General features: G+C 66.2%; 51 protein-coding genes, 1 tRNA gene, 3 rRNA genes and 2 pseudogenes (2 of these 57 only partly in view). 13 read left to right on the forward strand and 44 right to left on the reverse strand.

Annotated features, from left to right (window positions below; all coding sequences use genetic code 11):
• Both G6N59_RS04605 and G6N59_RS04610 read left to right on the forward strand, forming a co-directional pair.
• Positions 1-715, forward strand: partial view of an SDR family NAD(P)-dependent oxidoreductase gene (locus G6N59_RS04605; RefSeq protein WP_138231000.1) — the 3' portion only. It extends 260 nt beyond the left edge of the window; 715 of the gene's 975 nt are visible here — the last part of the coding sequence; the start codon falls outside the window, past its left edge; it ends in the stop codon at positions 713-715.
• 160 nt (positions 716-875) lie between these two features.
• Positions 876-1,313: a TIGR03618 family F420-dependent PPOX class oxidoreductase gene (locus G6N59_RS04610; RefSeq protein WP_138231001.1), complete on the forward strand. Its 438-nt coding sequence runs from the start codon at positions 876-878 to the stop codon at positions 1,311-1,313.
• Positions 1,314-1,461: 148 nt separating this feature from the next.
• Here the strand turns inward: G6N59_RS04610 and G6N59_RS04615 are convergent, their stop codons facing one another.
• From G6N59_RS04615 to G6N59_RS04625, 3 genes are all read right to left on the reverse strand, one after another.
• A complete protein-coding gene (locus G6N59_RS04615; RefSeq protein WP_138231002.1) occupies positions 1,462-1,872 on the reverse strand; it encodes a RidA family protein in 411 nt (136 codons plus the stop codon).
• 164 nt (positions 1,873-2,036) lie between these two features.
• Entirely contained in the window at positions 2,037-2,423 is a 387-nt protein-coding gene (locus tag G6N59_RS04620) for an SRPBCC family protein (RefSeq protein WP_163910977.1), read from the reverse strand.
• Between the two features lie 10 nt (positions 2,424-2,433).
• Positions 2,434-3,042, reverse strand: a complete 609-nt coding sequence (locus G6N59_RS04625; RefSeq protein WP_138231004.1) for a TetR/AcrR family transcriptional regulator — start codon at positions 3,040-3,042, stop codon at positions 2,434-2,436.
• Positions 3,043-3,370: 328 nt separating this feature from the next.
• Between G6N59_RS04625 and G6N59_RS04630 the strand changes: the two genes are divergently transcribed.
• Positions 3,371-3,817 (forward strand): MmpS family transport accessory protein, encoded by a 447-nt coding sequence (locus G6N59_RS04630; protein WP_138231005.1) that lies wholly within the window; start codon positions 3,371-3,373, stop codon positions 3,815-3,817.
• A gap of 11 nt (positions 3,818-3,828) precedes the next feature.
• Positions 3,829-6,672, forward strand: a pseudogene (locus G6N59_RS04635) (MMPL/RND family transporter); the annotation flags it as partial.
• Positions 6,673-7,020: 348 nt separating this feature from the next.
• Here the strand turns inward: G6N59_RS04635 and G6N59_RS04640 are convergent.
• The 7 genes from G6N59_RS04640 to G6N59_RS04670 all read right to left on the reverse strand — a co-directional run bounded on the left by G6N59_RS04640 (position 7,021) and on the right by G6N59_RS04670 (position 12,595).
• Positions 7,021-7,094 (reverse strand) — tRNA-Pro (locus G6N59_RS04640).
• An 88-nt stretch (positions 7,095-7,182) separates the two neighbouring features.
• Complete coding sequence (gene der, locus G6N59_RS04645; protein WP_138231006.1) at positions 7,183-8,589, reverse strand: ribosome biogenesis GTPase Der; 1,407 nt, start codon at positions 8,587-8,589, stop codon at positions 7,183-7,185.
• Positions 8,586-9,269, reverse strand: coding sequence for a (d)CMP kinase (gene cmk, locus G6N59_RS04650; RefSeq protein WP_138231007.1), 684 nt, complete (start codon positions 9,267-9,269; stop codon positions 8,586-8,588). Before cmk ends, der begins: the two co-directional genes overlap by 4 nt.
• A complete protein-coding gene (locus G6N59_RS04655) occupies positions 9,266-10,018 on the reverse strand; it encodes a pseudouridine synthase (protein ID WP_138231028.1) in 753 nt (250 codons plus the stop codon). Before G6N59_RS04655 ends, cmk begins: the two co-directional genes overlap by 4 nt.
• Positions 10,018-10,803, reverse strand: a complete 786-nt coding sequence (scpB, locus tag G6N59_RS04660) for an SMC-Scp complex subunit ScpB (protein ID WP_138231008.1) — start codon at positions 10,801-10,803, stop codon at positions 10,018-10,020. The genes G6N59_RS04655 and scpB overlap by 1 nt, the downstream gene beginning before the upstream one ends.
• Positions 10,800-11,642 carry a segregation/condensation protein A gene (locus tag G6N59_RS04665; RefSeq protein WP_234884281.1) on the reverse strand — a complete coding sequence of 281 codons (843 nt, stop codon included), beginning with the start codon at positions 11,640-11,642 and terminating at the stop codon, positions 10,800-10,802. Before G6N59_RS04665 ends, scpB begins: the two co-directional genes overlap by 4 nt.
• A gap of 14 nt (positions 11,643-11,656) precedes the next feature.
• Positions 11,657-12,595 (reverse strand): ParA family protein, encoded by a 939-nt coding sequence (locus tag G6N59_RS04670; protein ID WP_138231009.1) that lies wholly within the window; start codon positions 12,593-12,595, stop codon positions 11,657-11,659.
• Between the two features lie 102 nt (positions 12,596-12,697).
• Here G6N59_RS04670 and G6N59_RS04675 point away from each other — a divergent pair, with 102 nt between their 5' ends.
• Complete coding sequence (locus G6N59_RS04675) at positions 12,698-13,432, forward strand: O-methyltransferase (RefSeq protein WP_138231010.1); 735 nt, start codon at positions 12,698-12,700, stop codon at positions 13,430-13,432.
• On the opposite strand, the gene G6N59_RS04680 is transcribed toward G6N59_RS04675, so the two are convergent.
• From G6N59_RS04680 to G6N59_RS04710, 7 genes are all read right to left on the reverse strand, one after another.
• On the reverse strand, positions 13,420-13,797 hold the full coding sequence (locus G6N59_RS04680) for a DUF1622 domain-containing protein (RefSeq protein WP_138231011.1): 378 nt from the start codon (positions 13,795-13,797) through the stop codon (positions 13,420-13,422). The genes G6N59_RS04675 and G6N59_RS04680 overlap by 13 nt on opposite strands.
• 32 nt (positions 13,798-13,829) lie before the next feature.
• Positions 13,830-14,774, reverse strand: coding sequence for a site-specific tyrosine recombinase XerD (gene xerD / locus G6N59_RS04685; RefSeq protein ID WP_138231030.1), 945 nt, complete (start codon positions 14,772-14,774; stop codon positions 13,830-13,832).
• A gap of 32 nt (positions 14,775-14,806) precedes the next feature.
• Entirely contained in the window at positions 14,807-15,421 is a 615-nt protein-coding gene (locus G6N59_RS04690) for an NUDIX domain-containing protein (protein WP_138231031.1), read from the reverse strand.
• Positions 15,414-17,180: a CTP synthase gene (locus G6N59_RS04695; protein ID WP_138231012.1), complete on the reverse strand. Its 1,767-nt coding sequence runs from the start codon at positions 17,178-17,180 to the stop codon at positions 15,414-15,416. Before G6N59_RS04695 ends, G6N59_RS04690 begins: the two co-directional genes overlap by 8 nt.
• A 132-nt stretch (positions 17,181-17,312) precedes the next feature.
• Positions 17,313-18,254: a copper transporter gene (locus tag G6N59_RS04700; protein ID WP_138231013.1), complete on the reverse strand. Its 942-nt coding sequence runs from the start codon at positions 18,252-18,254 to the stop codon at positions 17,313-17,315.
• Positions 18,255-18,261: 7 nt separating this feature from the next.
• On the reverse strand, positions 18,262-19,446 hold the full coding sequence (gene steA / locus G6N59_RS04705; RefSeq protein ID WP_138231014.1) for a putative cytokinetic ring protein SteA: 1,185 nt from the start codon (positions 19,444-19,446) through the stop codon (positions 18,262-18,264).
• Between the two features lie 100 nt (positions 19,447-19,546).
• A complete protein-coding gene (locus tag G6N59_RS04710) occupies positions 19,547-20,077 on the reverse strand; it encodes a CGNR zinc finger domain-containing protein (protein WP_138231015.1) in 531 nt (176 codons plus the stop codon).
• Between the two features lie 139 nt (positions 20,078-20,216).
• On the opposite strand from G6N59_RS04710, the gene G6N59_RS04715 reads away from it, so the two are divergent.
• Entirely contained in the window at positions 20,217-20,678 is a 462-nt protein-coding gene (locus G6N59_RS04715; protein ID WP_138231016.1) for a VOC family protein, read from the forward strand.
• Positions 20,679-20,686: 8 nt separating this feature from the next.
• Positions 20,687-21,571 carry a pyridoxamine 5'-phosphate oxidase family protein gene (locus G6N59_RS04720; protein ID WP_138231017.1) on the forward strand — a complete coding sequence of 295 codons (885 nt, stop codon included), beginning with the start codon at positions 20,687-20,689 and terminating at the stop codon, positions 21,569-21,571.
• Positions 21,572-21,573: 2 nt separating this feature from the next.
• On the opposite strand, the gene recN is transcribed toward G6N59_RS04720, so the two are convergent.
• From recN to G6N59_RS04770, 11 genes are all read right to left on the reverse strand, one after another.
• A complete protein-coding gene (gene recN, locus G6N59_RS04725) occupies positions 21,574-23,340 on the reverse strand; it encodes a DNA repair protein RecN (RefSeq protein ID WP_138231018.1) in 1,767 nt (588 codons plus the stop codon).
• Complete coding sequence (locus tag G6N59_RS04730) at positions 23,340-24,263, reverse strand: NAD kinase (protein WP_138231019.1); 924 nt, start codon at positions 24,261-24,263, stop codon at positions 23,340-23,342. The genes recN and G6N59_RS04730 overlap by 1 nt, the downstream gene beginning before the upstream one ends.
• Positions 24,260-25,069, reverse strand: a complete 810-nt coding sequence (locus G6N59_RS04735) for a TlyA family RNA methyltransferase (protein ID WP_138231020.1) — start codon at positions 25,067-25,069, stop codon at positions 24,260-24,262. The genes G6N59_RS04730 and G6N59_RS04735 overlap by 4 nt, the downstream gene beginning before the upstream one ends.
• A gap of 6 nt (positions 25,070-25,075) precedes the next feature.
• Entirely contained in the window at positions 25,076-25,246 is a 171-nt protein-coding gene (locus G6N59_RS30530) for a hypothetical protein (protein ID WP_090562517.1), read from the reverse strand.
• An 8-nt stretch (positions 25,247-25,254) separates the two neighbouring features.
• Complete coding sequence (locus G6N59_RS04740) at positions 25,255-26,274, reverse strand: HAD-IIA family hydrolase (RefSeq protein ID WP_138231021.1); 1,020 nt, start codon at positions 26,272-26,274, stop codon at positions 25,255-25,257.
• A gap of 1 nt (position 26,275) precedes the next feature.
• A complete protein-coding gene (locus G6N59_RS04745) occupies positions 26,276-27,109 on the reverse strand; it encodes a tetratricopeptide repeat protein (protein WP_138231022.1) in 834 nt (277 codons plus the stop codon).
• A gap of 180 nt (positions 27,110-27,289) precedes the next feature.
• Positions 27,290-27,403: ribosomal RNA gene (rrf, locus tag G6N59_RS04750) — 5S ribosomal RNA — on the reverse strand.
• Between the two features lie 163 nt (positions 27,404-27,566).
• Positions 27,567-30,673 (reverse strand): 23S ribosomal RNA (locus G6N59_RS04755).
• 410 nt (positions 30,674-31,083) lie between these two features.
• Positions 31,084-32,599 (reverse strand): 16S ribosomal RNA (locus G6N59_RS04760).
• Together the 16S, 23S and 5S rRNA genes form the textbook arrangement of a ribosomal RNA operon.
• Before the next feature lie 386 nt (positions 32,600-32,985).
• On the reverse strand, positions 32,986-34,296 hold the full coding sequence (gene tyrS / locus G6N59_RS04765; protein ID WP_138231032.1) for a tyrosine--tRNA ligase: 1,311 nt from the start codon (positions 34,294-34,296) through the stop codon (positions 32,986-32,988).
• A gap of 38 nt (positions 34,297-34,334) precedes the next feature.
• Positions 34,335-34,946, reverse strand: a complete 612-nt coding sequence (locus tag G6N59_RS04770) for a DNA-3-methyladenine glycosylase (RefSeq protein ID WP_138231033.1) — start codon at positions 34,944-34,946, stop codon at positions 34,335-34,337.
• Between the two features lie 68 nt (positions 34,947-35,014).
• Here G6N59_RS04770 and G6N59_RS04775 point away from each other — a divergent pair, with 68 nt between their 5' ends.
• Genes G6N59_RS04775 through G6N59_RS04785 form a run of 3 tightly spaced genes read left to right on the forward strand, consistent with a single transcriptional unit; the run spans position 35,015 to position 37,151 of the window.
• Positions 35,015-35,779, forward strand: a complete 765-nt coding sequence (locus tag G6N59_RS04775; RefSeq protein ID WP_138231034.1) for an ABC transporter ATP-binding protein — start codon at positions 35,015-35,017, stop codon at positions 35,777-35,779.
• Entirely contained in the window at positions 35,713-36,531 is an 819-nt protein-coding gene (locus tag G6N59_RS04780) for an ABC transporter permease (RefSeq protein WP_163910980.1), read from the forward strand. The genes G6N59_RS04775 and G6N59_RS04780 overlap by 67 nt, the downstream gene beginning before the upstream one ends.
• The gene (locus G6N59_RS04785) at positions 36,528-37,151 is read left to right on the forward strand and encodes a TetR/AcrR family transcriptional regulator (protein WP_138231036.1); all 624 of its coding nucleotides are present in this window, start codon (positions 36,528-36,530) and stop codon (positions 37,149-37,151) included. The genes G6N59_RS04780 and G6N59_RS04785 overlap by 4 nt, the downstream gene beginning before the upstream one ends.
• Here G6N59_RS04785 and G6N59_RS04790 read toward each other — a convergent pair.
• From G6N59_RS04790 to G6N59_RS04800, 3 genes are all read right to left on the reverse strand, one after another.
• A complete protein-coding gene (locus G6N59_RS04790) occupies positions 37,148-37,354 on the reverse strand; it encodes a Trm112 family protein (protein WP_138231037.1) in 207 nt (68 codons plus the stop codon). The genes G6N59_RS04785 and G6N59_RS04790 overlap by 4 nt on opposite strands.
• A 6-nt stretch (positions 37,355-37,360) precedes the next feature.
• Complete coding sequence (locus tag G6N59_RS04795) at positions 37,361-37,792, reverse strand: hypothetical protein (protein WP_138231038.1); 432 nt, start codon at positions 37,790-37,792, stop codon at positions 37,361-37,363.
• A gap of 88 nt (positions 37,793-37,880) precedes the next feature.
• On the reverse strand, positions 37,881-40,853 hold the full coding sequence (locus G6N59_RS04800; RefSeq protein ID WP_179970273.1) for an acyl-CoA synthetase: 2,973 nt from the start codon (positions 40,851-40,853) through the stop codon (positions 37,881-37,883).
• Between the two features lie 131 nt (positions 40,854-40,984).
• Here G6N59_RS04800 and G6N59_RS04805 point away from each other — a divergent pair, with 131 nt between their 5' ends.
• Entirely contained in the window at positions 40,985-42,778 is a 1,794-nt protein-coding gene (locus tag G6N59_RS04805; protein WP_138231039.1) for an ABC-F family ATP-binding cassette domain-containing protein, read from the forward strand.
• Here G6N59_RS04805 and G6N59_RS04810 read toward each other — a convergent pair.
• The 11 genes from G6N59_RS04810 to pheS all read right to left on the reverse strand — a co-directional run bounded on the left by G6N59_RS04810 (position 42,775) and on the right by pheS (position 55,256).
• Complete coding sequence (locus G6N59_RS04810; protein WP_179970326.1) at positions 42,775-43,086, reverse strand: HNH endonuclease; 312 nt, start codon at positions 43,084-43,086, stop codon at positions 42,775-42,777. The two genes, G6N59_RS04805 and G6N59_RS04810, sit on opposite strands and share 4 nt — an antisense overlap.
• Before the next feature lie 78 nt (positions 43,087-43,164).
• Positions 43,165-44,586, reverse strand: a complete 1,422-nt coding sequence (gene argH / locus G6N59_RS04815) for an argininosuccinate lyase (protein ID WP_138231041.1) — start codon at positions 44,584-44,586, stop codon at positions 43,165-43,167.
• Between the two features lie 91 nt (positions 44,587-44,677).
• Positions 44,678-45,877 (reverse strand): argininosuccinate synthase, encoded by a 1,200-nt coding sequence (locus G6N59_RS04820; protein WP_138231042.1) that lies wholly within the window; start codon positions 45,875-45,877, stop codon positions 44,678-44,680.
• A 25-nt stretch (positions 45,878-45,902) separates the two neighbouring features.
• Positions 45,903-46,376 carry an arginine repressor gene (locus tag G6N59_RS04825; protein ID WP_138231043.1) on the reverse strand — a complete coding sequence of 158 codons (474 nt, stop codon included), beginning with the start codon at positions 46,374-46,376 and terminating at the stop codon, positions 45,903-45,905.
• Between the two features lie 7 nt (positions 46,377-46,383).
• Positions 46,384-47,313 carry an ornithine carbamoyltransferase gene (gene argF / locus G6N59_RS04830; RefSeq protein WP_138231044.1) on the reverse strand — a complete coding sequence of 310 codons (930 nt, stop codon included), beginning with the start codon at positions 47,311-47,313 and terminating at the stop codon, positions 46,384-46,386.
• Entirely contained in the window at positions 47,310-48,509 is a 1,200-nt protein-coding gene (locus tag G6N59_RS04835; protein ID WP_234884282.1) for an acetylornithine transaminase, read from the reverse strand. The genes argF and G6N59_RS04835 overlap by 4 nt, the downstream gene beginning before the upstream one ends.
• Positions 48,506-49,387 (reverse strand): acetylglutamate kinase, encoded by an 882-nt coding sequence (argB, locus tag G6N59_RS04840; protein WP_138231045.1) that lies wholly within the window; start codon positions 49,385-49,387, stop codon positions 48,506-48,508. The genes G6N59_RS04835 and argB overlap by 4 nt, the downstream gene beginning before the upstream one ends.
• Before the next feature lie 31 nt (positions 49,388-49,418).
• The gene (argJ, locus tag G6N59_RS04845) at positions 49,419-50,630 is read right to left on the reverse strand and encodes a bifunctional glutamate N-acetyltransferase/amino-acid acetyltransferase ArgJ (RefSeq protein ID WP_138231046.1); all 1,212 of its coding nucleotides are present in this window, start codon (positions 50,628-50,630) and stop codon (positions 49,419-49,421) included.
• Entirely contained in the window at positions 50,627-51,661 is a 1,035-nt protein-coding gene (gene argC, locus G6N59_RS04850) for an N-acetyl-gamma-glutamyl-phosphate reductase (protein WP_138231047.1), read from the reverse strand. Before argC ends, argJ begins: the two co-directional genes overlap by 4 nt.
• A gap of 41 nt (positions 51,662-51,702) precedes the next feature.
• Positions 51,703-54,189, reverse strand: a complete 2,487-nt coding sequence (pheT, locus tag G6N59_RS04855) for a phenylalanine--tRNA ligase subunit beta (RefSeq protein ID WP_138231048.1) — start codon at positions 54,187-54,189, stop codon at positions 51,703-51,705.
• Positions 54,189-55,256, reverse strand: a complete 1,068-nt coding sequence (pheS, locus tag G6N59_RS04860) for a phenylalanine--tRNA ligase subunit alpha (RefSeq protein ID WP_138231049.1) — start codon at positions 55,254-55,256, stop codon at positions 54,189-54,191. Before pheS ends, pheT begins: the two co-directional genes overlap by 1 nt.
• 49 nt (positions 55,257-55,305) lie before the next feature.
• Between pheS and G6N59_RS31800 the strand changes: the two genes are divergently transcribed.
• The gene (locus G6N59_RS31800; RefSeq protein WP_407665919.1) at positions 55,306-55,440 is read left to right on the forward strand and encodes a hypothetical protein; all 135 of its coding nucleotides are present in this window, start codon (positions 55,306-55,308) and stop codon (positions 55,438-55,440) included.
• Positions 55,423-56,886 (forward strand): annotated as a pseudogene (locus G6N59_RS04865) (FMN-binding glutamate synthase family protein); the annotation flags it as partial. The gene G6N59_RS31800 and the pseudogene G6N59_RS04865, both read left to right, overlap by 18 nt.
• Here the strand turns inward: G6N59_RS04865 and G6N59_RS04870 are convergent.
• Complete coding sequence (locus G6N59_RS04870) at positions 56,826-57,614, reverse strand: rhomboid-like protein (protein ID WP_179970274.1); 789 nt, start codon at positions 57,612-57,614, stop codon at positions 56,826-56,828. The pseudogene G6N59_RS04865 and the gene G6N59_RS04870 overlap by 61 nt on opposite strands.
• 10 nt (positions 57,615-57,624) lie before the next feature.
• Positions 57,625-57,671: the 3' portion of an adenylate/guanylate cyclase domain-containing protein gene (locus G6N59_RS04875; protein WP_138231051.1), read on the reverse strand. Its footprint extends 856 nt past the window's final position; only the last 47 of its 903 coding nucleotides appear in the window; its start codon lies beyond the right edge, outside the window — the gene reads right to left on this strand; the stop codon is at positions 57,625-57,627.

Here is a 57,671-nt window from a genome sequence, read left to right on the forward strand (position 1 = left end):
CGTCGTCATGAACGCCGGCGGCACCGGCGGCCCAACACCGCTGGCGCTCACCGCTGATGGCGTCACCCACGTCTTCGGTTCCAACGTACTGGGCCACGTCATACTGCTCGAGAGTCTCCTCGCCGCCGGCGCTCTGACCGATGCGGCGGTCCTGGTCGGCAGCGAAGCTGCGCGCGGAGTTCCCTCGATGAGGATGCCGCAGCCCACGTTCGCGAACCACTCAGTCGAGGAGTTCGCCAGCGTGATCGACGGTTCGTTCTTCAAGCAGCACAAGTTCAATGCATTCCTCGCTTACGGACAGGTGAAATACCTTGGTGCGTTGTGGATGTCGGCACTCGCACGACAGCATCCGGACCTGCGGCTACTCACCGTGAGCCCGGGCAACACCGCAGGAACCGACGCCTTACGCGATATGGGCCCCGTCATTCGGGCCTTGATGAATCATCTTCTGTTGCCATACGTCCTGCCTGCGCTGGGGCGCGGACACCGATTGGAGACGGGTGCCCAGCGGCTGGTCGATGGCGTTATCGACCAACAGTTACGCAGCGGCGTGTTCTACGCCAGCGCACCAGGCAAAGTCATTGGGCCCCTGGTGGATCAGTCCGAGATCCTCGCCGACTTCAGTAACCCCGCAATACAGCGGAATGCCGACGAAGCCATCCACCGCTTCGCGGGATCATCTGGTCGGCCACCACGGACCTACCGTACGAACTGAGCGGAAACGGACAGCGCGATGATCCACCGTCGCTGTCAGACCGGCCTGACCCCAAAACGCCACCCCGCCAAGGCCGAAAGGCACGCACCACACCCCGCGTCGGCGGCGGCAGAGCCGTAAACGACGAGCACATAGACCACGACGACGAGAAGGATATTCCGTGACGACCCTTCGAAAAGCAGCATCACTATCCAGCCACGAACAAGGCCTGGTGGTGGTGTCGACGTTGCGAGCCAACGGCACCATCCAGTCGTCGCTCGTCAACGCCGGCGTGATGGCCCATCCGATGACCGGGGAGACGATCTTGGCCTTGGTCGCGGTGGGCCCGGTAAAGCTGGCGAACTTGCGGGCTCGACCCCAAGTCACGGCCACCTTCCGCAACGGTTGGCACTGGGCGGCGGTCGAAGGGAGCGCAGAACTCGCCGGACCCGACGACCCCCAACCCTGGCTGGACGCCGAAGGCCTCCGGCTGCTGCTTCGAGCGATCTTCACCGCGGCCGGCGGCGAACACGACGACTGGGATGACTACGACCGGGTGATGGCCGAGGAGCGCCGGGCAGCGGTGCTCATCCGTCCCGACCGGGTCTACGGCAACTGATGCCTGTGCCACAAGCTGTTTGGAGGTTGTCCGGCCGACGTACTCGGGATCTCGCGCACCGGGAGGTTCGCGTTCGGCGCATTCACCACCCGAACTTTTGCGCGGCGGCCAATCCGCGTTGCAGTAACCTCACCGCCAACGAGCCTTGCTAATCGAGAACCGCGATCGCCTCCACCTCGACGAGGATTTGAGGCATGAACAAGGCGCCGACACCGATCAACGTGCCCGGCGGCAGGAACGTGTCGATACCGAGTTTGGCGCAGGCTTGGGCGCGGCCCTGCTGCAGCATCGGCATTTTGTCCACGGTCCAGTCCACCACGTAGATGGTCATCTTGGCGATGTCGTCGAGGGAGCCGCCAATCTCGGCAAGGGCGGCGCCGACGTTGAGATAGCACTGCTCGACCTGCGCGGCGAGGTCGCCCTCGCCGACCAGCGTCCCGTCGGCGTCCCAGGCGACCTGCCCGGCCATGAACACGAGTTTGGAACCAGTCGCTATCGAGACCTGGCGGTGAAAGTCGACCCTGGGCAGGCTTTGCGGGTTCGTCAAAGTGATGGTCATCCAGACTCCTTGTCGTCGTGAGGGCTAACAACCCTTGATTGCGAAAACACTTGATACTGCTTGGGTTGGCGCGGCGCCGTACACGGTTGAGTGAATTTGGGCCGCAGTGAGTTCGCGTCGGCGTGCCACGGCACGGTGCGGGAGGAACCTGCCCAAGAAGGGGTTCACTGGGTTGTCCAGCTTCGGGTGTGGTGCAGCAGGGTCGGACCTGTGAGGTTGCCGTCGGCGATGACCAAAAAGGTCACCAACATGGTGGGAACGTGAAGGGCCGATTGCTCCCATTGCAACCGGGTGGGCGCCTGCGCGTCGGTGACCCGGCATCGGGCCGTGTGATCGCGGCCCTTGCGACGGCTGATGAGGCGAAACGTGGTGCCCAGCTGTAGTCGCACGTCAGCCGTCTCAGGATCGACGGAGTCCCAGGCGTCATACCACTCCGGGATCGTGTTCACCGTGGTGATCAGCTCCCACACCTTTTCCGCTGAGGCGTTGATGCTGATCGATCCGTTCAGGGTCTGGACGGTGTCCTGGCGCTGGCGTCGGTAACCGGTCACGCGGGGTGACTCATGACAGGGGTGCCGCCTCGGCTGCACGATCGGCCACATCGTCGATCCACCGCAACAGGCGCCGACTCTGACGGTGCATCAGGTCGGGGTCGCGCAAGGAGTGGGTGAGCACGGCGATCCCCTGGTAGGCGGCGACCAATGTGACCGCCAGATCGCGCGCGTCGGGTTGTCCCATCTCCTGGAATTGCCGCTCGGCCCAATCGATTACCGAACCCAGCAGCTCCTGACTGCCGACGGACGTTTCCGTCCCGCACCGCTTGTTCAGCTCGGAGGCGAGCGTTCCGATCTTGCACCCGTACTGCGAGATGGAATCGCGCGTGGCATCGAGCTCTTCGACGAAACCTTTCAGACGCGCACGCGGCGTCCGGCGCCGATCCAGACGTGCGAGCAGCTCGGCGCCTTCCCCGGCATAGCCCTCGACGATCGCGTCGACCAACTCGTCCTTCGTCTTGAAGTAATAGAAGATGTTCCCCACGGCCACGTCGGCCCCCGTCGCGACGTCGGCCAACGTAGTCCGCTCGACACCCTGGTGGTAGATCATTCGGCGAGCACTCTCTATCAGCCGCTGACGTTTCAGAGCTCCCCGCGACTTGCGCGTCCCGACCATGTTCACTGCCTTAATGAGTTGGTTGACTTACTAAAAGCGTAGCACTCGAGCGACAGCCACACCCTGTATCCAGGCCGCCGTGGCGAGCCGAACTTCCCAACTCACTGCACCGTTAGCGCATCACGATGTTAAGTTAGTTGTCTGACCTATTTTTGGAGACAACGTCTGCAGGCGTACGGGACCCGTTCTCTCTTCGACCTCGGCGTCGCGGCGCGGCGCGGAGACCTCCCACCCCCGCCTGGGGCTGCGTGAAGCACTCATGTGGTCGTGGTCGGCTCAGGAGGGCATCAGCTGAAGATCGCCTCCCACAAAATCGAAAGGCACAGCGATGAAAAGGTTTTCGATCGGCAGCGTGATCAGGCGACGCTGGACAGTGCTCATGACGGTGCTCGTGGTGGCGGTCGCGGGTTTCGGTGTGGACCGCCTGCACGGCATCTTCGGCTCGAATGACGTGGTGTCGTGGCCGCGCGCCGACTCGATAGAGAACAGCAAGTACAACCCGAAGCGGGTCCTGTTCGAGGTCTTCGGCAGTCCGCGGGCGGTGGCGACGATCAACTACCTGGACGAACACGCCCAACCCCAGCGCGTCGACAATACGACGCTGCCCTGGTCGCACCTGCTGACGACCACTGACCCCACCCTCTTCGCCGACCTCCGCGCACAGGGGGATGCAGACGCTCTCACCTGCCGCATCACTGTCAACGGCATCGTCAAGGACGAAAGGTCCACCACCAACGTGAACGGCTACATCTCCTGCCTGGACAAGTCCGCGTGAGCGAGCACCGCATGGAGGACCCGGTTCAGCCGTCGCGGGTCGCGCGGAACATCCGCCGATTCGCCGTGCCCATCGCCGTCTTCTGGGTCGCCGTCGCCGCCCTGACCAACGTCCTGGTGCCCACCTTGGAGATCGTCGGCGCCAGACACACGGTGGCCCAAAGCTCGCCGGACTCACCGTCGCTGAAGGCGATGAAGCACATCGGCAAGGTGTTCGGCGAGTTCGACTCCGACAGCAACGCGATGATCGTGCTGGAAGGCGATCAACCCCTGGGCGCCGACGCCCACGCGTTCTACGCCACCCTGGTCAAGAAGCTGGCTGCCGACCCCCATGTCGAGCACGTGCAGGACTTCTGGGGTGATCCGCTGACCGCGGCCGGTTCCCAAAGCAAGGACGGCAAGGCTGCGCTGGTGCAGCTGTACCTGGTGGGCAACCAGGGTGAGTCGACATCCAACGAATCGGTCGACGCCATCCGCAAGATCGTCGCCGACACACCGCCACCGCCGGGGGTCAAGGCCTGCGTCACCGGTGCGGCACCCCTGACCACCGACACCTTCGAGATCGGCAGCTCGGAGAACATCCTGATCACCGGGGTCACCTTCGCGGTCATCGGGGTGATGCTGCTGGTCGTCTACCGCTCGCTGGTCACCATGATCCTGATGCTGATGACGGTCATGGTCGAACTGTCCGCGGCCCGCGGCGTCGTCGCCGCCCTCGCCAACTCCGGGATCATCAGCCTGTCCACCTACACCACGAACCTGCTGACCCTGCTGGCGATCGCCGCGGGCGCGGACTACGTGATCTTCGTCGTCGGGCGCTATCAGGAAGCCCGCTCCGCCGGTGAGGATCGAGAAACCGCGTACTACACCATGTTCCGCGGCGTCATCCACGTCATCGTCGGCTCGGGACTGACCATCGCCGGGGCGGTGGCGTGCCTGAGCTTCACCCGGCTGCCCTACTTCCAGAGCCTTGGCGTGCCGGCCGCCCTCGGCGTGCTGGTTGCGTTGGCGGCCGCGCTCACGCTGGGCCCCGCGATGCTGGTGATGGCCAGCCACTTTGGGCTGCTCGAGCCCAAACACGCGACGCGCACCCGCGGCTGGCGCCGCATCGGAACGGTCATCGTGCGGTGGCCCGTTCCCGTTCTCGTCGCGTCGATCGCGATGGCTCTGATCGGCCTCCTCGCGCTGCCTGGGTACAAGACCGATTTCGATGCCCGACCGTATGTGCCCGCCACGTCGCCTGCGGCCGTCGGGTACACGGCTGCCGAACGCCACTTCTCCGAGGCGCGACTCAACCCCGAGCTGCTGATGATCGAATCCGATCACGACATGCGCAACCCCGCAGACATGATAGTTCTCGAGCGGGTGGCCAAGGCTGTCCTGCACACCCCCGGCATCGCCTTGGTCCAGTCGATCACCCGGCCCCTGGGCACGCCAATCACCCACAGCTCCATCCCATTTCAAATCAGCGCGAGCAGCGCCAGCACCATCATGAACCTCAGTTACCAGCAGGCCAGGGCCCAGGACATCCTCAAACAAATCGACCAGACCTCCAAATCGATCGACATCCTGCAACGACAACTGGTACTGCAGCACCAGAGCGCCGCCGCGACCGACGACCAGACGAAGGCATTCCACGACGCCGTCGATACCATCAACCAGGTCCGCGACAACTTGGCCAACTTCGACGACTTCTTCCGGCCACTGCGCAACTATTTCTACTGGGAGCCACACTGTTTCGACATCCCTTCGTGTGCAGCGTTGCGATCGGTGTTCGACTCCGTCGACGGTGTCAGCGAACTCGCCGACAAGTTCGCGACAATCACCGCCAGCCTGGACAAACTCAACGCCTTGCAACCGCAGCTCGAGGCCCTTATCCCACCGCAGCTCGCCGTTCAGCAGGCCAATCGCGACCTTCTCCGCTCGAACTACGCCACCACCGCAGGCATCGACGCGCAGACGGCGGAGGCGCTCAAGACCGCGACCGCGCTGGGCAAGGCCTTCGACGACGCCAAGAACGACGACTCCTTCTACCTGCCGCCCGAAGCATTCGACAACCCCGACTTCCAGCGCGGCCTGAAACTGTTCATGTCCCCGGACGGCCACGCCGCCCGCATGACCATCACCCACGAGGGCAAACCCGCAGCGCCGGAGGGAATCTCGCACATCGATCCGCTCAGGAACGCGGCGTTTGATGCACTCAAGGCAACCCCATTGGCGGACGCCAAGATCTACATCGCCGGAACAGCAGCGACCTACAAGGACATTCAGGGGGGCGCCATCTACGATCTGATGATCGCCGCGCTGGCCGGAATGAGCCTCATTCTGCTGATCATGGTTTTCATCACCCGAAGCTTGATCGCCGCGCTAGTGATCGTGGGGACCGTCGCGCTATCCCTAGGTGCGTCGATGGGGCTGTCAATCCTGGTGTGGCAGTACATCTTCGGCATCCAGCTGTATTGGGTTATCGTGCCGCTTGCCATCATGCTGCTGTTGGCGGTGGGGGCCGACTACAACCTGCTGCTGATCTCCCGATTCAAGGAGGAGCTGCACGCGGGACTCAAGACCGGAAACATCCGCGCGATGGCAGGTACCGGCGGCGTCGTCACCGCGGCGGGCTTGGTGTTCGCCGCCACCATGTCCTCCTTCATCGTCAGCGATCTCGTCATGCTCGGTCAACTCGGCACCACGATCGGCCTCGGCCTGCTCTTCGACACGCTGATCGTGCGGTCGTTCATGACACCGTCCATCGCGACTCTTCTGGGTCGCTGGTTCTGGTGGCCACTGAACGTGCGGACCCGACCGGCCAGCCAGATGCTGCAGCCCTACGGCTCCCGCATCTCCGTTCGCCATCTGCCCCGCAGGTACCGACAGGCGCAATCGGGACTGATCCTGTCAGGCGCCGCCCCCGGCCATGCGCACTGCGGCCGCTTACCGACGGGCCGGGGCGCGTCGGGGCCTGAGCTCGTCGATGCGGTCGAGGACGTCATCGAGTGCCGTTTCCAGAGGGGCGGGGTCGCGGCGAACCTGCGCGAGCAGCATCCCGCCTTCGACCGCAGCCAACAGCACGGTCGCCAGGCGGTCGGGGTTCGCCTTGCGGCGCAACCGGAGCTCGCGAATTCGATTGGCGGACGGCGTGCCGCGGACACAGAAAAGGCGGCTTCCGATCTCTCGGAAACCGCCTCTGACCTGCTACTTCATCTGTCGGGCTGACAGGATTTGAACCTGCGACCACTTGACCCCCAGTCAAGTGCGCTACCAAGCTGCGCCACAGCCCGCGGCGCTACCGGACGAACCGGCAACGGTTGGAAAGCCTACCTCAGACCTCCCGCCGGACCCTAAACGGGTCCGGCAGCGAGTCGGCCATCAGCGCTTGGTTCCGCGCTTCTCCCGCACCCGCACGTTGATCTTGATCGGGCTGCCCTCGAAGCCGAACTCTTCACGCAGGCGGCGCTCCAGGAACCGGCGGTAACCGGCCTCCAGGAAGCCCGTGGTGAACAGCACGAATGTCGGCGGCCGCGAGGCCGCCTGGGTGGCGAACAGGATGCGCGGCTGCTTGCCGCCACGCACCGGCGGCGGCGTCGCGGCGACGATCTCCTTGAGGAAGGTGTTGAGCCGTCCGGTCGGGATACGGGCGTCCCAGGACGCCAGCGAGGTCTCCAGCGCCGGCACCAGCTTCTGCACGGCCCGACCGGTTTTCGCGGAGATGTTGACGCGCGGCGCCCACTGGACCTGCACCAGCTCGCGCTCGATCTCCTTGTCCAGCAGGTACCGCCGGTCTTCATCGACCAGGTCCCACTTGTTGAACGCGATGACGAGCGCGCGCCCGGCCTCGATCACCATCGACAGCACCCGCAGATCCTGCTCGGTCAGCGGCTGGGAGGCGTCGATGAGCATGACGGCGACCTCGGCGGCGTCGATCGCGCCGTGCGTGCGCACGGAGGCGTAGAACTCGTGACCGCTGGCCTGGCCGACCTTGCGGCGCAGACCGGCCGTGTCGACGAAACGCCAAGTCTTGCCGTCCAATTCGATCAGCGAGTCGACCGGGTCCACCGTGGTGCCGGCGACGTCGTGTACGACGGACCGCTCGTCACCGGACAGCTTGTTCAGCAGCGAGCTCTTGCCGACGTTGGGCTTGCCGACGAGCGCCACGCGGCGCGGACCGCCTGTCCCGCCGCCCATTTCGGACACCGTCGGCAGCACCTCGAGCACCGCATCCAACAAGTCGGCGACGCCCCGGCCGTGCATCGCGCTGATCGAATACGGCTGTCCGAGACCCAGCGACCACAGCGCCGCGGCCTCGGATTCCACCTTCTCGTTGTCAACCTTGTTGGCCGCCAAGAACACCGGCTTGCCGGAGCGCTGCAGCCGCTTGGCCGCGGCCTCATCGGCCGAGGTCGCCCCTACCACCGCGTCGACCACCAGGATGATGGCGTCGGCAGTGCGCATGGCGACCGTGGCCTGCTCGGCGACCAGCATCTGCAGACCCTTGGCGTCGGGTTCCCACCCGCCGGTGTCCTGCACCATGAACCGGCGCCCGACCCACTGCGCGTCGTACGACACGCGGTCCCGGGTTACGCCGGGGATGTCCTGGACCACCGCTTCGCGCCGGCCCAGAATACGATTCACCAGAGTCGATTTGCCGACATTGGGTCGCCCGACCACGGCCACCACCGGGGGCGGGCCGGCGTACTCCTCGAGATCGGTTTCGAAGCCCTCCGGGCCGACCTCCCAGTCGCCTTCGTCGAACCACACACCGTCGTCGTCACTCATTGACGCACACCTACCTTCTGCTGCACGAGATCCAGCAGATGTGCCACCACATCAGCCTGGGTCATATCGCTGGAATCGACCACGACCGCATCATCGGCGGCCTGCAGCGGCGATACCGCGCGCGTGGAGTCCAGATGGTCCCGGCGCTGCACATCGGCCAGCACCGCTTCGTAGTTGTCGCCCAGGCCATTTGCGATGTTCTGCGCATTGCGCCGGCGGGCGCGCTCCTCGGCCGAGGCGGTCAGGAAGATCTTCAGGTCGGCGTCGGGCTTCACCACGGTGCCGATGTCGCGGCCCTCGACCACAACCGAACCGGCCGCCGCGATCAGCTCACGCTGCCGCTGCACCAGCAGCCTCCGCACAGCCGGGATGGCAGACACGGCCGACACCGCGAGAGTCACCGCGTCGCCGCGGATTTCGTTCGAAACGTCCTCGCCCGCAAGGTACGACGTGTCGTGGTCCGGGTCGAAGCTGACGGAGAAGTCGGTCTTCTCACACACCGAGACGACGGCATCGGCGTCGGCCGGGTCGATGCCCGCCCGCAGCACCGCCAGGGTCACGAGGCGGTACATCGCGCCGGTGTTGATGTGGTTGGCACCCAATGCGTGCGCCAAACCCGTTGACACCGAGGACTTTCCGGTACCCGCAGGCCCGTCGATGGCGATGACGACGGCGTTCACAGGCCCACCGCCTGGTACAGCTCGCCGACTTCCTTGCGCGTCAGCGCCCGCAGGCTGTTGACCCGCTGGTCCCCCAGCGCCACCGTGCCGATGTGGGTGCGCACCAGTTCCTTCACCGGGAATCCGACCTCTGCCATGAGCCGTCGCACGATGCGATTGCGGCCCTCGTGCAGCACGATCTTCACCAGCGACTTGCCCGCGGCCATGTCGACCACCGCGAATTCATCGACATGGACAGGACCGTCGTCCAGTTCCACGCCTTCACGCATCGTCTTGCTCAACCCGCGGGGCACAGTCCCCGCCACGGTCGCCAGGTAGGTTTTCGACACCTCGTACGACGGGTGCATCAGCCGGTGCGCCAGCTCGCCGTCGTTGGTCAGCAGGATCAGCCCCTCGGTCTCGGCGTCGAGGCGGCCGACGTGGAAGAGCTTCTTGTTGCCGCGTACCCGATGCTCGACCAGGTCGCCGATACACGGACGGCCCTGATCATCAGACATGGTGGAGTGCATGCCTTTTGGCTTGTTGAGCGCCAGATACACCAGGTCCTCGTCGACGAGCACCCGGCTGCCGTCCACCCGGATCGTCTGCCGGTCGGGGTGAACCCGGGTGCCGAGTTCGACAACGATCTCGCCGTCGACCTCCACCCGGCCGTCCAGGATCATCCGCTCGGCGACGCGGCGGGAGGCAATTCCCGCCTGCGACAACACCTTCTGCAGTCGCACGCCTTCTGCCGCGTTTTCACTGGCCATCATGTCAAGTCCCGATCTACGTCGAATTTGGCCGGCTGCGCAGCCGGCGCAGGAGTTCCGCCAAGTTTGGCGAAACGCGGCTCCTCAGAGAGCGTTTCAGTGATGTCGTCGATGACGTCGACATCCGGCAACAGCGGCGCGAGTTCCGGCAGCTCGGCCAGCGAGGTCAACCCCAACCGCTCCAGGAATAATTCCGTCGTGGCGAAAGTTGTTGCGCCACTATCGGCATCGGTGCCGGCTTCGATGATCAGACCGCGGGCCGCCAGGGTTCGCATCACCGCGTCGACGTTCACGCCGCGCACGGCGCTCACGCGCGCCCGCGTTACCGGCTGTCGATAAGCGACCACCGCAAGGGTCTCCAGCGCCGCGCGGGTCAGCTTGGACCGCGCACCGTCGAGAATCAGCCGCTCGACGTACGGGGCGTACCGGGCCCGGGTGTACATCCGCCAGCCGCCACCGGCCTCGCGCAGGTCGATACCACTGCCGCGCTCGGCCAGCTCGGCGGCCATCCGGCGCAGCTTGTCCTCGACCCGCTCGATCGACTCATCGAGCGCGGTGGCCAGCGAGTCGACCGGGGCCGGAGTGTCGACCACCAGAAGCAAGGCCTCCAGCGCCGAGCCCAGCTCGTCATCGGTGATCTCGGTGTCGATCTCGTCGGCCTCACCAGAAGCGATGTCAGCTTCGTCACCTTCGGCGACGGCGGCTTCCTCGGTCACACCGGCGTCAGGATCAACGTCCTCGCCCACGCTGCTGTCCGCGGTTATCACCGCGTCGTTGTCTGTCATGAGTCTTCTTCCACCGCCGCTGCCAGATGCTCGTTCCTCGGCCGCTCCCCGGTCCACGAAACTTGCAGCACTCCAAGCGGTTCAATCTGCTCGAAGTTTACCGCCTTGGCACGGTAGAGCTCTAATAGCGCCAGGAACCGCCCGACGATCTCCATCCCGCCGTCGCAGTCCGCGACCAGCTCGGTGAACGACGCCCACTCCCCGACGCCTCGATTCTCCAGCAGCCCCATCAGTTTCATCGCTTGCTCGGGCACCGACACCGCCTGCACATGCAGGTGATCGACCCGCAGCGACGGCACCGGACGCGGCGTGAATGCGCTCGCCGCGATCTGGGCGAAGCGGTCGGCGTCGACGCCCAGCATCACCTCGGGCAGCAGTTCGGTGAACCGGTCTTCCAGGGTGACGGCGCGCGGGTAGCTGCGCATCGCCGCGGCTTCGAGCTCGGCGAACATCAACGCGACGTGCTTGAACGCCCGGTACTGCAGCAGCCGCGCAAAGAGCAGGTCGCGGACTTCGAGCAGTGCCAGGTCGTCCTCGTCGTGGACCTCGGCGGCGGGCAGCAGGCGCGCGGCCTTCAGATCGAGCAGGGTGGCCGCGACGACCAGGAACGCCGTCGTCTCGTCCAGCTCCAGCTGGCTGCCGATCTCCTTGGTGTACGCGATGAATTCGTCGGTGACCCGGTGCAACGCGACTTCGGTGACGTCCAGCCGGTGCGCGAAGATCAGCTGCAGCAGCAGGTCGAACGGGCCCTCGAAGTTGGTGAGCCGGACCTGGAAGCCGGCCTTCTTCTCACCCGGTTCCTCGGGCGCCGCAGGGCCGGCCACGTCAGCACCACCCAAGTCGGCTTCGGCAATCACGCGCCGAACCGGTCGATGACCTCGCACGCCAACGCCCGGTACGCCTGGGCACCACCGGATTTCGGGGCCCACGTGGTGATCGGTTCACCGGCGACGCTGGTCTCCGGGAAGCGCACGGTGCGACTGATGACGGTGTCGAACACCAGATCGCCGAAGCGTTCCACGACCCGGGCCATGACCTCACGCGCGTTGACGGTGCGGTTGTCGTAGCGGGTGATGAGGATGCCGCTGATGTCGAGTTTGGGGTTCAGCCGGTCGCGGACCTTGTCGACGGTGTCGGTGAGCAGCGCGAGGCCACGCAGCGAGAAGAACTCGCACTCGGTCGGGATGATCACGCCGTCGGCACAGGCCAGACCGTTGACCGTGAGGAGCCCGAGGGACGGCTGGCAGTCGATGAGCACGTAGTCGTAGCGGTCCAGCACCGGATACAGCGCGCGGGCCAGCGTCTGCTCGCGGCCGACCTCGTTGACCAGCTGAATCTCCGCGGCTGACAGGTCGATGTTGCTGGGCACCAGGTCCAGTCCCTTGACCCGGGTGTTGATCAGCACGTCGTCGATCGACACCCGCGGTTCGATGAGCAGGTTGTGCACGGTGTGCTCGAGCTCGTAGTGCGGCACGCCGAGACCTGCGGACAGCGCGCCCTGCGGATCGAGGTCGACCAGCAGCACCCGGCGGCCGTATTCGGCCAGGCTGGCGCCCAGATTGATGGTCGACGTGGTCTTGCCGACGCCACCCTTCTGGTTGCACATCGCGATGACCTTGGCCGGGCCGTGCACGCTCTTGGGTTTGGGCTCGGGGATGTGTCGCGCGGGACGTCCGGTCAGGCCGATCGCGGGTTCGGGATCTGCGGGCCCGGACGAGCCATCGACATCGAGCGGCAACGAAGCCGGCTCCACCGGGCTCAGACCTCCCAAGCCTGTGGGGACATCGGTCATGCGTCGCCGATCAGCGGTGTGACTCCCATAGCGAACATCCGGGCAAGTTTAACGGTGCCACGCCGCTGCCGATGGCAGACCCGCTGTCCTAATGTGACTGGTATGAGCTGGAAGCAGCGGTGGTCGTTCGTCCGGATGGCGCTGGGGATGCGCAAATTCGTCCACACGGGACAGTGGGGTGACGGCCGCGAGGCCGCCGCCGCGGCGTATGTGGAAGCAAATGCCCGTCGCGGTGACGTCGATGATGTCCTCACGACCATCGATACGTTTGCGCGGGAACAGTCGATGCTGGTCAACGTCGGCGACGAAAAAGGCCTGCTCCTCGAATCCGCGGTCATCCGGGCCCACCCCGAACGAATCCTCGAACTGGGCACCTACTGCGGCTACAGCGCGCTCTTGATGGCCCGCACCGCCCCGGACGCGCACATCTTCACCGTCGAGTTGTCGGCGGACAACGCGGAGGTCGCCCGCCGCATCTGGACCCACGCCGGGGTCGCCGACCGGATCACCTGCGTGGTCGGCACCATCGGCGACGGCGGCATCACGCTCGACCGGCTTGCGGCGCATGGGTTCGCCCCGGGCAATCTCGATTTCGTGTTCATCGACCACGACAAGGCCGCCTACCTCAACGATCTGACGTCGATCATGGAGCGCGGTTGGCTGCGCCACGGCGCCGTGGTCGTCGCCGACAACGTCAAGGTGCCCGGCGCGCCGGCCTACCGCGCGTACATGCGGGAGCAGGAGGGCAAGCACTGGCACACGCTGGAGCACCCCACCCACGTCGAGTACCAGAAGACGCTGCCCGACCTGGTGCTCGAGTCCGACTACTTGGGCTGACGGTCGTCCACCGGCTTGGCCGGGCGCTGCCACGGCCACGAACCGGTCATCTCGACCTGCAGCGAGAAGCTCAGGAAGGTTCGGATCGCGACGATGCCGGCGAGCACCGCGACGCTCTGCGCGGTCGGCGTGACGGCCACGGTCCGGATGATGTCGGCCGCGACCAGAAATTCGAGCCCAAGCAGGATCGAACGGCCGAGCTGCCTGCGGAACGCGTCGTAGACGCCGCCCGCCGATTCGCCCTCAGTGCCGCGCACCCTGACCATCGTCGCGGCCAAGGCGATCACCGCACCGCCGACGATCACGGCGACACCGACGGCATCGATCACCTTGCCGGTCGTCTCGACGACGTCGTAGAAGGCCATCACCGGATGCTAGCTCCGGCGAACCCTCATCCTTATCTGGCGCGCGGGTGCGCGCCGGCCCACACTTCACGCAGGGCGCTGACGGTCACCAGGGTGTAGATCTGCGTCGTGGTGACCGATGCGTGGCCGAGTAGTTCCTGCACGACGCGCACGTCGGCGCCGCCTTCGAGCAGGTGCGTGGCGAACGAGTGCCGCAGGGTGTGCGGCGAGACTGCCGCCGTGATGCCGGCCCGTTCGGCGGAGTCCTGCAACACCTGCCAGGCGCTCTGCCGGGACAACCGGCCGCCGCGCGCGTTCAGGAAGATCGCGGGCGTGCCTTTGCCGCGGCGCGCCAGGTCGGGACGGCCCCGGACCAGGTAGGCGTCCAGTGCCGTGACGGCGGGCCGGCCGATCGGCACCAGCCGCTGCTTGCCGCCCTTGCCGTGCAGCATCACCGACCGGGACTCGGTGTCGACGTCGTCGCGATCGAGGCCCACGGCCTCGGAGATGCGCGCGCCGGTCGAATACAGCAGTTCCAGCAGGGCGCGGTTGCGCAGCGTCAGCGGATTGTCGGCGTCGCTGTCGCCGCCGGCGCCGTCGAGCAGGGCCAGCACGTCGTCGTAGCTGAGGCTCTTGGGCAGCCGACGGCCCGGTGTCGGCGGCTTCACGCTGCGCGCGACATCGGTGGCGGTAAGGCCTTCGGCGGCGGCGAACTTGTGCAGCCCGCGTACCGCGATGACGGCCCGTGCGGCCGATACCGACGACAAGGCGACGACGCCGTTTTCCGGGTCACCTTGTCGCAACGCGACCAGGAACTCGCTGACGTCGGTCTCGGTGACCGCGCCCAGATCATCGATGCCGCGGCTGGCCAGATGCGCGGTGTACCGCTTGATGTCACGCCGATAGGAGCTCAGCGTGTTCGCCGCGACGCCCCGCTCGATGCTGAGGTGGTTCAGGTAGCCCTGAACCTGCTCCTCGAGCCGAGAACGGACTCCCATTGAGGCCGCAGCCGCCGAAGCCGCCACCGTCATCAGCCCCGATCTCGCCGGGTGCGCAGTGCGGTCGGCCGGTCGATCCACGGCGCGTCGAGGGAGCGCAGTTCGCCGGGCCGGTGCGCGGCCGCGAGAATCCCGGCCACCGCAAGGGCATTGACGATCACGCCATCGAACACCATCTGCACCGCGTCGGCGAGCGGGACGCGCGCGATCTGCAGATCGGCCTCTTCATCGCGCGCGTGCGGCCGGCCGATCTCGGTCAGCCCGGTGGCCAGGAAGATCCGCACACTCTCGTCGCTGAATCCGGGCGCCGAGTCGACGTCGATCAACGGCTGCCAGTATGCGGCGGCCAGGCCGGTTTCCTCTTCGAGTTCACGCGCCGCGGTGAGGTGCGGAGCCTCGTCGCCCATGTCCAGCAGCCCGGCGGGCAGCTCCCACAGCCGCCGCCCGATCGGATGACGGTATTGGTACACCAGTACCAGGTTCCCGTCCTCGTCGAGCGCGACGATCGCGACCGCCCCGTAGTGTTCGACCACCTCACGGCGAGCCGAACCACCACCGGGCATAGCGACCTCGTCGGCCCGCAACGCGAAAATCTTTCCTACATAAACGGTTTCGCTCGAAAGCGTGGCGAAATCGTGTTCAGCCACGGGATTCTTGCAGTTGCTCGGCGTCATCGTCCGAACCCTCCGCATGTGATCCGACGCCGTGCACCTCGGAATCGATCTCCTCCAGGGGCAACCGTTCGGCGGCCTTGTAGTCCAGTGCCGCTCCGATGAACGCCGCGAACAGCGGGTGCGGACGCGTCGGGCGGCTCTTGAGCTCCGGGTGTGCCTGCGTGCCGACCAGGAACGGGTGCAGGTCGGCGTCGTACTCGACGAACTCGACCAGCTGGCCGTCCGGTGAGGTTCCGGAGAACTTCAGCCCGCTCTCCGAGATGCGGTCGCGGTAGGCGTTGTTCACCTCGTAGCGGTGCCGGTGCCGCTCGGACACCTCGGTGGCGTCGTACGCCTTGGCCACGATCGAATCTGCCTGCAGCACGGCGGGATACGCGCCGAGCCGCATGGTGCCGCCGAGATCGGCTTCGCCGGCCACCGCGTCACGCTGGTCGGCCATGGTGGCGATCACCGGATCGGGCGTGTGCTCGTCGAACTCCGCCGAGTTGGCGCCGGTGATACCCACCGACCGCGCGGCCTCGATCACGATGCACTGCAACCCGAGGCATAGGCCCAGCAGCGGCAGCCGCTGACGACGGGCATAGCTGATCGCGCCGAGCTTGCCCTCGATACCGCGGATGCCGAAGCCGCCCGGGATCAGCACGCCGTGCACGTCACCGAGCGCGGCCGCCGCACCCTGGTCGGTCTCACAATCATCGGACGCGACCCAGCGGATCTCGACCTTCGAGTGGTGGGCGAACCCACCGGCACGCAGCGCCTCGGCCACTGACAGGTAGGCGTCGGACAGGTCGATGTACTTGCCCACCAGGGCGATTCGCACCGTCTCCTTGGGCTCGTGCACCCGGCGGAGCAGGTCGTCCCACTCGGACCAGTCCACGTCGCGGAACGGCAGGTTGAGCCGGCGCACCACGTACGCGTCGAGTTCCTCGCGGTGCAGCACCTTGGGGATGTCGTAGATGGACGGAGCATCCGGCGTCGAGATGACGCCGTCGATGTCGACGTCGCACATCAGCGCGATCTTGTTCTTCAGCGGCTCCGGCACGTCCCGGTCGCAGCGCAGGATCAGCGCGTCCGGGGTGATACCGATGCTGCGCAGGGCGGCCACCGAGTGCTGCGTGGGCTTGGTCTTGAGCTCGCCCGAGGGCGCCAGGTACGGCACCAGCGACACATGCAGGAAGAAGACGTTCTCGCGGCCGACGTCGTGCCGAACCTGACGGGCGGCTTCGAGGAACGGCTGCGACTCGATATCGCCTACGGTGCCACCGATTTCGGTGATGACCACGTCGGGGCGCTTGCCCTTGGCGTCGGGCAGCGCCATCTCGAGGATGCGGCTCTTGATCTCGTCGGTGATGTGCGGGATCACCTGGACGGTGTCGCCGAGGTAGTCACCGCGGCGCTCCTTGGCGATGACCTCCGAGTACACCTGGCCGGTGGTGACGTTCGCCGAACGCGACAGGTTGCGGTCCAGGAACCGCTCGTAATGGCCGATATCCAGGTCGGTCTCGGCGCCGTCCTCGGTCACGAACACCTCGCCGTGCTGGAACGGGTTCATGGTGCCGGGATCGACGTTGAGGTACGGGTCCAGCTTCTGCATCGTCACGTGCAAGCCACGCGCGGTGAGCAACTGGCCCAGACTGCTGGCGGTCAGACCCTTACCGAGCGAAGAAGCGACACCGCCGCTGACGAAAATGTGCTTCGTGGCGGCCTGAGGGTGCCTGCGTAGCGATGCCAAGAATGACCTCCGTGGTGATGGGGCACGGTAGCGGTCGAGCTACCTGGGGCCTGCCGACCCACGGAGTTTCACCCTATCACCGACCGGCGCGAGCCGGGACTGACGCGCCGGTGACGGTCGCCACGACCCGGATTACTGCAGGACGGTCACCGAGCTCGCACCGCGACCGATGCCGAGCTGCGCCGGATGGCCGCCGGAGATCAACTGCTGCAACGCCAGGACGGCGGTGATCCGGCCGGCCTGAGTGTTGATGTCATCGACGGTGCCGACCGCACCGGACAGTCCGGCGTCGGAGCGCACGACCGCCACCGCCGCCGTACCCGAGGCACAGCCGTCCCGGCCCGCCACCAACGTGCCCGTACCGCGCGGAGCCAGGCCCGAGGCCAGTCGGGCCACCGTGGCACCGCGGTTGCCGGCGTCGTCACCCAGCGCGCCGCCGGTGACGATCAGCGCCGTGTCGGCGACCCCGACGCGCTGACTGCCGTAGGTGATGAAGCCGGTGTCACGCAGGGTGGCCAGCACGGTGTCGCGCTGCATGTCGTCCACGGGCAGCACCGCCGGGTTGCGGTCACGCAGCAGCGTGATGCCCAGCAGGTCACCGGCCTGCGACCCCTGATCGACGCTGCGGGTGCTCAGCTGACGCCCTGCCGGCACGATCGGCGAATTCACCACCGACAGCAGCTTCTCCGAGGCGTTGGCGTCCACGAACTGCTGGGTGAGCGCGATGGTGCCGGTCACCGAACCGCCGGCGGCCGCAACCAGTTTCGCGGCCGAGTCGACATCGTCAGTGGCAGCGTCGGGCGTGCGGAACACCACGACAGACTTCCCCGCCAGCGCGTCGCGCACCATGCGCGGTGACATCTGGGCGTCGAACTCGCCTGCCGCACTGAGCTTCTGGTTCAGTGCGTTCTTCTCGTCGGTGAGGGTGTTGATCTGGTTCTGCAACTCGTGTTTGTCGTCACGCAATCCGGACAGCAGCGTGTTGGACAACAGACCGGAACCGAGCATCACCCCGATGGCCAGCGCCAGGAACACCGCGGCCAGCGAGATCGCATGCGAGCGTAGGGAAATCATCGTCCGGCTAGCTCACCAGTCCCTGGGCCCACAGCAGGAAGCGGTTCCAGTAGTCGGTCGCCAGGTGCAGGACAGTCGCGTCGGCGCGCGCGACGTACAGCGCGACGATGACGGCCACCAGCATCGCCAGCACCAGCAGCGCGATGGCGCCGCCGGACACCCGGCTGCGGTACAGCGTCGCAACAGCTTTCGCGTCGACCAGCTTCTCCCCCACCTTCAGGCGGGTCAGGAACGTCGAGGGGGTGCTCGACTGCCGGGTGCGGTCGAAGAACTCTTCGATGTTGGCACGGTGGCCGGCGGTGACGATCAGCGCGGCACCGTGGTGGTCGACGAGCAGCAGCGCCAGGTCCGCCGCCGAGCCGGCGGCCGGGAAGGTCATGGCACCGACGCCCAGATCCTGAATGCGCTCAAGTCCTTTGGCATGGCCGTCGGCGTCGGCGGGCAGCACCACCTGGGCGCCCGACCGCAACACGTCGGCGCTCATCTCCTCGGGGTCACCGACGATCAGCGCCGGCCGGTAGCCGGCTTTGCGCAGCGTGTCCGCGCCGGCACCGACACCGACGAGCACCGGCTGGTACTCCTTGATGAACGGCTTGATGGCCTTCAGGTCACCCTCCGCACTGGGGTCGTCGGTGACGACCACGACATGCCGGCGATTCACGTCGACGTCGATGTCGGGGATGCCCATGCCGTCGATCAGCAGCGGGCTCTCGCTGCGGATGAACTCGATGGTGTTGCCGGCGAAGGCTTCCAGATGCGCGACCAGGCCGCTCTTGGCCTCGTGCATCATCTCGTGAATCTGCTCGTCGCTGCGTTCGTTGCCGAGGACCAGGCGGCGGTCGCCGTTGTAGATGCCGCCGTTGTGCAGCCGCACCTTGGCGCCGTCCTTGACCTTCTTGAAGACGTCCGGGCCAGTCTCGTCGATCAACGTAACCCCGTTGGCGACAAGCACTTCCGGTCCCAGGTTCGGGTAGCGGCCCGAGATGGACGACGACGCGTTGACGACCGCGGCGACCTCGGCCTCCACCAGCGCGTCGGCGGTGATGCGGTCGAGGTCGAGCGCGTCGAGGATGACGATGTCCCCCGGACCGACGCGGCGCAGCAGTCGGTCGATGTCACGGTCTACGCGGGCGGTTCCAGTCACGCCCGGCTTCGGTCCGGCATTTCGGGTGAGCAGCGCAGCCATCTTCATGCGTCGATTCTGTCGACGAACCCTCAAGTAGAGGTGGAGGCGCGCCGTAACAACAGCCTCAGAAGTTTTCTTTTGTCACATCTGTAACAGCCAATCGGTCTCAATCTCGCTTCGCCGCATAGTGCCGAGCCGCCTTGGCGCGGTTGCCACAGGTCGTCATCGAGTGCCACCGCCGGGTGCCGTTCTTCGAGGTGTCGAAGAACCAGAGCACGCAATGCGGATGTGCGCATTGCTTGATCCGGCCGGCCGACTCGGCCAGCAGTTGCAGCAGGTTGTCGGCGGCGAGCCAGCCGGGCAGCCATTCAGATCGCGGCACCTCCACGTCGTCGCGCGGCCCGGAATCGGCGAGGGTCCGCCGGATGCGACCCTGGTCGAGGACGGCGTTGAGCTGATCGGCGGAACCGCTTGAACGCTCCAAGACCACCCGCAAGACCGCCTCACGGGCCTGAACCAGGGCCGCGCGGGTCTTCTCATCGGCGCCACAGCGGTCGCCGAGATCGTTGGCCACCAGCCAACACCGGAGCCCAGCCACGTCGGTCAGCAGATCCTGTGGCCCGTCCGCCGACATCCACCGAGTGTTCAGCAGATCCAGCGCGAGGGGTTCGCCGACATGCGGCCGCGGATCACGCATAGCTGAGATTAACCGCCTCTCCTGCATCAACAGCCTCCCGACGGTCCCCTAACCATCAATCTTCATTTTGATGGTTGACACGCTGCGTCACCGATTCTAACCTTCAAATATCACTTAACTAGTTACAACGGAGGAACCGATGACCACCGCCATCACAGCCAAGCTCGCCCCCGGCCATGTCGGGCTCAACGTCACCAACCTGTCGCGTTCGGTCGAGTTCTACCGGCGCGCTTTGGGTTTCGAACAGCTCGGCATCAACGACGAGGGCGAGCACCGGTACGCCTTTCTGGGCTCCGACGGCACCCTGCGGCTGACCTTGTGGGAGCAGAGTGACGGTGCGTTCTCCACCCGGACTCCCGGGCTGCACCACCTGTCGTTCCAGGTCGACACCATCGAGCAGGTGCAGAACGTGGAGTCGGCGCTCAAAGACCTGGGCGTGGCGTTCGCCCACGATGGCGTGGTGGCACACGGCGAGGGTGCGGCCTCGGGTGGCATTTTCTTCACCGACCCCGACGGTATCCGGCTGGAGATCTACGCACCGAACGGTGCCGAGAGTGCGCCGGCGCCCAGTGGTGCCGCCCCCACCTGCGGATTCTTCTGAGCCGCGCCATGAACGCCTACCACGCCGGGGAGCTGGCAGTGCAGCGGCGCATGGGTCAGGCGGAGATCGCTGCCCGCGTCGGCCGGATGATCCGCAGGCAGATTCCAGCCGCGGCGGCGGCCTTCCTGGTCGAGCAGCCGATGGTCGTGCTGGCCGCGACCGACGACGCGGGCCGCGTGTGGGCCGGTTTGGTCACCGGCGCCGCCGGGTTCGTGCACGCCGACGACCAGACCATCGCCGTCGACGCCCTGCCCGTCCCCGGCGACCCGCTGCACAATGTCTTCCGCCGGCCGGACCAACAGGTCGGCATGATCGCGATCGAACCGCAGAGCCGGCGCCGCATGCGGGTGAACGGCACCGCCCAGCCAACCGAGCACGGGCTGCGCATCCACCCGGACCAGGTGTACTCGAACTGCCCGAAGTACATCTCACGCAGACACATCGAATTGGTGGACGCCGACGGGCCCGAGCCGGCTGTTCGGCGCGCCGAGGTACTCGATGAGCGGACACAGCAGATGATTTCTCGCGCCGACACCTTCTTCATCGGATCGGCCGACCCTGAGGGGCACGCCGACGCGTCGCACCGCGGTGGCAATCCGGGCTTCCTGCAAGTACTTTCGCCGAACCGGCTGCGGTGGCCGGACTACCGCGGCAACTCGATGTTCATGACGTTGGGCAACATCAGCGCCAATTCCCGTTGCGGACTGCTGATCCCCGACTGGGACACCGGGACCACCCTCCAGCTCACCGGCACCGCCGAGATCGTCTGGGACGGCGGCGGCCCGGGCCGGCAGGGTTCAGTGGAGTTCACCGTCGATGAGGTGATCGAGCTGACCGACGCCAGCCCGCTGCGGTGGGGCCACGCCGAGCTCTCGCCCGCCAACCCCACCTGACACTACGGCGCGGCATGCTCCTGCTGCGCCGCCGCCAACAGCTCGCGGGCATGCGCGCGACCACTGTCGGTGTCGCCGAGCCCGGCCAGCATGCGGGCCAACTCGGCGACCCGGTCGTCATCTTCGAGGCGGACCACCCTGCTCGACTTCGGGCCGCTCTCCACCACCAGATGCACGTCACCGTAGGCCGCGACCTGCGGCAGGTGGGTCACGACGATGACCTGATGCGTGCGAGCCAGGCGCGCCAGCCGCTTGCCGATCTGCACCGCGGCGCGGCCACCGACACCGGCATCGACCTCGTCGAACACCATCGTGGTGCCCACCGAATTCGTGCGCGATGCGACCAGCACCACTTCGAGCGCCAGCATCACGCGCGACAACTCACCGCCCGATGCACTCTTGGCCAGCGGCAGCACGTCAGAACCGCTGTGCGGCGTGAAACCGAACTCGACGGCGTCGACGCCGTCATGGCCCGCATGTACGGCAGTGCCGTCCGGCAAGGTCAGCGGTGCGCTGTCGTCGGCGCGCGCCTCCAGCGGCGACACCGCGATGCTGAAGCCGGCCCCGCCCATCGCCAGCCCCGCGAGCTCGGCGGTCACCGCCTTCGCCAGGGACTTCGCTGCCTTGGTACGTGCCTTGGTGACCTCGGCGGCGGCGAGCACGACCTTGTCGTGCCGTTCGTCGACCTGCTTCTGCAGTTCAGCCAGCGCCTCTTCGGAGACGTCGAGCGAAGACAGCCGCTGCCGGGCGTCGGCAGCCCACTGCAACACCCCGTCGATATCCGCGGCGTACTTGCGGGTGAGGTTGCGCAGCTCGGCCTGACGAGCCAGTTTTGTTTCCAAAGTACTTGCGTCACTGGGCAACTCGGACAGGTAGTCACCGAGCTCACCGGACACGTCGCCGAGCACCGCCAGCGCCTCACTCAGCCGGTCACCGAGCGCGCGCAGCGCCGAGTCGTCCGTCGCCGACAACACCGACTTGGCCTGTGCCGCGGCATCGAGTGCCGATGCGGCGTCGTCCGAGGGGCCGTCGCCGAGCTCACCCGACAGCGCGGCACGGGCCGTCTGCGCCGCGTCCCGCAGCGCATCCAGTTCGGACAACCGGCGGATGTCGGCCACCAACGCGTCGTCCTCGCCGGCTTCCGGTGCCACGGTGTCGATCTCGTTCAGCCCGAACTGCAGCCGGTCGGCTTCCATCGCGAGATCCCGCGCCCGCCGCCGCCGGTCGATCAAATCTCTTCGAGCGGTGAGCCATTCGTCACGGAGCTTGCGGTACTTCGCCAGCAGCCCGGTCACGTCGACGTAGCGGTCGAGCGCGCCGCGCTGCTCGTCGGGGCGCATCAGCCGCAGCTGGTCGTTCTGCCCGTGCAGGGCCAGCAATTCGGTGGTGAACGTCGCCAACGATTTCGCCGGCACGCTCCGACCACCCAGGAACGCCCGTGACGGCCCGTCCTTGCTCACCGACCGCGCGGCGATGACGCTGCCGTCGTCGTCACGGTCGGCACCGGAAGCTTCCAGAATCTCGTCGACCCGTTCGGACACGCCGTCACCGAGTTCCGTTGTGGTGAAACGACCTTCGACGACAGCCCGGGCAGAGCCGGAGCGCACCCGGCTGGGATCGGCACGTGCGCCGCCCAGCAGATGCAGGCTGGTGACCACCATCGTCTTACCCGTACCGGTCTCGCCGGTCAGCACAGTCAGGCCACGGCCGAATTCGGCAGTGGCCGCACTGATGGCGCCGAGCGCCTCGATGCGAATCTCGGTCAGCATTACTGGCCGCGCCACCCTTTCACCGGCAACCGGAATTTGCGCACCAAACGGTCGGAGAACGGGGCGCTGTCGAGCCGAACCCATTTCAGCGAGACATCACAGCGCGTGACCTCCAGCCGGCCGCCGGCCGGGACCACCATCTGGCGACGGCCATCGCAGAACACCATGGCGTCATTGTTGCCCGCTTCGACCTCGATCGCGATCGATGCGTCGGGGCTGGTCACCATCGGACGGGCGAACAGCGCGTGAGCATTGTTGGGTACCACCAGGATTGCTTCGAGGTCCGGCCACAGGATCGGGCCGCCCGCGGAGAAGGCATAGGCCGTCGACCCGGTAGGCGCCGAGACCAGCACACCGTCACAACCGAACGCCGACACCGGACGGCCGTCGACCTCCAGCACCACACTCAGCACACCGAACCGGCTGCTCTTCTCCAGACTCGCTTCGTTGAGCGCCCAACCGCGTTGCACGATCTCACCGTCAACCCGCACCCCGATATCGAGAGTCATCCGCTTTTCGACCCGGTAGTCGCGGTCGATGATGCGCTCGAGCACCTGGTCGATGGCCTCGGCTTCCGCTTCCGCCAGGAAACCGATGTGCCCGAGGTTCACCCCGACCACCGGAATCTCGGCATTGCGGGCCAGTTCCGCCGCCCGCAGGAAGGTGCCGTCGCCGCCGAGTACCAGCACCAGTTCGCAGCCGTCGGCCGCGTGCTGGTCGGGATCGACGACCGTGATGTCGACACCCAGTGCCCGCATGTGGTCCGGCGCCAGGTGCAGAGCACCGCGGTCGACGGCCTCGGCGGCAAGCACCCGCAAACCGATTCCGTTGTCGCCCAGCACTTTTTCCACGCGGGTCGCGGTATCGGTGGCTTCATCGCGGCCGGTGTGGATCACCAGCAGCACGGTCCGTTCACGTGTCACTGCGGCCCCTCGGCTACCGCACGACCGACGGCGGCGACGAGCGCGTCGCCCTCCAGCGGGTGATCAGTGGTGGTCCGCAAACGCAGGAAGTACTCAACGTTGCCGGACGGGCCGGGCAGCGGGCTGGCTGTGACGTCGACCGCGTGCCAGCCGAGTTCCGCGGCGCGCCGCGCCACCGTCAACACGGCATCGGCGCGCAGTTCGGGGTCGGAAACCACGCCACCGGCTCCGACTCGATCCTTGCCCACCTCGAACTGCGGCTTCACCATGGGAACGATATCGGCTTGGGCCGACGCGCATGCGGTCAGTGCCGGTAGGACGGTCGCCAGCGAGATGAAGGAAAGATCGGCCACCACCAGATCGACAGGTCCCCCGATGGCCTCGGCCGTCAGCTCCCGGACGTTCGTGCGCTCCATGACGATGACGCGTTCGTCGGACCGCAGCGACCAGGCCAACTGGCCGTACCCGACGTCGGCCGCGACGATTTCGCGGGCACCACGGTCGAGCAGCACCTCGGTGAATCCCCCGGTGGACGCTCCGGCATCCAGGCAGCGCCGGCCCTCGGGCGAGACCCCGAACGCGTCGAGGGCCCCGATCAGCTTGTGCGCACCACGGGATACCCAGCTGCGTTCGGCAGATTCGGCGACCAGGAGATTGGCCGCGGGAGTGACGGCCGTCGATGCCTTGGACGCCCGCATGCCGTCGATGGTCACGCGGCCGGCCTCGATCAGTTCAGCAGCCTGTTGACGAGACCGGGCCAGCCCCCGGCGGACGAGTTCAGCATCAACACGTGCGCGTCGCGTCACGTGCGATCAGCCCTTCTCGACCGATTCCAGGGCCCGGACCAGCAGATTGTGGGCGTGGTCCAGACCCGCCGCGACCGCCTCGAGATCCGGGGTCTCGTCACCTTCGCCGGACAGATCCGGCAGGTGGGACAGCAGGACCGCGATGTCTTCGCGGATCTGGTCAGGATCGGTACTCATAGCGATGTTCACGCTAGCGGATCGGCGGCGTCGAGCAGCGACCACCGATCCAATGCTGCACGTGCCGTGTCGTCGCCGGCCGCGATACGCGTCCGCCCATTGGGCGTGCCGGCCCACAGGGCGCCGGCCGTCGCCCGGACCACCGACAGCTCGTCATCGACGGACGCACCCGTGGCGTGCACGGTGACTCCGGCGCCGGACACCTCGACCCGCCACGCGGGGTGCGGCCCGACCCGCAGCACGTCTGCCGACGTGGTCAACGAGCGCAGATCAGGCGCCAGGTAGCCGGGACGCTCCGCGGGGATGGCATGCACCATGTCGGCGGCGCTGCTGACCCCGGTCAGCACCATCAGGCTCGGCAGACCGGCGGCATTCGCCCCCGCAATGTCGGTATCGAGCCGGTCCCCGACGACCAGCGGAGCCGCATACCGGCCGCGCGCCAGGGCGTCGTTCATCAGCGTCGGCTGGGGCTTACCGGCGACCTGCGGGACCTGTTCGGTGGCGGTCTGCAGAGCGGCGACCATCGAACCGTTCCCCGGCAGCAACCCGCGCTCCGACGGCAGCGTCTTGTCGCTGTTCGCCGCCACCCAAAGGCCACCTGCTCGGATGGTCAGCGCCGCCTCGGCGAGGTCGGCCCAACCGGTCTGCGGCGAATGGCCCTGCACGACCGCGACCGGACCGTCAGTGAACTGCCGCACCGGCCGCAGGCCGACATTGGCGACCTCGGCAGCCAGCGCATCCGTCCCGATGACCAGGACCTTTGCTCCCACGGGAAGCTGCAGCGCCAACAGGTGCGCCGCACTCTGGGCGCTGGTCACCACATCGTCGGCATGGGCGGAGAACCCGAGCGCGTCGAGGTGATCCGCCACCTCGACCGGGCTTCGTGACGCGTTGTTGGTGACGTAGAGCTTGCGCGCTGTCACCGCGGCAAGGGCGTCCACCGCTCCTTCCGTGGCCTCATGACCACGGAACACCGTGCCGTCGAGATCCAGGAGCAGACAGTCGTGCAGCTGAGCCAGCGTCGTCACGTCAGCCCAATTCGGCGACGCGGTCCTCGGCGTCCGTGACGCCTTCCAGATCCGCGGCCGCGGCATGCAGGAACCACTGGAGTGCGTCGTTGGTGCGGTCGAGGGCCAGCAGCGTCTCGGCATACACATAGAACAACCGCGCCGCGGTCTGTCCGGTCCGCGTGGAATCCAGCGGGGGGTTCTGCAGCAACGCGAGCGCCTGTGCCGGCTGACCGAGGTCGCAGCGCGCACCGGCGAGCACGATCTTCAGCTCGTCGGCGTCGTCACCGGTGAGCTGCTCGGCTTCGGGGCTGCGACCCAGTTCGATGGCGCGCTCCGGACGGCCGACCCCGCGCTCGCAGTCGGCGATGAGGGCCAACAGCGGTGACTTGCTTCCCATCCGGCGGGCGGCTCGCAGTTCAGAGAGCGCCTGCGCCCAATCACCACTGTGATAGGCCGCGATACCGACGGCTTCGCGAATCGCCGCGATACGCGAAGCCCGGTGCCGTGCCGCACGTGCGTGCTCGAGTGCCGCTTCCGGATCTTCCTCGAGTAGGTCGCCGGCCATGACCAGATGCTTGGCCACGTAGTCGGCGGTCGCCTTGTCGAGGGTCGTCAGCTCACGACGCACCTCGGGCGACAGCTGCTTGGCTTCGACATCATCGGGCAGCCTGGGACCAGACGGCCGGTCCGCGTTCGTGTCAGCGTCACGGAACTGAGGCGGCCGGCCGTTCCGATCGGAGCCCGGCCGTCGCGGTGCCTGCGTACGGTCACGCTGAGGCCGCTGTCCCCGCCGTGCGTCGCCGTCGTCTCTGCGCGAGGGGCGACGATCGCCGCCCTGCCTGTTGTCGACCACTGGAACCTTTCCTACGAAACCTCAGGTCAGAATACGGCCCCCAGCCGCAAAACTCGCGATCCGATCGCCGGCAACGAACAGATCCGCTGCCTTCTCGGGGCCCGTTTCCGCGCCGAGAAATAGAAATTCCTCAAATAGAATCACCCCCCACATAAATGTGGGGGGTGATTCCTAATTTGTGTTCGGCGGTGTCCTACTTTTCCGCCCGTGCAGGGCAGTATCATCGGCGCTGGCAGGCTTAGCTTCCGGGTTCGGGATGGGACCGGGCGTTTCCCTGCCGCTGTTGCCGCCGTAACTCTATTTAATTACGCCTCCACCGGTTTTTTGGCACCCCCTTTTGTGGGGGTGTTATTTGGTGGTGGGGTGTGGTCTGTTCGACTTTTGTCGTGGATGTGGTTGCGGGCACGATGTGCAATGTTCTTCGTCTTGTTTTACACACAATTGGTTGTTTTTTGGTGTGTGTAAGTTTTCGGCCGGTTAGTGCCAGTTCCCTAAACCCATTGCTGGGTGTGCAGGTCTGGTCTATCGATCCCGTGGTCTGCGGGGGGCCTTATCCCTCTAAAAGGGTGAGAAACCTGGTCTTGGAAGAGGTTTCCCGCTTAGATGCTTTCAGCGGTTATCCTGTCCGAACGTAGCTATCCAGCCGTGCCCCTGGTGGGACAACTGGTAGACCAGAGGTTCGTCCGTCCCGGTCCTCTCGTACTAGGGACAGGTTTCCTCAAGTTTCTGACGCGCGCGGCGGATAGAGACCGAACTGTCTCACGACGTTCTAAACCCAGCTCGCGTGCCGCTTTAATGGGCGAACAGCCCAACCCTTGGGACCTGCTCCAGCCCCAGGATGCGACGAGCCGACATCGAGGTGCCAAACCATCCCGTCGATATGGACTCTTGGGGAAGATCAGCCTGTTATCCCCGGGGTACCTTTTATCCGTTGAGCGACACCCCTTCCACTCGGGGGTGCCGGATCACTAGTCCCGACTTTCGTCCCTGCTCGACTTGTAGGTCTCGCAGTCAAGCTCCCTTGTGCACTTACACTCAACACCTGATTGCCGTCCAGGTTGAGGGAACCTTTGGGCGCCTCCGTTACATTTTAGGAGGCAACCGCCCCAGTTAAACTACCCACCAGGCACTGTCCCTGGACCAGATATATGGTCCGAGGTTAGAAGCCCAATACGATCAGAGTGGTATTTCAACAACGACTCCACACACACTGGCGTGTGCGCTTCACAGTCTCCCACCTATCCTACACAAACCGTACCGAACTCCAATACCAAGTTGTAGTGAAGGTCCCGGGGTCTTTTCGTCCTGCCGCGCGTAACGAGCATCTTTACTCGTAGTGCAATTTCGCCGAGTCTATGGTTGAGACAGTTGAGAAGTCGTTACGCCATTCGTGCAGGTCGGAACTTACCCGACAAGGAATTTCGCTACCTTAGGATGGTTATAGTTACCACCGCCGTTTACTGGGGCTTAAATTCTCCGCTTCACCCCCGAAGGAGTTAACAGGTCCTCTTAACCTTCCAGCACCGGGCAGGCGTCAGTCCGTATACATCGTCTTGCGACTTCGCACGGACCTGTGTTTTTAGTAAACAGTCGCTTCTCACTGGTTTGTGCCACCCACTCATGCTTGGGCCGCGAGGGCTTACACACCATGTGGGTCCCCCTTCTCCCGAAGTTACGGGGGCATTTTGCCGAGTTCCTTAACCATAGTTAACTCGTACGCCTTAGTATTCTCTACCTGACCACCTGTGTTGGTTTGGGGTACGGGCCATGTGTGCACTCGCTAGAGGCTTTTCTTGGCAGCATAGGATCACCGAATTCGCCTCACTCGGCTATGCATCACCTCTCAGGATATATGTCAGACGGATTTGCCTATCTGACTCCCTACAGGCTTACCCGGTATTACCACTGACCGGTACGGCTACCTTCCTGCGTCACCCCATCGCTTGACTACTACCCACCAGGGTCCCACGCAGCCGGCAACACGTGATCCCCGAAAGGATCATCACGTGCCATTTGGATGGTTAGCACAATGGATTCATCACGGACGCACACACACGGGTACGGGAATATCAACCCGTTGTCCATCGACTACGCCTGTCGGCCTCGCCTTAGGTCCCGACTCACCCTGGGCGGACTGGCCTGCCCCAGGAACCCTTGGTCTTTCGGCGGGCAAGGTTCTCACTTGCCTATTCGCTACTCATGCCTGCATTCTCACTCCCACACCCTCCACAACTCGATCACTCGGCTGCTTCACCGGATGCAGGACGCTCCCCTACCCATCCTTGCGGATGCCGCGACTTCGGCGGTGTGCTTGAGCCCCGCTACATTATCGGCGCACAATCACTTGACCAGTGAGCTATTACGCACTCTTTCAAGGGTGGCTGCTTCTAAGCCAACCTCCTGGTTGTCTTCGCGACTGCACATCCTTTTCCACTTAGCACACGCTTAGGGGCCTTAGTCGGCGATCTGGGCTGTTTCCCTCTCGACGCACGGAGCTTATCCCCCGCCGTCTCACTGCCACGCTTTTGTCTTACCGGCATTCGGAGTTTGGCTGACGTCAGTAACCTGGTGAGGCCCATCGGCCATCCAGTAGCTCTACCTCCGGCAAGAAACACGCAACGCTGCACCTAAATGCATTTCGGGGAGAACCAGCTATCACGGAGTTTGATTGGCCTTTCACCCCTACCCACAGCTCATCCCCTCAGTCTTCAACCTAAGTGGGTTCGGGCCTCCACGCGGTCTTACCCGCGCTTCACCCTGGCCATGGGTAGATCACTCCGCTTCGGGTCCAGAACATGCCACTACACCCATAATGGGATACGCCCTATTCAGACTCGCTTTCGCTACGGCTACCCCCCACGGGTTAACCTCGCGACATGTCCCTGACTCGCAGGCTCATTCTTCAAAAGGCACGCCATCACCCCACGTAAACGAGGGCTCTGACGGATTGTAGGCACACGGTTTCAGGTACTATTTCACTCCCCTCCCGGGGTACTTTTCACCATTCCCTCACGGTACTAATCCGCTATCGGTCATCAGAAGGTATTTAGGCTTACCGAGTGGTCTCGGCAGATTCACAGCAGATTTCACGGGCCCGCTGCTACTCGGGAACACCATCAAGGCAGACATCGGGTTTTCACGTACGGGACTCTCACCCTCTACGGCAGGCCATCCCAAGCCACTTCCGTTAACCACGACATTTTCTTACTGCCCTCCAGCCGGATAGAACTGGAAAGATAGGTCCCACAACCCCGCACACACAACCCCTACCCGGTATCACATGCATACGGTTTAGCCTCATCCGCTTTCGCTCGCCACTACTCACGGAATCACAATTGTTTTCTCTTCCTACGGGTACTGAGATGTTTCACTTCCCCGCGTTACCTCCCACACCCTATATATTCAGGCGTGGGTAACACGACATCACTCGTGCTGGGTTTCCCCATTCGGACATCCTCGGATCAACGCTCGGTTGGCAGCTCCCCGAGGCTTATCGCAGCCTCCTACGTCCTTCATCGGCCTCTGATGCCAAGGCATCCACCATGCGCCCTTAAACACTTACGACACAAAAAACCAATTGAAAACAAGAATCAAAATTGCACATCAACACACAACAGAACAAGAAACCAACGACCCGAAAGCCGCCGGCAACCATTCGCTGCGCATTAGATGCTCGCAACCACTATCCACAAGTCAAACACCACACCCCACCACCAAAACCGGTGAGGCAACAACAACCCCCACCATCCCCAACGGGACGATGTCTCCCACCCACAAAGAGAGGAAGCGAACGGGCCTGTTGTCTCAGGACCCAACAGTGTGTTCGGCAATCTTCACGCCCCAAGGCTTTCCACCGGGACGAACGTTTGTTGTATGCACCCACCGAACAACCCACTACAGGCGCCGGCCATCTCCCAACCATGAACCCCGACACTATTGCCGGCACGGGGGAATCGATAAATGGTGCTCCTTAGAAAGGAGGTGATCCAGCCGCACCTTCCGGTACGGCTACCTTGTTACGACTTCGTCCCAATCGCCGATCCCACCTTCGACGGCTCCCTCCACAAGGGTTAGGCCACCGGCTTCGGGTGTTACCGACTTTCATGACGTGACGGGCGGTGTGTACAAGGCCCGGGAACGTATTCACCGCAGCGTTGCTGATCTGCGATTACTAGCGACTCCGACTTCACGGGGTCGAGTTGCAGACCCCGATCCGAACTGAGACCGGCTTTGAAAGGATTCGCTCCACCTCACGGCATCGCAGCCCTTTGTACCGGCCATTGTAGCATGTGTGAAGCCCTGGACATAAGGGGCATGATGACTTGACGTCATCCCCACCTTCCTCCGAGTTGACCCCGGCAGTCTCCTACGAGTCCCCGGCATAACCCGCTGGCAACATAGGACAAGGGTTGCGCTCGTTGCGGGACTTAACCCAACATCTCACGACACGAGCTGACGACAGCCATGCACCACCTGCACACAGGCCACAAGGGAACTGATATCTCTACCAGCGTCCTGTGCATGTCAAACCCAGGTAAGGTTCTTCGCGTTGCATCGAATTAATCCACATGCTCCGCCGCTTGTGCGGGCCCCCGTCAATTCCTTTGAGTTTTAGCCTTGCGGCCGTACTCCCCAGGCGGGGTACTTAATGCGTTAGCTACGGCACGGATCCCAAGGAAGGAACCCACACCTAGTACCCACCGTTTACGGCGTGGACTACCAGGGTATCTAATCCTGTTCGCTCCCCACGCTTTCGCTCCTCAGCGTCAGTTACTGCCCAGAGACCCGCCTTCGCCACCGGTGTTCCTCCTGATATCTGCGCATTCCACCGCTACACCAGGAATTCCAGTCTCCCCTGCAGTACTCTAGTCTGCCCGTATCGCCCGCACGCCCACAATTGAGTTGTGAGTTTTCACGAACAACGCGACAAACCACCTACGAGCTCTTTACGCCCAGTAATTCCGGACAACGCTCGCACCCTACGTATTACCGCGGCTGCTGGCACGTAGTTGGCCGGTGCTTCTTCTCCAGGTACCGTCACTTGCGCTTCGTCCCTGGTGAAAGAGGTTTACAACCCGAAGGCCGTCATCCTCACGCGGCGTCGCTGCATCAGGCTTGCGCCCATTGTGCAATATTCCCCACTGCTGCCTCCCGTAGGAGTCTGGGCCGTATCTCAGTCCCAGTGTGGCCGGTCACCCTCTCAGGCCGGCTACCCGTCGTCGCCTTGGTAGGCCATTACCCCACCAACAAGCTGATAGGCCGCGGGCCCATCCCACACCGCAAAAGCTTTCCACCACACCCCATGAAGAGCGTAGTCCTATTCGGTATTAGACCCAGTTTCCCAGGCTTATCCCAAAGTGCAGGGCAGATCACCCACGTGTTACTCACCCGTTCGCCACTCGAGTACCCCGAAGGGCCTTTCCGTTCGACTTGCATGTGTTAAGCACGCCGCCAGCGTTCGTCCTGAGCCAGGATCAAACTCTCCAAACAAAAACAACCCAACCCCAAAAGGCCAGGTGGAATTCGAATCAGAAAAATCCGATCACAAACAAAAGACACCAAAAACTGGCATCAAAAAAACAACAACCACACCCCACAAACGGGAAAACACGGAGTGCAGTCAAAAAACAACAAACAAAAACCACCAAACACACTATTGAGTTCTCAAACAACACGCCCGGCCTGACCGCGCAACAAACCCGCGGCTAAAAGCCGCGATCGGTGTGCGGGCAGTGAGGAACTCCCAACTTAATGGGTGTTACTCTCGGATTTGGTCTTCGCTCTCCGGCGCTTGTCCGTGTCGCTCTGACCTGGAATAAGTTACGGCAGGGCTAACAGCGAGTCAAATCGCCAGGTCAGAAGGCCGTTTCCCCTGGTCACCGGGGGTCATTCCCCCTGGTCGGGGCCGTAACCCGCTGAACCCCGGCAATGTGGCGCTTGCCACGCCGCAACACCAGCCAGCGATCACCCAGAAAATCGGTCGGCTGTGGTACCCACTCGTCGCTTTCCACCCGTGCGTTGTTCACGTAGACGCCACCTTCGGCGACCGTTCGGCGTGCTTCCCCGCGACTCTTGGACAGACCCGTCGCAACCAGCAGGTCGGTGATCCCGTCGGGACCACCCGGTGCCAGCTCCGCGACCTGGCCATTGCTGGCCTCGGTCAGCGCCGCCGCCAGCGTCGACTCATCGAGATCCGTAAGTTCGGCGCGGCCGAACAGGGCCTGACTGGCCAATTCGACCGCGTCGGTCGCGGCCTGGCCGTGCACCAACGTCGTCAATTCCCGGGCCAGCCGACGTTGGGCAGCTCGTTCGTGGGCACGCTCCGCCGTTGCGGTCGCCAGCTCGGTGAGTTCGTCGGCGGACAGGAAGGTGAACCAGTGCAGGTACCTGACGACATCGGCGTCGGCTGTGTTCACGAAGTACTGGTACCAGGCATATGGGCTGGTCAGCTCAGGGTCGAGCCACAGATTGCCGCCACCGGTCGACTTACCGAACTTCTTGCCGTCGGCCGAGGTGACCAGCGGAACCGTCAGCGCATGTGCGGTCGCACCCAGCTTCTGGCGCACCAGGCGGACGCCGGCGATGATGTTTCCCCACTGGTCGGAGCCACCGATCTGCAGGCTGCAACCGTGCTTCTTGTGCAGTTCGACGAAGTCGTTGGCCTGCAGGAGCATGTAGCTGAACTCGGTGTACGAGATGCCCTCGCCCTCAAGCCGCCGTCTGATGGTGTCGCGGTCGAGCATGACGTTGACCGAGAAGTGTTTGCCCACGTCACGCAAGAATTCGATGGCCGACATCGGCCCGGTCCAGGACAAGTTGTTCTCGACGATCGCACCGTTGCCGGAGTCGTTGAACTCGACGAATCGCTCCAGCTGACCGCGGATCCGTTCAGCCCAGTCGGCGACGGTGTCGGCGGTGTTCATGGTGCGCTCGCCGTTGTCCCGAGGATCGCCGATCAGGCCGGTCGCACCGCCCGCCAACACGATGGGCCGGTGCCCGGCCTGCTGGAATCGCCGCAGCGTGAGCAGAGGAACCAGGTGGCCGGCGTGCAGGCTGGGCGCGGTCGGATCGAAGCCGGCGTACACGGTGAGCGGTCCGTCCGTGGTTGCGGCGGCGAGCGCTTCGCGGTCGGTCGATTGCGCGATCAGCCCGCGCCAGTCCAGTTCATCGAGGATGCCAGTACTCACGACGTTGATCTTCCCCTATTGCAGGTCACGGGCTGTCATCAGTCGCTGGCACCCGGTACGGGCGCCCGGGGACTGCGCCGGTAGTTCGACACCTCGGGGGTGCCGGGCGACCAGAACCGCCAGGGCCGGTCGGCAGCCTGGCTGACGCCGACGCGCGGCCCGGCGTGCCCGCCCTGCGGCGCATTCAACTCCAGCCGGACCGGAGATCGGCGATCCATGAGATCAATACCGTTGTCCGCCAAGGTGATTCCCAAGGCTTCACACAGATTCCCCGGCCCACGGGCGAGCGCGGCAGGCGCAACGCCGGCCCGCCTGCGTACCCCGGCGACAGCACCGCCGTCGACGACGCGGGCCGCCCGGAGCAAGACGGCACCCGCTACCCCGTCGGTACCGCAGACGACGTTGGCGCACACGTGAATTCCGTGACTGCGGTAGGTGTACAGGTGGCCGGCCGGACCGAACATCACTGCACTTCGCGGCGTCGGACCGCGGAACGAGTGCGCTGCCGCGTCCGGCCAGGGCCCCGACGGCGGCCCGCCGTAGGCCTCGACCTCCACCACGGTGGCGACCACGTCGCGGCCGTACAACGTGGCGCCGAGCAGGCGTCGCGCCGCGGTAACCGGATCGACGGCGAGTTGCTCGGCGCTCATGGCCTGTCATTCTGCCCGGCCCAAGCCCGCCATTGACACGTGCACGCCGCGAGCGGACTATTCACCATATGATGAGTTCATCGCACGATGAATTAACGTGCCGCGCCTCTGACGTGGCGATTCGGGTTGACAACCTGACCGTCGTCCGCGGTAAGCGAGGCGCAATCGACCGGGTGTCGCTGCAGGTACGGCGCGGCAGCATCACCGGACTGCTCGGCCCGTCGGGCTGCGGCAAGACCACCCTGATGCGCGCCGTCGTCGGCACCCAGATCATCACGAAGGGCACGGTCACCGTGCTCGGGAGGCCGGCTGGATCAGCGGAACTGCGCCGCCGTGTCGGGTACGTGACCCAGGAGCCGACGGTCTACAACGACCTGCGCGTCATCGACAACGTCCGGTATTTCGCCGCACTGACGGGCGCCGACAAGACCGCCGCCGACGATGCGATCGCCGCCGTCGGCCTGCACGAGAACCGAACTACGCTGTGCGGCAACATGTCTGGTGGTCAGCGGACGCGGGCGTCGTTGGCCTGTGCGCTGGTGTCCCAGCCCGACCTGCTGGTCCTCGACGAACCGACCGTCGGCCTGGACCCTCTGCTGCGTGTCGACCTGTGGGAACAGTTCGACCGACTGGCCCGCGGCGGCACCACGCTGCTGGTGTCCAGTCATGTGATGGACGAGGCCGACCACTGCGGTGAACTGCTGCTGATGCGCGAAGGCCGGCTGCTGGACCACACCACGCCCACCCAACTACGAGAGGACACCGGATGTTCATCGCTGGAGGAAGCGTTTCTGACCATCATCCGGCGCAGCACCGCAGCCAAAGCCGGTTGACGCTGCGGCCCTACCTGTCCACGACCACCCGCATCCTGCGGCAGCTCCGTGCCGACCACCGCAGCATGGCCATGATCCTGGTGGTGCCGAGCGCCGTCATCACCTTGATGTACTTCATGTTCGACGAACTGCCGCACCGCCCCGGCACGCTGTCCCCGTTCAACAACGCCTGCCTGATCCTGCTGGGCATCTTCCCGTTGATCGTGATGTTCCTGATCACCTCGATAACCATGCAGCGCGAACGGGTTTCGGGAACCTTGGAACGGATTCTTACCACTCCCCTGCGTCGGCTGGATCTGCTGGCCGCCTATGGCTCGGCGTTCTCCGTCGCCGCTGCCGCCCAGGCGACGCTGGCCTGCCTGGTGTCGTTCTGGTTCCTGGGATTCGACACTGCGGGCAGCCCCGCACTGGTCTTCCTGATCGCGATCATCAACGCCGTGCTCGGTGTCGGGCTCGGTCTGCTGTGCAGTGCCTTCGCGCAGACCGAATTCCAGGCCGTGCAGTTCATGCCGCTGGTGATCGTGCCGCAATTGTTGTTGTGCGGCATCATCGTTCCTCGCGAGGTGCTGCCCGACTGGCTACGGTGGGTCAGTGACGCATTGCCCGCAACCTACGCGCTGGAGGCACTCCAAGAGGTGGCCGACCACGCCGAAATCACCGGTACGACGGTGCGCGACATCGTCATCGTGATCGCGTTCGTCGTGGTCACCATGGTCCTGGCCGCCGCGACCCTGCGCCGTCGGACGCCATGACCACCACGGACCCGCGGCCCCGCCGCAAGCCCCCGGGCCGTCCCACCGGGCCGTCCGACACCAAGGACACCATCCTGACGTGTGCGCGGGATCTGTTCGCCCGCAACGGGTTCAACAACACATCGGTGCGGGCGATCGCCGCTGCGGCGAATGTCGACGCGGCGCTGGTACATCACTACTTCGGGACCAAGCAGCAGCTCTTCGCCGCGGCGGTGCACATTCCCGTCGACCCGCAACTGGTACTGGGCCCGCTGCGGAGCACCCCCATCGACGAACTCGGCCGCACGCTGCCGTCGCTGCTGCTCCCGATCTGGGACTCAGAACTCGGCGTCGGATTCATCGCGGCACTGCGATCGATGCTGGCCGGCGACGAGGTGAACCTCATGCGCATCTTCCTGGAAGACATCATCACCACCGAAGTCGGTGCGCGCGTCGACAATCCGCCGGGCACCGGACGAATCCGGGTGCAGTTCGTGGCATCCCAGCTGATCGGCGTGGTGATGGCCCGCTACATCCTGGAGCTGGAGCCCTTCAGATCGCTTCCGGTGCAACAGATCGCCGAAACGATCGGCCCGAATCTGCAGCGCTATCTGACCGGCGATCTGCCGGCGCCCAGCTAGCTCCGGGCGGCGTCGATCAGTCGCTGGTGTTCGGCGTCGTCGGTGACGTCGACCGCCTCGTCGATCAGCAACACCGGTACCCCGCCGTCGATCCGATAGGCCCGGCGCAACCGCGGGTTGTACAGGCATTCGTCCCCGACCAGCAGCAGTTCACCCCGGTCCTGCGGGCACACCAAGATCGCGCGCAACGCTTCATCGATCATCGTTCGTCAGCCACCCAACGGAATCTGCGAGCCACCAGTGCCCGGCACGAGGCCGGGCGGCAGGCCACCGGGCCCACCGATGACGATCGGGCTCTGCGGCTTCACCCCGGCGGCCCGTGCCTGGTTGCGCTTCTGGAACTTCACGGTGTCCTGCAACGCGTGGATCAGCGGCACCTGGTTGGGGCGCTGGTCGAGCGCAGCCTCGATATCGGCGAGGTTGCCCTTCGAGGGACCGAAGCCCTGGGCACGCAGCTTGAGCGCCGTACGAAGCAAGTTCGAGAGGTCACCGCCACTGGAACCGATGTCGTACTGACCGTCGAGGTCGTCGAGCACGTCGGCGTGCGCAGCCGCGGGAGTGATCATCACACCGGCAGCCAGAGCTCCCGCCAGAATCGCGCCGGCAACACCGCGCCGGCGACGGCTGGTGTGTGACGTCATGCGTCCTCCATTCGGGTAACTGCGCAGACGGCGCGTGCTCCGTCCGACAAACCGCAGCCTAACAGCGCCGACCAGGTTGGGCGGGTGGTCACGACAGAGTGCCCTCCGCGGCCAACGCTGCGTACGCGGCCGGCGTGAACGGCACGAATGCGTCGCTGTCGACGTCGAACTGCCACGAGTTGCCCGATGATTCGGGCACGCCGGCGGCCCGCAACTCGGCGAGCACCGGGCGGTACGACGAATTGAGCGTCATCTCCGGCACCACGTGAATGAGGTCCGGCACCACCCCGACCGGCAGGTCGACGAACGCCTCACGGAGGTCGGCGGGCAGCACACTGCCGCCCGGACGCAAGCTCAACGCGGTGACCGCCAGCTCGCGATCACCGACGGGCACCCGGTAGGTGACGGCGATGTCGACCGCATCGAGGCGGCCGAGAGCGTTGCCGACCTCCTTGCCGAACACCGCGCCACGCGGGGTGCGGATGACCGAGCGCCGGTTGTCGACCATCCAGTAGTCGCCGTCGTCATCCCGACGGAACAGGAACTCGGTGGACACCCAGGTGTCACCCGGCGCGAAGACGCCGCGCTTGACCGACGCCGTCGGGTCGACGGGGCCACGTGGCTTGGCCAGCAGCACGCCCACCTCGTTGGGTTCGGCGCGCGCCACGAAACCGTCGTCGCCTTCGAGGATGAGGTCGTCGTCGACGTCGTAGGCGGCGAGGGCGATCTGGCCGCCGCCCGGCAGCGGCCGGCCCTCGCTGCCGATCTTGAGACCCGACACGTTGGCCAGTACGGCCTGGCCGTCGGTGGTCGTGAAGAACTCGAGGACGTGGGCGGGCTGGAACGCCTCTTCGACACGGCGCCACAACCCGGCCGGCATGCCCGAGCCGATGAACAACCGCACGGGGTGAGTTCCGTTGAGCACGAACGACGGATCGTCGATGACGTCGCGCAGCATGGCCCAGGTGTAGGACACCACGGTGACGCCGTACTGCCGCAGTTCGTGCACGAACCGGTCGGGCCGCAGGCCACGAGACAACGCGATGCGGGCACCGCCGACGACCGCGCCGCCCAGCGACACCAGCAGTCCGGACTGGTGATGCAGCGGAGTCAGGCAGTAGACGGTGTCGCCGCGGCCCAGGTTGGCCGCCGAGGCGGTGCCGAAAGCCGAAAGGGCCCAACGGAAGTTGGTGATCTGGCGGGCCACCAACTCGCCGCCGATATTGGCGAACGCGACGTAGGCCAGGTCCTGCGCGTAGCCCGGGTTGGGCCGGTACCAGCCGGGCAACTCGACCACGTCGGGATCGATCTGCTCCATGTCCACGACGTCCGCGTCGTCGGACACCTGCAGGTCGCGGTTCTCGCCGCCACCGAGCACCAACACGCGGGTCCGCAGCCGGCGTGCCGCATCGAGATTGGCCGGGTCGGAGATGATGTCGGTGACGCCACCGAGGCGGGCCGCCACGGCCAGGTCGGCGTCGGGTGGCATCAGCACCGCCACCGCGCCCAGACGCGACAGCGCGGCGATGGCGACCAGCGCGCTGGGCCGGGTCTCCATGAGCACGCCGACCCGAACGCCCTGCCGGACACCGACTTCGATCAGGCCCCGGACGACGTTGTTGATGCGGCGGTCCACCGCCTCATAGGTGTGCACGCGACCGTCGAACAGCAAGAACTCACCGTCCGGCGCACCCTCGGCCTGCTCACAGATGATGCGGCCCAACGAGATTCGCGTGTGGTCGTTGATCTGCCCCAGCCGGGCCAGGCGCGGCAGGGTGCGAACCGTCTCGATGGCCAGCGCCCGCGTGGACTTGCCGGCCGACACCACGGCGTCGGCCGCGGTGCTGGCGAAGGTGAAGGCCATCTCGGTGGCGGCCGCGGCACCATGCGCCACGCGTGTCGCCAACGGCACCGACTCGCGCGGCAGTTCGGACTGCAGCGGCATGGGCACCACGTCGGCCGGCATCGGGCCGCCGGCATCGAGCCACTTGACCCACGACGCCACCGTCGGCCAGCTCTGGCTGGCCGCCTTGGAACCCACGACAAGACCGAAATGCCCGACACGGATCAGATATTCGTAGACGTCGGCATCGGGGGCGGCCCGCTTGATGCCGCGCACCGCGGCGGGCTGGCCGATGTCGTCGACCTCGCCGACGACGGCGAGCACCGGGCAGGTGATGTCCGACAGCGTCACCAGGTTGCCGTGAATGGCGAACCCGCCGGTCATCATGCGGTTGTGCGCAATGAACTGCTTGAGCAGCTCCGCGATGGCCGGCCCGGACCAGGCGATCCAACCGTCGCTGGCCAGGAACCGGCGCTGCTGTTCGCGCGGCAACAGCGCCTCGCGGTCGTGCAGCTGGCGCAGGAAGTCGAGCCGTGACTGCGCGGTCTTGATCGGGTCCAGCATCTGGAAACCGTTGCGCGCCAACCAACCCGGGATGTTGAGGCGGCTAAAGACGTGGTCGGCCATGAAATCGGCGACACCGGATGCCAAGTTGGCCGGCATGTTCATCGGCAGCGCGGCCAAGGTGTCCACCGGCGAACCGAAGGCCACGATGCTCGCCAGGTCGCGGGACTGCCGGTACGCGGCGGTCTGGTAGGCGAACATGCCGCCCTGCGAGTAGCCGGCCAGGTGCACGTCTTTGCCGGTGGTGGCCTTCACGGTGTCGATGGCGGCACTCAGCCCCACCACGTGGTCCGCCAGATTGCGGTCCATGCCGCCCTCGACCTGATCGGGCGAGCCGAAGTCGATGACCCACGGGTCCAGGCCCGCGGCGTGCAAGATCCCGACGGCGCCGTCGTCACGCGTCACGTCCCACATGTCCGCGGACATCATCATCGGATGAACCATGAGCACCGGTGAACCTGCCGGGGCGGCGCCCGGACGGGCATCCGGCGGGAAGTACCGCCGCAGCCGGTACATCGGCACGCTCTCGACGATCTGGAACGGCGACGGCACGGCACCGGTCTCCAGCCCGCCGTAGCGCAGCACTTCCAGCCCGTTCTGGGCGGTAGCCACCAACCGCTCCACCGGAGCGGTGATCGCTGAAAAGTCCACCACCGGGCACTCCCTTTTGATCAAATCGGTACAAATCCCCCTGGCTAAGACGCCATCATGGCACAACGTGCTGGTTACCCCGGTGTTACGGCGTGGCGCAAGCACCTCCGGCCGCCGCATATGATCGGCGCCTGATGGCGCATCTATTGGGGGCCGAAGCCCTGCATCTCGAGTTTCCGACCCGTGTGGTTTTCGATTCGCTGACGGTCGGGATCGAGGAGGGTGACCGGATCGGCATCGTCGGCCGCAACGGCGATGGCAAGTCCAGTTTGCTGGCGATGCTCGGCGGCCGGCTGAAACCCGACTCCGGCCGGGTGACGGTACGCGGCGGCGTCCGCATCGGAATGCTCGACCAGGGCGACACCCTCGACCACACCGACACCGTCGGGCACGCCGTCGTCGGCGACGTCCCCGAGCATGAATGGGCGGGCGACCCCCGCGGTCGCGACGTCATCGCCGGACTGCTCGGCGACCTCGACTGGAACGCGGTGATCGGCACCCTGTCGGGCGGCCAGCGCCGCCGGGTGTCGCTCGCGAAACTGCTGGCCGGTGACCACGATGTCCTCATCCTCGACGAGCCGACCAACCACCTCGACGTCGAAGCGATCACCTGGCTGGCCGCGCATCTCAAGAAGCGCTGGGCCGCCAATGCCGGCGGCCTGCTGGTCGTCACCCACGACCGCTGGTTCCTCGACGAGGTCTGCACCGCCACCTGGGAGGTGCACGACCGCATCGTCGAACCGTTCGAGGGTGGCTATGCGGCCTACATCCTGCAACGGGTGGAGCGGGACCGGCAGGCGGCGGCGTCCGAGGCCCGCCGGCAGAACCTGGCCCGCAAGGAACTCGCGTGGCTCCGGCGCGGCGCACCGGCGCGGACGTCGAAACCGAAATTCCGCATCGACGCCGCCAACGCGCTGATCGCCGACGTCCCCGAGATCCGCGACAAGGTGGCGCTGCAGTCGCTGGCCGTGACGCGGCTGGGCAAGCAGGTCGTCGACATTCTGGACGCGTCGGTGACATACGGCGAGCGCGAGGTGCTGCAGGACATCGAGTGGCGGATCGCCCCGGGCGAGCGCACCGGCATCCTGGGCGTCAACGGCGCCGGCAAGTCGACGCTGCTCGGATTGATCGACGGGTCGGTCGAGCCGACCAGCGGCCGGGTGAAGCATGGCAAGACGGTGCAGATCGCCGCGCTGACCCAGGGCGTCGAGAAGTTGGCGGACCATCTCGACGAGCCGGTGCGGGTGGTGCTGAGCCGGCTGGCCACGACCTACACGTTCGGATCCGGTTCCAAGGCAACCGAACTCACACCGAGCCAGCTGCTGGAGCGCCTCGGCTTCGCCAGTGCACAGCTGTCCACTCCGGTGCGGGATTTGTCCGGTGGGCAGCAGCGCCGCTTACAACTGCTGCTCATCCTGCTGGAACAACCCAACGTGCTGATCCTCGACGAGCCGACCAACGACCTGGACACCGACATGCTGGCCGCCATGGAGGACCTGCTGGACTCCTGGCCGGGCACACTGATCGTGGTCAGCCACGACCGGTACTTCCTGGAGCGCGTCACCGATCAACAGTTCGGCATCCTCGGCGGCCGGCTGCGGCACCTCCCCGGCGGCGTCGACGAATACCTGCGGCTGCGGGCTTCGCATGCAGCTCAAACCGGTACCGCCGCAGCCAAACCGGCTGCGGCGGTAGCTGAGGGTTTGTCAGGTGCCGAACTGCGCGCGGCGCAGAAGGAGATCACGGCCATCGAGCGACGGCTGGAGAAACTCGCCGGCCAGATCGACACCGCGCACCAGCGTCTTGCCGAGCATGACCAGGGTGATTACGAAGGCCTGCAACGTCTTACGGCGTCGCTGCGCGAGCTCGAAACCGAGGTGACCGAGCAGGAGGAACGCTGGATGGAACTGTCCGAGGAAGTGGGCTAAGGCTCGTCCGCACACCGGCCGTAGCCCGCCAGTTCCCTGGCGATGGTCGCCTTCCTCAGCAGAAACCTGCCTTCGTCCAACTTCTTTCGGCGCAACCAGCCGGTGACTTCGGCATTGCACTTGCTCGCGTTGCACGACCGGCACGCGGGCACCACATTGTCGAGCGTGTAACGCCCGCCCCGCGAGATGGGCTGCACACAGTCTTTCTGCAGATCGGTGTCGCCCGCACCGCAGTAGGCGCAGCCACCCCAAATCTCTTGCAGGGCAGCCCACTGCTGCGGCGTCAGGTCGTGGTCGACCTTCGCCATCCGACGCTTGCGACGTCTGGCATACACCGCGGCGCGGCTGCGAGCTGGCACCGCCCGAGCCTACGGCCGCATCCGGGCTCAGCCGTGCAGGCGGGCCCGCAACCGATCGGCGGTGTCGCGCACGGTGACGAGCTGCTCGGCGACGCGCGTCGGAGACGTGCCACCGCGGGCGTCACGGGACTCCACCGAACCGGCGATGGTCAGCACGTCCCGCACTTCGGCGGTGAGTCCGGGGTGGATGCCGGCAAGCTCATCGGCGCCCAGCTCTTCGAGCCCGACGCCTCTGGCCTCGGCGGCCTTGACCGCGGCGCCGGCTGCTTCATGCGCAACCCGGAACGGAATCCCTTGGCGCACCATCCATTCCGCGATGTCGGTGGCAAGCGTGTAACCGAGCGGCGCGAGCGCGGCCATGCGGTCGGTGTCGAACGTCAGGGTGCCGACCAGTCCGGCCATCGCGGGCAGCAGCAACTCGAGCTGAGCGACGGAGTCGAAGACCGGCTCCTTGTCCTCCTGCAGATCCCGGTTGTAGGCCAGCGGCTGGGCCTTGAGGGTGGCCAGCAGGCCGGCGAGGTTGCCGATCAGCCGGCCGGACTTGCCGCGGGCCAATTCGGCGATGTCCGGGTTCTTCTTCTGCGGCATGATCGAGCTGCCGGTGGACCAGGAGTCGTGCAACCGAACGTAGCCGAATTCTGTTGTGCTCCAAAGGATGATGTCCTCGGAAAGCCGGGACAGATCCACCGCGATCATCGCGAACACGAAAGCGGCCTCGGCGGCGAAGTCCCGCGAAGATGTCGCGTCGATCGAGTTGTCGGCCGCCGAGGTGAAACCAAGGTCGGCGGCGATGGCGTCGGGGTTCAGGCCCAGCGAGCTGCCGGCCAACGCACCGGATCCGTAGGGCGACACCGCCGCCCGCTTGTCCAGGTCGAGCAGCCGGTCGGCGTCGCGCAGCAGCGGGTGCGCATGCGCGAGCAGGTGATGCGCCAGCAAGACCGGCTGAGCGGACTGCAGGTGCGTCTTACCGGGCATGATCGCGGTCGGGTGCGTCGCAGCCTGGGTTGCCAACGCCGCCACGACGTCGAGCACGCCGTTACCGATGACCTTGATAACGTCGCGCAACCACATGCGGAACAGCGTGGCGACCTGATCGTTGCGCGACCGGCCCGCACGCAGCCGCCCGCCCAGGTCGTCACCGACGCGGTCGATCAGCCCGCGCTCCAGCGCGCCGTGCACGTCCTCGTCCGTCGGCAGCGGCCCGAAAGACCCGTCGGCGACGTCGTTGCCCAGGCTGTCCAGCCCGGCCAACAGACCGTCGCGCTGGTCATCCGTGAGCAGGCCGGCGTTGTGCAGCACCCGGGCGTGTGCCTTCGACGCGGTGACGTCGTATGGCGCCAGCGCCCAGTCGAAGTGCGTCGACTTGCTCAGTGCGGCAAGCGCTTCGGACGGGCCGGAGGCGAACCGTCCGCCCCACAGCGAGCCTTCGTTGGTGCCACCGGTGCTCATAAACGTGCCCCTCGTCGAGCGCGAGCGTGCGGTGCTGCACACCTAAACGCGGTGTGTCGGGTGCAGACACGCACGCTCGCGGTAAGTGTGCTTACAGTCCCAGATCGCGCTTGGCGGAGATCTTGGAGCTCAGACCGTGCAGCTGGACGAAGCCCTTGGCCGCGCTCTGGTCGAAGCTGTCGCCCTCGTCGTAGGTGGCGAGGTTGAAGTCGTACAGCGACTCGCCCGAGCGACGGCCGTTGACGGTGATGTGGCCGCCGTGCAGGAGCAGGCGGATGTCACCGGAGACGTGCTGCTGGGTGTGCTCGACGAACGCCTCCAGCGAGGCCTTCAGCGGGCTGTACCAGAGCCCGTCGTAAGTCAGCTCGCCCCACTTGCGGTCGACGCCGCGCTTGTAGCGGCCGAGCTCGCGCTCCAGGGTGACGTGCTCGAGTTCGGTGTGCGCGGTGATCAGCACCATGGCGCCCGGGGCCTCGTAGATCTCACGGGACTTGATGCCGACCAGGCGGTCCTCGACGACGTCCAGGCGGCCGACGCCCTGCGCACCGGCGCGGGTGTTGAGCTCCTGGATGATCTGCAGCACGCTCAGCGGGCGGCCGTCGATGGCGACCGGGCGGCCCTTGTCGAAGCTGATGATCAGCTCGTCGGGGGTGTTGAAGTGGACCGTCGGGTCCTCGGTGTAGTCGTAGACGTCCTTGGTGGGGGCGTTCCACAGATCCTCGAGGAAGCCGGTCTCGACGGCGCGGCCCCAGACGTTCTGGTCGATGGAGAACGGCGACTTCTTGGTGACGTTGATCGGGATGTCGTTCTCCTGCGCGAAGGCGATGGCCTTCTCGCGGGTCCAGGCGTAGTCGCGAACCGGGGCGATCACCTCAAGTTCCGGTGCGAGGGTATTGAAACCGACCTCGAACCGGACCTGGTCGTTGCCCTTGCCGGTGCAACCGTGCGCGACGACGGTGCCGCCGTGGCTACGGGCAGCCTCGACCAGATGCTTGACGATCAGCGGCCGCGAGATGGCCGAGACCAGCGGGTACCGGTCCATGTACAGCGCGTTGGCCTTGATGGTGGGCAGGCAGTACTCGTCGGCGAACTCGTCGCGGGCGTCGACCACCACCGCCTCCACGGCGCCGCAGTCGATGGCACGCTGCCGGACGACCTCCATGTCCTCACCGCCCTGGCCCAGGTCGATGGCCACGGCCACAACTTCCTTGCCGGTCTCCTTGCCGATCCAGCTGATCGCGACCGAAGTGTCCAGACCGCCGGAATACGCCAGGATGACGCGCTCGGACATGTGTCAATCTCCTTGTCTAGTACTGCTACAGGTTCTCGAAGGTGGCGGCGAGCTCGGCGCCGCTCATCGGTTCGCGGGCGACGACGAAAATGGTGTCATCACCGGCAATCGTGCCCACAACATAAGGCAGAGCCGCCCGATCTATCGCACTGGCCAGGTACTGCGCCGCCCCAGGTGGCGTACGTAACACGGCCAGATTGGCGCTGGCGTCGGTGGACACCAGCAGCTCGCCGAGCAGCCGGGACATCCGCTCGGTGCCGCCGGAAACGCCCTTGACGGGGCTGCCGTCCTCGGGAACGACGTAAACGCCGGTACCGCCGTCGGCGCCGCGCAGCTTGACCGCACCCAGTTCCTCCAGGTCCCGCGACAGCGTCGCCTGGGTGACGTCGATGCCCTCCTCGGCGAGCAGGGCCGCGAGCTCGGTCTGGCTGCGCACCGGGTTCGACGACAGCAGCGCGACGATGCGCGACTGCCGTCCAGCCCGGGTCGGTGCTGTCATCGGAGCCTCACCGCGCGTTGCGTTCCAGCAGCCAGACCAACATGGCCTTCTGGGCGTGCAGCCGGTTCTCGGCCTCGTCGAACACCGCGCTCTGCGGGCCGTCCATCACCTCGTCGGTGATCTCGTCCCCGCGGTGCGCCGGCAGGCAGTGCAGCACGACGGCATCAGCGTTGGCACGGCCCAGCAGCGTGCTGTTGACCTGGAACGGACGGAACGGGCGCACCCGGTCCAGGCCGTCGTTCTCCTGGCCCATCGAGGTCCAGGTGTCGGTGACGAGGACGTCGGCACCGTCGGCCGCGGCCTGCGGGTCGGTGGTGACCGTGACGGTCGCGCCCGTCTCGGCAGCCCGCTTCTTGGCGGCCTCGACGAACTGCGGGTCCGGTGCGAATCCCTTCGGCGCGGCGATGGTCACGTTGATGCCGGCCGTGACGCCGCCGACCATCAGCGAGTGCGCCATGTTGTTGGCGCCGTCACCGAGGTAGGCCATGTTGAGCCCGGCCAGCGTGCCCTTGCGCTCGGCGATGGTCTGCAGGTCCGCCAGCACCTGGCAGGGGTGGAACTCGTCGGACAGGGCATTGATGATCGGCACCGTCGAGCCGGAGGCCATGGCCGCGAGGCGCTCCTGGGCGAAGGTGCGCCAGACGATGCCGTCCACATAGCGGGACAGCACGGCACCGGTGTCCTCGAGCGTCTCTTCGCGCCCCAGCTGGGTGCTGCGGCCGTCGACGACGACGGCGTGCCCGCCGAGCTGGGCGATGCCCATCTCGAACGAGAACCGCGTGCGGGTGGAGTTCTTCTCGAAAATCACGGCGATGCCCCGCGGCCCCTCGAGCGGACGCCGGCTGAAAGGCGCCTTCTTCAGTTCGGCGGCCAGCGCCAGGACCTCGGCCTGCTCCTCGGGAGTCAGGTCGTCGTCACGGAGGAAATGGCGGATCACTGGGACTCCCCTGCTGCGGTGTCGAGAACGGTGGGTAGTGCGGTCAGGAACGCGTCGATCTGCGCGTCGGTGATGACCAGCGGCGGCGCGAGCCGCACCACGTCGGCCGCTGCGGCATTGACGAGGAAACCCGCGTCACGCGCGGCGTTTTCGACAGCCTTGGCCTGCGGCGCGGTCAGCACAACGCCGAGCAACAGTCCGCGGCCCCGGACGTGATCGACGAGCGGGTGGCCCAGCTCTTCGATGCCGTGCGCCAGCGTCTTGCCCGCGGCGTCGGCGCGGTGCACCAGGTCGTCGTCGGCCAGGGTCTTGACCACCGCGAGACCGGCGGCCGTGCACACCGGGTTGCCGCCGAAAGTGCTGCCGTGCATGCCCGGCTGCAGCAGGTCGGCTGCGGGTCCGATGGCGATGCAGGCGCCGATGGGCAGGCCGCCGCCGAGGCCCTTGGCCAGCGTGATGACATCGGGCGTGATGCCGTCGTGCTGGTGCGCGTAAAAGGCTCCAGTACGCCCGATCCCCGTCTGCACCTCGTCGAGCACCAGCAGCGCACCGTGTTTCGTAGTGAGCTCCCGTGCCTTGGCCAGGTAGCCGGCCGGCGGCGTGACGACGCCGCCCTCGCCCATGATCGGTTCGAGGAACACCGCCGCGGTCTCGTCGGTGACAGCCGCGGCCAGCGCATCAGCGTCGCCGTAGGGCACATGGGTGACGTCACCAGGCAGCGGCAGGAACGGCTCCTGCTTGCCAGGCTGGCCGGTCAGCGCCAGCGATCCCATGGTGCGGCCATGGAAAGCGCCTTGGGCCGCAACGATTTTGGTGCGGCCGGTGAGCCGGCTGATCTTGAATGCGGCTTCGTTGGCTTCGGCACCGGAGTTGCAGAAGAACACCCGGGCCGGCGACCCGAGCAGGGCGACGAGGGCTTCCGCCAAGGCGATACCGGGTTCGGTGGCATACAGATTCGACGTGTGCCCCAGCGTGTTCAGCTGGGTGGTGACGGCCTCGATCACCGCCGGATGCCGGTGGCCCAACACGTTCACCGCGATGCCGGCCAGAAAGTCCACATAGCTCTTGCCGTCGGCGTCGGTGACCACGGCGCCGTCGCCGCTGACCAGCGCGACCGGCGGCGTGCCGTAGTTGTTCGTCATGACCGCTTGCCAACGGGCTTGCAGTGCTTGGGTTGCGCTCATATCGATGGTCATGCTGCTACCACTTTCGTACCGGTGCCATCGTCGGTGAACAACTCGACCAAGACACAATGTTCGACCCGGCCGTCGATGACGTGCGCGCTCGGGACACCGTTCTCCACGGCCCGCAGGCATGCCTCGATCTTCGGCACCATGCCGGATTCGAGCTTCGGCAACAGTTGCGTCAGCGCTGCGGTGTCGATTTCGGTGACCAGCGAATTACGGTCCGGCCAGTCGGTGTACAGGCCCTCGACGTCGGTGAGCATCAGGAGCTTCTCCGCGCCCAGCGCCTCGGCCAGTGCGGCCGCCGCGGTGTCGGCATTGATGTTGTGCACCACGCCGTCTGCGTCGGGACCGATGGTGGACACCACCGGAATCCGGCCGGCGGCAATGAGATCGAGTACGGCAGCGGTGTTGACGTGCTCGACGTCGCCGACCAGTCCGATGTCGGTGAGCACCCCGTCGACCGTCACGCTGCGCCGCACCGCGGTGAACAGGTGCGCATCCTCGCCGGTGATGCCGACCGCGTACGGGCCGTGGGCGTTGATCAGACCGACGAGTTCGCGACCGACCTGGCCGAACAACACCATGCGCGCGACTTCGAGGACCTCGGGCGTGGTGACCCGGAAGCCACCCTTGAAATCACCTTCGATACCAAGGCGTTTCAGCATCGCGCTGATCTGCGGGCCGCCGCCATGCACGACCACCGGGTGGATCCCGCAGTTCCGCAGGAAGGCCATGTCGGCGGCGAAGGCCGCCTTGAGGGTGTCGTCGGTCATGGCGTTGCCGCCGTACTTCACCACGACGATCTTGCCGTGCAGCTGCTTGAGCCACGGCAGCGCCTCAGCGAAGACCGACGCCTTGGTGGTAGTGGAAAGTCCCGCCGTGGTCATGCGCGATCCGCCTTCGGCTCCTCGCTGGTGCTCATGAGCTGTACGCCGAGTTCTCTTCGACGTACGCGTGTGATAGATCGGTGGTCCGGATGGTCGCCTCGTGCTCGCCTATCCCCAAATCGACGATGACCTCGATATCGGCGCCGGACAAGTCGACCTCACGGGCACCGGGCGCACCGGCGCCGTCGATGCACACCGCGGAACCGTTGAACGACACGCTGATCCGGTCCGCCACGAGTTCGATCGGCGCGATGCCGATGGCGGCCAGGACGCGGCCCCAGTTGGGGTCGGACCCGAACAGCGCAGTCTTGACGAGGCTGTCGCGGGCCAGTGCCCGGGCACCCACCAGGGCGTCGTCCTCACTGGCCGCGCCCTTGACGGTGATCGCGATGCGCTTGGTGACACCTTCGGCGTCGGCCTGCAGCTGCGCGCACAGATCGTCGCACACGGTGAAGACTGCCTCGTCCAATTCGCCTTGGCTGGGCCGGATTTCGCTGGCACCCGACGACAGCAGGAGCACGGTGTCGTTGGTGGAACAGCTGCCGTCGATGTCGAGCCGGTCGAAGGTCTTCCCGGCGGCGTTCTTGAGCGCGAGGTTGAGGGCCTCCGCGTCCGCGACGGCGTCGGTGGTGATGACCACCAACATGGTCGCCAGCGACGGCGCCATCATGCCGGCCCCCTTGGCCATGGCACCGACGGTCCACTTGCCCGGGTGGTGCAGCGCAACCTGTTTCGGCACGGTGTCGGTGGTCATGATGGCCCGCGCGGCCTCGTCACCGCCGGACAGCCCACCGGCCATCTCATGCACGATCTCGGTGACACCGGCGAGCACCTTGTCCATCGGGAGCCGGTCGCCGATCAGCCCGGTCGAGCACACCGCGACCTCGATGGCACCGGTCTCGGTCCCCCAGTCGCTGAGCGCCGCGGCCAGGGCTTCCGCGGTCTGGTGCGTGTCCTGGAAACCGCCCGGACCGGTACACGCGTTGGCGCCGCCGGAATTCAGGATCACCGTCCGCAGCCGGCCGCTCGTGAGCACCTGTTCGCTCCACTGCACCGGAGCGGCCCGCACCTTGTTGCGGGTGAACACCCCGGCCGCTGCCAGGTCGGGTCCCTCGTTGAAGACCAGCGCCAGATCCGGTTTCCCGGAAGCCTTGATGCCGGCGGCGATTCCGGCTGCGCGGAAGCCTTCCGGCGCGGTGACGCCCTGGTTGCGGTGCAGGGACGGGGTCAGCGACGAGGTCACGGTGCTACTCCCACGGTGGATAGTCCTTCGGTTTCCGGCCAGCCGAGTGCGATGTTCATGGACTGTACTGCCGCGCCGCCGGTGCCCTTGGTCAGGTTGTCGATGGCACAGAGGGCGACGAGAGTCTTCGCGTCCTCATCGACGGCGACGGCGATCTGCGCGGCGTTGCTGCCGATGACCGAACCGGTCTTGGGCAGCTGCCCCTCCGGCAGCAGGTGGATGAACGGCTCACTCGAGTAAGCCTTTTCGTAGGCGGCGCGGATTTCCTCGACGGTCGCCGTCGTGCGCGCGGTGCAGGTCGCGAGGATGCCACGCGAGGTCGGGATCAGCACCGGGGTGAACGAGACCGTCACGTCCTTGTCCGTGACGGCCCGCAGCCCCTGGGCGATCTCCGGGGTGTGCCGGTGTGCGCCGCCGACGTTGTAGGCCCGGGCCGAGCCGATGACCTCGGCGGCCGACAGGTCGACCTTGCCCGACTTGCCGGCGCCCGAGGTGCCACTGACCGCGACCACGGTGACGTTGGGTTCGACGAGCCCGGCGGCGACGGCAGGGACGAGGGCCAGCAGGGCCGAGGTCGGGTAGCAGCCCGGTACCGCAACGCGTTTGGTGCCGACGAGCTTGTCGCGGCCGCCGGGCAGCTCGGGCAGACCATAGGGCCAGCTGCCGGCGTGCTCGGAGCCGTAGAACTTCTCCCAGGCTGCGGCGTCGGTGAGCCGGAAGTCGGCGCCACAGTCGACGATCAGGGTGTCGGGACCGAGCTGCTGCGCGAGTGCGGCCGAATGTCCGTGCGGCAGGCCGAGAAACACCACGTCATGCCCGGAGAGGACGTCGACCTCGGTGGGCTGGAGCACCTGCTGCGCCAGCGGCAGCAGGTGCGGGTGATGGTCGCCGACCGTGGTGCCGGCATTACCCGCCGCGGTCAGCGCACCGATGGTGAGGCGGCCGTCGGTGTAGGCCGGATGGCCCAGCAGAAGCCGCAGAATCTCGCCGCCGGCATACCCACTGGCGCCGGCCACCGCCACAGAAGTCATGACAGCAATTCTGCATGGTTATGCATCAACTTGCAAACCAATTAGCGACGCTGTTCGGCACCCAGCCGCTCGATGGCCAGGGCCACCGCCGCGTCGCGGGAAGCACTGGCCTCGTCCTCGGTCAGCGTGCGGTCGGGCGCCCGGAACCGCAGGGCCAGGGTCAGCGACTTGCGGCTCTCCCCGATCTGCGGGCCGGTGTAGACGTCGAACAACCGCGCGTCCTCGAGGAGCTCCCCGGCGCCCTCGCGCACGACGTCGACCACGGCCTGGGCCGCCACCTCGTCGACGACGATCAGGCTGACGTCCTGGAACACCGCCGGGTACGGCGACACCGACGGCACGATGGCGCGTTCGATGACCGGGATGGCGTCCAGGTTCAACTCGACGGCGCAGGTGCCATTCGGCAGACCCATGCGCTCGATGACGGCCGGATGCAGTTGGCCGGCGTGGCCGACCACGGTGTCGCCCACCAGCACCTCGGCACAGCGTCCCGGGTGCCACGGCAGTTCCTGCGCGGCGCGCAGCGTCACCTCGACACCGCAGGCCCGGGCGATGATCCGCACGGTCTCCAAAGCGTCGGCGGCCTCGACCGCCCGGCCCGGACCCCATGGGCCGGGCAGCTCGCGCAGGCCGGTGAGCACCGCGGCGACATGCAGCGGCTGATACGGCAGGGCCTGGTTGATCTCGGCCAGCTCTGCCTCGGTCGGACGACGATCCACCGGGATCGGTGCCACGGCCTTGGTGTTCGGCGTCGCTTGCACGACCTGCTCGATACCGAAGAGCGCGACGTCGGCCGCGCCGCGAGACACGTTGCGTACCAATGCTTCCAGCAGGCCCGGCAGCAGCGTGGTGGCCAGCGCGGGCCGGTCGGCCTCGAGCGGGTTGAGCACCGAGATGGTGGCACGCCGCGGGTCGTCGGCCGGCAGGTCCCAGGCGTCCAGCACACCGGCAGGCAGGAACGGCGTCGGCAGCACCTCGACGAAACCACCCAGCGCCAACGACTTTCCGATGGCACGACGACGCTGCTGCGTCGCCGTCAGACCGCGGCCGGCGGGCGCCTGCGGCAGCACCGACGGAATGGCATCGAGCCCCTCGAGGCGCAGCACTTCCTCGACCAGGTCGGCGGGCTGTTTCATATCGGGCCGCCAGCTCGGCGGAACGACGGTAGCCGCGTCCCCGGACACCGTGACGCTCGCGCCGATCTGCATGAGGCGACGGGCCGTGGTGCCGTCCGGGTAGCTGACCCCGGCAATCCGGTCGGGCAGGTCGACGGCGATGGTCACCGGCGGCTGCGACCAATCTTGTGCAGCATCGGCGTCACGCCAGTCCGTCAACGTGGGTTCGACTGCACCACCGGCGATTTCCGCCAGCAGCGCGGCACAGCGGTCCAATGCGGCGCGGGAGATCGCCGGATCGACGCTGCGCTCGTAGCGGCGGCTGGCCTCGCTGACCAGGTGCAGGCGACGCTGGGTGCGCGACACCGCGGCCGGATCCCAGACCGCCGCTTCCAGCAGCACGTCGGTCGTGGTGTCGCGGACCTCGGTGGTGCCGGCGCCCATCACCCCGCCGATGGCGGCGGTGGCCACGTCGTCGACGATCAGCACGTCGCCCGGATCCAGTTTGCGCTCAACGTCATCGAGGGTGACGACCGTCTCCCCCGGCTTCGCGAAGCGCACGTCGAAGCCGCCGGTGATCAGCTTGCGATCGTGGGCGTGCATCGGGTGCCCGAGTTCGAGCATCACGTAGTTGGTGACGTCGACGGCCGGCGAGATGGCCCTGATGCCCGATAGCAACAGCCGGCGCTGCAGCCACCATGGCGATACCGCGGTCGGGTCGATACCGACGACCGGACGCAGCCCGAAACGCTGCACGCCGGTGCCGGGCTGGACCGTCAGCGGCCACGCCTCGCCTTCGGCGGGCAGCGCCGGCACATCAGCAGGGTCGACGAAATCCAGGTCGAAGGCGCACGCAATTTCGCGAGCCATGCCGCGGATCGACAGGCAGTAGCCGCGATCCGGGGTGATGGCGAGGTCGAACACCACGTCGTCCAGACCGAGCACCTCGGCGCCCGAGGCACCCGGCTCCGCGGTACCCGGCGGCAGCACGATGATGCCGGAATGGTCTGAGCCGAAGTTCAATTCGGCTGCCGAGCAGATCATGCCGTCGGACACCCGGCCGTAGGTCTTGCGGGTGGCGATCTTGAACTCACCGGGCAGCACGGTGCCGGGCAGGGCCGCGACGACCAGATCACCGACCGCGAAGTTGCGTGCGCCGCAGACGATGTCGCGCGGTTCGGCTTCACCCACGTCGACCTTGCAGGCCCGGATGGGCTTCTTGAACTCGGTCAGTTCCTCGATCTCGACGACGCGGCCGACCGTCAGCGGGCCGGTGACCGGCCCGGCGGCGATGACGTCCTCGACCTCGTGGCCGATCCGGATGAAGGCCGCTTCCAGGTCTTCCGGCGACACGTCCCAACCGGGCGCTCCGGCCTGGACGGCTTCCCGCAGCCAGCTATAGGGAATACGCATCAGACACCCACCCCGAACGGCAGGGAGAAGCGCACGTCGCCCTCCACCATGTCGCGCATGTCGGGAATTCCGTTGCGGAACTGCAGGGTTCGCTCCAATCCCATGCCGAAGGCAAATCCGGAGTATTCGTCGGGGTCAATGCCGCAGGCCCGCAACACATTCGGGTTGACCATGCCGCAGCCGCCCCATTCCACCCAACCGGGGCCGCCCTTCTTGTCCGGGAACCAGACGTCGACCTCGGCCGACGGCTCGGTGAACGGGAAGAAGTGCGGACGGAACCGCGTGCGCCCCTCGGGGCCGAACTGGGCACGCGCCAGCGCATCCAGGGTGCCGCGCAGGTTGGCCATGGTCAGGCCCTTGTCGACGGCCAGACCCTCCACCTGGTGGAACACCGGGGTGTGGGTGGCGTCGAGTTCGTCGGTCCGGAAGGTGCGGCCGATCGACACGATGTAGACGGGCAGTTCGCGATCGAGCAGGGCGCGGATCTGCACCGGGGACGTATGCGTGCGTAGCACCTGCCGCGAACCTTCGGGCGCGACGTGGAACGTGTCCTGCTCGCTGCGGGCCGGATGGTCGGGCGGGAAGTTCAGCGCGTCGAAGTTGAACTGTTCGGTCTCGACCTCGGGACCCTCGGCCAGCTCCCAGCCCATCGCCACGAACGTGTCGGCGACATGCTCGGCGAGGATCGTGATCGGGTGACGGGCACCGATGGGCTGCCGGGTGGTCGGCAACGTGACGTCGATGCGCTCGGCCACCAGCGCAGCCGCATCACGCTCGGCGCGCAGCACCACGATGCGGTCGTCATACGCCTGCTGCGCGGCGCTGCGGGCGATGTTGACGCGCTTGCCCGCGTCGGCCCGATCTGCCTTTGCCAGCGTGCCCAGTGCCTGCCGGGCCAGTGCGATGGGTGCTTTGTCACCGAGGTGCTCGGTCTTGGCGCGGGCCAGCGCGTCGAGGTCAGCGGCCTGGTCGAAGGCGAGCCGGGCGGCATCGACCGCCGCAGTCAGTGCTTCTTCTGATAGACCCGCGGAAGGCCCGTCACTGCGTTCTTCACCCTGCTCAGCCACCCCGAGATCATAGCGACGCACACCCGGCCGACCGAGATACCCTCACTCAGTGCTCTTGCGACCGGTACTCATCGCGGGTCTGTGGTTGTGCGCGGCGCTCGCCGCCGTCGCGGCAGTGCTCGTCGATCTGCGATGGGCGGTGCCTGCGGCGCTGATCGTGGCCCCGGCAGTTATCGGCACCTGAGATCTGATGCAGAAGCGGCATTCGATCCTGCGGGCGTACCCGGTGCTGGGCCACATCCGGTTTCTGATGGAACTCGTCCGCCCAGAGGTGCGGCAGTACTTCATCGAGTCCGACACCGACGCCACACCCTTTGACCGTGAGACGCGCGATCTGGTCTACGAGCGGGCCAAAGGCACCAAGGGCAACGAGCCGTTCGGCACTCCCCGTGATGTCAACGCGGTCGGATACGAGTTTCTCCGGCATTCGCTGCGCGCCCGTGCCGCCGACGAACTCACCCCGCGGGTGCGGCTCGGCGGGCCAGACTGTTCCCAGCCGTACGACATCGCCCTACTGAACGTGTCAGCAATGAGTTTCGGTGCGTTGTCGGCGAATGCCATCGAGGCACTCAACCGTGGCGCGGCACTCGGCGGATTCGCCCACGACACCGGCGAAGGCGGCATCAGCCCCTACCACCTGCATGGCGGCGACCTGATCTGGGAAATCGGCTCAGGGTATTTCGGCTGTCGGGACGCCGAAGGTCGTTTCGATGCAGAGGCGTTCGCCGAGAAGTCCGCGCTGCCGACGGTCAAGGCCATTTCGGTCAAGCTGTCGCAGGGCGCCAAGCCCGGCCTGGGCGGCGTACTGCCCGGCGCGAAAGTCAGCCCGGAGATCGCGGCCAGCCGTGGAGTCCCGGCGGGACGCACCGTGGTGTCTCCGCCGTCGCACAGCGCGTTTCACACGCCGACCGAGTTGATGGAGTTCATCGCCGAGCTGCGCCGGCTGTCCGGCGGCAAGCCGGTCGGATTCAAACTGTGCGTGGGCGCCAGAACCGAGTTCTTGTCCATCTGCAAGGCGATGCTGGCGACCGGCATCACACCCGATTTCATCATCGTGGACGGCTCCGAAGGCGGTACTGGCGCGGCGCCACAGGAGTTCGAGGACCACGTCGGCATGCCACTCACCGAAGGCCTGATGCTGGTGCACAACGCGCTGGTCGGAACCGGGCTGCGCGAACGGATCCGCGTGGGCGCCTCGGGCAAGGTCGCCAGCGGCGTGGACATCGTCAGCCGGATCTGCCAGGGCGCCGATTTCACTTTGGCGGCCCGGGCGATGATGTTCGCCGTCGGCTGCATCCAGGCCCGCGCGTGCCACACCAACCGCTGCCCGACGGGAGTGGCCACCCAAGATCCCGGACGGGCCCACGCGCTCGACGTTCCGGACAAGGCCGACCGGACCTACAACTTCCAGCGCGCAACGGTGGCCAGCGCGGCACAGATCGTCGCGTCGATGGGATTGGACGGCTTTCATCAGCTGGCACCGACGATGCTGAACCGGCGTGTGGACGGTCAGCACACCTACAGCTACGCCGAGATCTACCGCTGGCTCGCACCGGGTGAACTGCTGACTCATCCACCCGAATCCTGGCGCGCCGACTGGGCCGTGTCCCGACCCGACGATTTCGTCTGAACACGTCGGGACACCACGGCGGTGACGGTGGCACACAGCGAACTTGCCGGTAGTCCGATCAGCGCCAGCTCCGGCGTGTGGACCAACACGGCGTAACCGAAGCACACGCCCACGCCGAACACGACGGCTTCGCCACGCGTCCAGTGCGCTGGTGGTTCCAGCCGGGTCGACATCAACAAACCGACTGCGAACGCGATCGCGTGACCAGCCTCGGTGAAGTCGCTGCTGACCACCAGTACCGCGACGGCGCCGGCCAGCCACCAGCCGAGCCACACCGGCTTCAGTCGCGCGGGCACCACTGCGGTCAGCGCTCCGACCACCGTCAACACCCCATAGCTGACCCCGACATCGGCCACTCGGCTGATGGACCGCGGCAACCATCCGAGCTCGACCGCGACCACCAACCCCGCGGCGACGACGAGCGTGGTGACGACATGGCCGACGAAGAACATCACCACCAGCCGGCGGCTTCGCCAGCGCAGTTCAACTGCCGCGAGCAGGCAGATCAGGCCGGGCAGCCAGAAGTAGAACAAGTCGTCATCGGCGATGAATGCACTGCTGAGCAAGGTGCCGAAGCGGCCGTGGGCCAGGTTGTGCAGATTGGTACTGGCGTACTCGATCACCCGGTCATGGACGCCAGGCCCCAGCGCCGCCATGACGGCCGTGACGGCGACCAGCAAGACGGCGTAGGCGACGGTGACCGGGACGCGGTGCAGGTGGCGCCACACCGTGCCGACCCTAGGCCTCAGCGAGCTCCCCGTCATCGGGCTCGGTGCCCGCGTCCT

The organism is Mycolicibacterium aubagnense (assembly GCF_010730955.1).
Lineage (GTDB): Bacteria > Actinomycetota > Actinomycetes > Mycobacteriales > Mycobacteriaceae > Mycobacterium > Mycobacterium aubagnense.

Bases quoted from the DNA above. Each gene is read 5' to 3' on its own strand.
- G6N59_RS04615 (WP_138231002.1), bottom strand. From the start codon at position 1,872: ATGACCATCACTTTGACGAACCCGCAAAGCCTGCCCAGGGTCGACTTT.
- G6N59_RS04625 (WP_138231004.1), bottom strand. From the start codon at position 3,042: ATGGTCGGGACGCGCAAGTCGCGGGGAGCTCTGAAACGTCAGCGGCTG.
- G6N59_RS04630 (WP_138231005.1), top strand. From the start codon at position 3,371: ATGAAAAGGTTTTCGATCGGCAGCGTGATCAGGCGACGCTGGACAGTG.
- der (WP_138231006.1), bottom strand. From the start codon at position 8,589: ATGAGTGACGACGACGGTGTGTGGTTCGACGAAGGCGACTGGGAGGTC.
- G6N59_RS04655 (WP_138231028.1), bottom strand. From the start codon at position 10,018: ATGGCCAGTGAAAACGCGGCAGAAGGCGTGCGACTGCAGAAGGTGTTG.
- scpB (WP_138231008.1), bottom strand. From the start codon at position 10,803: ATGACAGACAACGACGCGGTGATAACCGCGGACAGCAGCGTGGGCGAG.
- G6N59_RS04670 (WP_138231009.1), bottom strand. From the start codon at position 12,595: ATGACCGATGTCCCCACAGGCTTGGGAGGTCTGAGCCCGGTGGAGCCG.
- G6N59_RS04675 (WP_138231010.1), top strand. From the start codon at position 12,698: ATGAGCTGGAAGCAGCGGTGGTCGTTCGTCCGGATGGCGCTGGGGATG.
- G6N59_RS04680 (WP_138231011.1), bottom strand. From the start codon at position 13,797: ATGGCCTTCTACGACGTCGTCGAGACGACCGGCAAGGTGATCGATGCC.
- xerD (WP_138231030.1), bottom strand. From the start codon at position 14,774: ATGGGAGTCCGTTCTCGGCTCGAGGAGCAGGTTCAGGGCTACCTGAAC.
- G6N59_RS04700 (WP_138231013.1), bottom strand. From the start codon at position 18,254: ATGATTTCCCTACGCTCGCATGCGATCTCGCTGGCCGCGGTGTTCCTG.
- steA (WP_138231014.1), bottom strand. From the start codon at position 19,446: ATGAAGATGGCTGCGCTGCTCACCCGAAATGCCGGACCGAAGCCGGGC.
- G6N59_RS04710 (WP_138231015.1), bottom strand. From the start codon at position 20,077: ATGCGTGATCCGCGGCCGCATGTCGGCGAACCCCTCGCGCTGGATCTG.
- G6N59_RS04715 (WP_138231016.1), top strand. From the start codon at position 20,217: ATGACCACCGCCATCACAGCCAAGCTCGCCCCCGGCCATGTCGGGCTC.
- G6N59_RS04720 (WP_138231017.1), top strand. From the start codon at position 20,687: ATGAACGCCTACCACGCCGGGGAGCTGGCAGTGCAGCGGCGCATGGGT.
- recN (WP_138231018.1), bottom strand. From the start codon at position 23,340: ATGCTGACCGAGATTCGCATCGAGGCGCTCGGCGCCATCAGTGCGGCC.
- G6N59_RS30530 (WP_090562517.1), bottom strand. From the start codon at position 25,246: ATGAGTACCGATCCTGACCAGATCCGCGAAGACATCGCGGTCCTGCTG.
- G6N59_RS04770 (WP_138231033.1), bottom strand. From the start codon at position 34,946: ATGAGCGCCGAGCAACTCGCCGTCGATCCGGTTACCGCGGCGCGACGC.
- G6N59_RS04775 (WP_138231034.1), top strand. From the start codon at position 35,015: ATGATGAGTTCATCGCACGATGAATTAACGTGCCGCGCCTCTGACGTG.
- G6N59_RS04780 (WP_163910980.1), top strand. From the start codon at position 35,713: ATGTTCATCGCTGGAGGAAGCGTTTCTGACCATCATCCGGCGCAGCAC.
- G6N59_RS04785 (WP_138231036.1), top strand. From the start codon at position 36,528: ATGACCACCACGGACCCGCGGCCCCGCCGCAAGCCCCCGGGCCGTCCC.
- G6N59_RS04790 (WP_138231037.1), bottom strand. From the start codon at position 37,354: ATGATCGATGAAGCGTTGCGCGCGATCTTGGTGTGCCCGCAGGACCGG.
- G6N59_RS04795 (WP_138231038.1), bottom strand. From the start codon at position 37,792: ATGACGTCACACACCAGCCGTCGCCGGCGCGGTGTTGCCGGCGCGATT.
- G6N59_RS04805 (WP_138231039.1), top strand. From the start codon at position 40,985: ATGGCGCATCTATTGGGGGCCGAAGCCCTGCATCTCGAGTTTCCGACC.
- G6N59_RS04810 (WP_179970326.1), bottom strand. From the start codon at position 43,086: ATGGCGAAGGTCGACCACGACCTGACGCCGCAGCAGTGGGCTGCCCTG.
- argH (WP_138231041.1), bottom strand. From the start codon at position 44,586: ATGAGCACCGGTGGCACCAACGAAGGCTCGCTGTGGGGCGGACGGTTC.
- G6N59_RS04820 (WP_138231042.1), bottom strand. From the start codon at position 45,877: ATGTCCGAGCGCGTCATCCTGGCGTATTCCGGCGGTCTGGACACTTCG.
- G6N59_RS04825 (WP_138231043.1), bottom strand. From the start codon at position 46,376: ATGACAGCACCGACCCGGGCTGGACGGCAGTCGCGCATCGTCGCGCTG.
- G6N59_RS04835 (WP_234884282.1), bottom strand. From the start codon at position 48,509: ATGACCATCGATATGAGCGCAACCCAAGCACTGCAAGCCCGTTGGCAA.
- argB (WP_138231045.1), bottom strand. From the start codon at position 49,387: ATGACCACGGCGGGACTTTCCACTACCACCAAGGCGTCGGTCTTCGCT.
- argC (WP_138231047.1), bottom strand. From the start codon at position 51,661: ATGACTTCTGTGGCGGTGGCCGGCGCCAGTGGGTATGCCGGCGGCGAG.
- pheT (WP_138231048.1), bottom strand. From the start codon at position 54,189: ATGCGTATTCCCTATAGCTGGCTGCGGGAAGCCGTCCAGGCCGGAGCG.